The sequence below is a fragment of the Photobacterium sp. 270122K genome (assembly GCF_059941365.1).
The window spans coordinates 1-57,671 of record NZ_JBPOEN010000002.1 but is presented as its reverse complement, the minus strand read 5'-3'; the positions used below and the strand labels follow the sequence as shown (position 1 = coordinate 57,671).

48 protein-coding genes are annotated in these 57,671 nt (G+C 50.6%); 11 read left to right on the top strand and 37 right to left on the bottom strand.

Going from position 1 to position 57,671, the window contains the following annotated elements; genetic code table 11:
• The first annotated feature begins 15 nt into the window (after positions 1-15).
• From xseB to dxs, 3 genes are read left to right on the top strand one after another with little or no spacing between them, the layout of a single operon-like run.
• Entirely contained in the window at positions 16-258 is a 243-nt protein-coding gene (gene xseB / locus ACSF8W_RS03445) for an exodeoxyribonuclease VII small subunit (RefSeq protein ID WP_428476606.1), read from the top strand.
• Positions 251-1,153, top strand: a complete 903-nt coding sequence (gene ispA, locus ACSF8W_RS03440; RefSeq protein WP_500845087.1) for a (2E,6E)-farnesyl diphosphate synthase — start codon at positions 251-253, stop codon at positions 1,151-1,153. Before xseB ends, ispA begins: the two co-directional genes overlap by 8 nt.
• Positions 1,154-1,177: 24 nt before the next feature.
• A complete protein-coding gene (gene dxs, locus ACSF8W_RS03435; RefSeq protein ID WP_500845085.1) occupies positions 1,178-3,064 on the top strand; it encodes a 1-deoxy-D-xylulose-5-phosphate synthase in 1,887 nt (628 codons plus the stop codon).
• Positions 3,065-3,157: 93 nt separating this feature from the next.
• Here the strand turns inward: dxs and pgpA are convergent, their stop codons facing one another.
• The 9 genes from pgpA to glyA form a co-directional block, all read right to left on the bottom strand.
• On the bottom strand, positions 3,158-3,643 hold the full coding sequence (pgpA, locus tag ACSF8W_RS03430; RefSeq protein ID WP_428476603.1) for a phosphatidylglycerophosphatase A: 486 nt from the start codon (positions 3,641-3,643) through the stop codon (positions 3,158-3,160).
• A gap of 3 nt (positions 3,644-3,646) precedes the next feature.
• Positions 3,647-4,621 carry a thiamine-phosphate kinase gene (thiL, locus tag ACSF8W_RS03425; RefSeq protein WP_500845083.1) on the bottom strand — a complete coding sequence of 325 codons (975 nt, stop codon included), beginning with the start codon at positions 4,619-4,621 and terminating at the stop codon, positions 3,647-3,649.
• 74 nt (positions 4,622-4,695) lie between these two features.
• Positions 4,696-5,166 carry a transcription antitermination factor NusB gene (gene nusB, locus ACSF8W_RS03420; protein WP_500845081.1) on the bottom strand — a complete coding sequence of 157 codons (471 nt, stop codon included), beginning with the start codon at positions 5,164-5,166 and terminating at the stop codon, positions 4,696-4,698.
• The gene (gene ribH / locus ACSF8W_RS03415) at positions 5,166-5,636 is read right to left on the bottom strand and encodes a 6,7-dimethyl-8-ribityllumazine synthase (RefSeq protein ID WP_428476600.1); all 471 of its coding nucleotides are present in this window, start codon (positions 5,634-5,636) and stop codon (positions 5,166-5,168) included. Before ribH ends, nusB begins: the two co-directional genes overlap by 1 nt.
• A 167-nt stretch (positions 5,637-5,803) precedes the next feature.
• Positions 5,804-6,907, bottom strand: a complete 1,104-nt coding sequence (ribBA, locus tag ACSF8W_RS03410) for a bifunctional 3,4-dihydroxy-2-butanone-4-phosphate synthase/GTP cyclohydrolase II (protein ID WP_500845079.1) — start codon at positions 6,905-6,907, stop codon at positions 5,804-5,806.
• A gap of 36 nt (positions 6,908-6,943) precedes the next feature.
• Positions 6,944-7,600: a riboflavin synthase gene (locus ACSF8W_RS03405; protein ID WP_500845077.1), complete on the bottom strand. Its 657-nt coding sequence runs from the start codon at positions 7,598-7,600 to the stop codon at positions 6,944-6,946.
• An 8-nt stretch (positions 7,601-7,608) separates the two neighbouring features.
• Positions 7,609-8,754, bottom strand: coding sequence for a bifunctional diaminohydroxyphosphoribosylaminopyrimidine deaminase/5-amino-6-(5-phosphoribosylamino)uracil reductase RibD (gene ribD / locus ACSF8W_RS03400; RefSeq protein WP_500845075.1), 1,146 nt, complete (start codon positions 8,752-8,754; stop codon positions 7,609-7,611).
• Positions 8,755-8,805: 51 nt separating this feature from the next.
• Positions 8,806-9,255 carry a transcriptional regulator NrdR gene (gene nrdR, locus ACSF8W_RS03395; protein ID WP_428476596.1) on the bottom strand — a complete coding sequence of 150 codons (450 nt, stop codon included), beginning with the start codon at positions 9,253-9,255 and terminating at the stop codon, positions 8,806-8,808.
• Between the two features lie 204 nt (positions 9,256-9,459).
• Positions 9,460-10,710, bottom strand: coding sequence for a serine hydroxymethyltransferase (gene glyA / locus ACSF8W_RS03390; protein ID WP_500845072.1), 1,251 nt, complete (start codon positions 10,708-10,710; stop codon positions 9,460-9,462).
• Positions 10,711-11,164: 454 nt separating this feature from the next.
• On the opposite strand from glyA, the gene ACSF8W_RS03385 reads away from it, so the two are divergent.
• Positions 11,165-11,785 (top strand): YitT family protein, encoded by a 621-nt coding sequence (locus ACSF8W_RS03385; RefSeq protein WP_500845070.1) that lies wholly within the window; start codon positions 11,165-11,167, stop codon positions 11,783-11,785.
• Between the two features lie 85 nt (positions 11,786-11,870).
• Here the strand turns inward: ACSF8W_RS03385 and ACSF8W_RS03380 are convergent, their stop codons facing one another.
• The 5 genes from ACSF8W_RS03380 to purL form a co-directional block, all read right to left on the bottom strand.
• Positions 11,871-12,317, bottom strand: a complete 447-nt coding sequence (locus tag ACSF8W_RS03380; RefSeq protein WP_500845068.1) for a GNAT family N-acetyltransferase — start codon at positions 12,315-12,317, stop codon at positions 11,871-11,873.
• A gap of 369 nt (positions 12,318-12,686) precedes the next feature.
• Positions 12,687-13,025 carry a nitrogen regulatory protein P-II gene (glnB, locus tag ACSF8W_RS03375; RefSeq protein ID WP_428476593.1) on the bottom strand — a complete coding sequence of 113 codons (339 nt, stop codon included), beginning with the start codon at positions 13,023-13,025 and terminating at the stop codon, positions 12,687-12,689.
• A gap of 116 nt (positions 13,026-13,141) precedes the next feature.
• On the bottom strand, positions 13,142-13,546 hold the full coding sequence (locus ACSF8W_RS03370) for a hypothetical protein (protein WP_428476592.1): 405 nt from the start codon (positions 13,544-13,546) through the stop codon (positions 13,142-13,144).
• 142 nt (positions 13,547-13,688) lie between these two features.
• Complete coding sequence (locus tag ACSF8W_RS03365; protein WP_500845066.1) at positions 13,689-14,366, bottom strand: HAD family hydrolase; 678 nt, start codon at positions 14,364-14,366, stop codon at positions 13,689-13,691.
• 176 nt (positions 14,367-14,542) lie between these two features.
• Complete coding sequence (gene purL / locus ACSF8W_RS03360) at positions 14,543-18,448, bottom strand: phosphoribosylformylglycinamidine synthase (protein ID WP_500845064.1); 3,906 nt, start codon at positions 18,446-18,448, stop codon at positions 14,543-14,545.
• A 366-nt stretch (positions 18,449-18,814) separates the two neighbouring features.
• On the opposite strand from purL, the gene mltF reads away from it, so the two are divergent.
• Entirely contained in the window at positions 18,815-20,401 is a 1,587-nt protein-coding gene (gene mltF / locus ACSF8W_RS03355; protein WP_500845893.1) for a membrane-bound lytic murein transglycosylase MltF, read from the top strand.
• 493 nt (positions 20,402-20,894) lie between these two features.
• On the opposite strand, the gene tadA is transcribed toward mltF, so the two are convergent.
• Both tadA and ACSF8W_RS03345 read right to left on the bottom strand, forming a co-directional pair.
• Entirely contained in the window at positions 20,895-21,440 is a 546-nt protein-coding gene (tadA, locus tag ACSF8W_RS03350; RefSeq protein WP_500845062.1) for a tRNA adenosine(34) deaminase TadA, read from the bottom strand.
• Between the two features lie 95 nt (positions 21,441-21,535).
• Positions 21,536-22,429: a LysR family transcriptional regulator gene (locus ACSF8W_RS03345; RefSeq protein ID WP_500845060.1), complete on the bottom strand. Its 894-nt coding sequence runs from the start codon at positions 22,427-22,429 to the stop codon at positions 21,536-21,538.
• 219 nt (positions 22,430-22,648) lie between these two features.
• Here ACSF8W_RS03345 and ACSF8W_RS03340 point away from each other — a divergent pair, with 219 nt between their 5' ends.
• Complete coding sequence (locus ACSF8W_RS03340) at positions 22,649-23,779, top strand: S-(hydroxymethyl)glutathione dehydrogenase/class III alcohol dehydrogenase (protein WP_500845058.1); 1,131 nt, start codon at positions 22,649-22,651, stop codon at positions 23,777-23,779.
• A 53-nt stretch (positions 23,780-23,832) separates the two neighbouring features.
• Complete coding sequence (gene fghA / locus ACSF8W_RS03335; protein WP_500845056.1) at positions 23,833-24,675, top strand: S-formylglutathione hydrolase; 843 nt, start codon at positions 23,833-23,835, stop codon at positions 24,673-24,675.
• A 102-nt stretch (positions 24,676-24,777) separates the two neighbouring features.
• Here the strand turns inward: fghA and ACSF8W_RS03330 are convergent, their stop codons facing one another.
• Positions 24,778-26,337 carry an AbgT family transporter gene (locus ACSF8W_RS03330; protein WP_500845054.1) on the bottom strand — a complete coding sequence of 520 codons (1,560 nt, stop codon included), beginning with the start codon at positions 26,335-26,337 and terminating at the stop codon, positions 24,778-24,780.
• A gap of 625 nt (positions 26,338-26,962) precedes the next feature.
• Here ACSF8W_RS03330 and ACSF8W_RS03325 point away from each other — a divergent pair.
• On the top strand, positions 26,963-27,721 hold the full coding sequence (locus tag ACSF8W_RS03325) for a DUF1266 domain-containing protein (RefSeq protein ID WP_500845052.1): 759 nt from the start codon (positions 26,963-26,965) through the stop codon (positions 27,719-27,721).
• Positions 27,718-30,438 carry a J domain-containing protein gene (locus ACSF8W_RS03320; RefSeq protein WP_500845050.1) on the top strand — a complete coding sequence of 907 codons (2,721 nt, stop codon included), beginning with the start codon at positions 27,718-27,720 and terminating at the stop codon, positions 30,436-30,438. The genes ACSF8W_RS03325 and ACSF8W_RS03320 overlap by 4 nt, the downstream gene beginning before the upstream one ends.
• A 44-nt stretch (positions 30,439-30,482) precedes the next feature.
• On the opposite strand, the gene ltrA is transcribed toward ACSF8W_RS03320, so the two are convergent.
• From ltrA to ACSF8W_RS03300, 4 genes are all read right to left on the bottom strand, one after another.
• On the bottom strand, positions 30,483-31,775 hold the full coding sequence (gene ltrA / locus ACSF8W_RS03315; RefSeq protein ID WP_500845892.1) for a group II intron reverse transcriptase/maturase: 1,293 nt from the start codon (positions 31,773-31,775) through the stop codon (positions 30,483-30,485).
• A gap of 640 nt (positions 31,776-32,415) precedes the next feature.
• Complete coding sequence (locus ACSF8W_RS03310) at positions 32,416-34,095, bottom strand: Hsp70 family protein (protein ID WP_500845048.1); 1,680 nt, start codon at positions 34,093-34,095, stop codon at positions 32,416-32,418.
• A gap of 170 nt (positions 34,096-34,265) precedes the next feature.
• The gene (locus ACSF8W_RS03305; RefSeq protein WP_500845046.1) at positions 34,266-34,907 is read right to left on the bottom strand and encodes a TVP38/TMEM64 family protein; all 642 of its coding nucleotides are present in this window, start codon (positions 34,905-34,907) and stop codon (positions 34,266-34,268) included.
• A gap of 17 nt (positions 34,908-34,924) precedes the next feature.
• A complete protein-coding gene (locus ACSF8W_RS03300) occupies positions 34,925-35,656 on the bottom strand; it encodes an SDR family oxidoreductase (protein WP_500845044.1) in 732 nt (243 codons plus the stop codon).
• Between the two features lie 80 nt (positions 35,657-35,736).
• Here ACSF8W_RS03300 and ACSF8W_RS03295 point away from each other — a divergent pair, with 80 nt between their 5' ends.
• Complete coding sequence (locus tag ACSF8W_RS03295; RefSeq protein WP_500845042.1) at positions 35,737-36,297, top strand: Crp/Fnr family transcriptional regulator; 561 nt, start codon at positions 35,737-35,739, stop codon at positions 36,295-36,297.
• A 74-nt stretch (positions 36,298-36,371) separates the two neighbouring features.
• On the opposite strand, the gene guaA is transcribed toward ACSF8W_RS03295, so the two are convergent.
• Together guaA and guaB are read right to left on the bottom strand one after the other, a co-directional pair.
• A complete protein-coding gene (gene guaA / locus ACSF8W_RS03290) occupies positions 36,372-37,955 on the bottom strand; it encodes a glutamine-hydrolyzing GMP synthase (RefSeq protein WP_500845040.1) in 1,584 nt (527 codons plus the stop codon).
• Positions 37,956-38,073: 118 nt separating this feature from the next.
• Positions 38,074-39,537 (bottom strand): IMP dehydrogenase, encoded by a 1,464-nt coding sequence (gene guaB, locus ACSF8W_RS03285; protein ID WP_500845038.1) that lies wholly within the window; start codon positions 39,535-39,537, stop codon positions 38,074-38,076.
• Positions 39,538-39,807: 270 nt separating this feature from the next.
• Here guaB and xseA point away from each other — a divergent pair, with 270 nt between their 5' ends.
• Complete coding sequence (gene xseA / locus ACSF8W_RS03280; protein WP_500845036.1) at positions 39,808-41,157, top strand: exodeoxyribonuclease VII large subunit; 1,350 nt, start codon at positions 39,808-39,810, stop codon at positions 41,155-41,157.
• Positions 41,158-41,308: 151 nt separating this feature from the next.
• Here xseA and ACSF8W_RS03275 read toward each other — a convergent pair whose 3' ends face one another.
• The 14 genes from ACSF8W_RS03275 to pepB (ACSF8W_RS03210) all read right to left on the bottom strand — a co-directional run bounded on the left by ACSF8W_RS03275 (position 41,309) and on the right by pepB (ACSF8W_RS03210) (position 57,286).
• Entirely contained in the window at positions 41,309-41,536 is a 228-nt protein-coding gene (locus tag ACSF8W_RS03275) for a zinc ribbon domain-containing protein (protein WP_500845034.1), read from the bottom strand.
• 410 nt (positions 41,537-41,946) lie between these two features.
• On the bottom strand, positions 41,947-43,482 hold the full coding sequence (locus ACSF8W_RS03270) for a DHA2 family efflux MFS transporter permease subunit (RefSeq protein ID WP_500845032.1): 1,536 nt from the start codon (positions 43,480-43,482) through the stop codon (positions 41,947-41,949).
• Complete coding sequence (locus ACSF8W_RS03265) at positions 43,479-44,540, bottom strand: HlyD family secretion protein (protein WP_428476579.1); 1,062 nt, start codon at positions 44,538-44,540, stop codon at positions 43,479-43,481. The genes ACSF8W_RS03270 and ACSF8W_RS03265 overlap by 4 nt, the downstream gene beginning before the upstream one ends.
• 257 nt (positions 44,541-44,797) lie before the next feature.
• Positions 44,798-46,294, bottom strand: a complete 1,497-nt coding sequence (gene der, locus ACSF8W_RS03260) for a ribosome biogenesis GTPase Der (RefSeq protein WP_428476578.1) — start codon at positions 46,292-46,294, stop codon at positions 44,798-44,800.
• Between the two features lie 180 nt (positions 46,295-46,474).
• Positions 46,475-47,632, bottom strand: coding sequence for an outer membrane protein assembly factor BamB (gene bamB, locus ACSF8W_RS03255; RefSeq protein ID WP_500845029.1), 1,158 nt, complete (start codon positions 47,630-47,632; stop codon positions 46,475-46,477).
• Positions 47,633-47,648: 16 nt separating this feature from the next.
• Positions 47,649-48,260, bottom strand: coding sequence for a YfgM family protein (locus ACSF8W_RS03250; protein ID WP_500845027.1), 612 nt, complete (start codon positions 48,258-48,260; stop codon positions 47,649-47,651).
• Positions 48,261-48,273: 13 nt separating this feature from the next.
• Positions 48,274-49,542, bottom strand: coding sequence for a histidine--tRNA ligase (hisS, locus tag ACSF8W_RS03245; protein WP_428476575.1), 1,269 nt, complete (start codon positions 49,540-49,542; stop codon positions 48,274-48,276).
• A gap of 103 nt (positions 49,543-49,645) precedes the next feature.
• A complete protein-coding gene (ispG, locus tag ACSF8W_RS03240; protein ID WP_500845024.1) occupies positions 49,646-50,761 on the bottom strand; it encodes a flavodoxin-dependent (E)-4-hydroxy-3-methylbut-2-enyl-diphosphate synthase in 1,116 nt (371 codons plus the stop codon).
• Positions 50,762-50,775: 14 nt separating this feature from the next.
• On the bottom strand, positions 50,776-51,777 hold the full coding sequence (gene rodZ / locus ACSF8W_RS03235; protein WP_500845023.1) for a cytoskeleton protein RodZ: 1,002 nt from the start codon (positions 51,775-51,777) through the stop codon (positions 50,776-50,778).
• Entirely contained in the window at positions 51,767-52,525 is a 759-nt protein-coding gene (gene pilW, locus ACSF8W_RS03230; protein ID WP_500845021.1) for a type IV pilus biogenesis/stability protein PilW, read from the bottom strand. The genes rodZ and pilW overlap by 11 nt, the downstream gene beginning before the upstream one ends.
• 70 nt (positions 52,526-52,595) lie before the next feature.
• Positions 52,596-53,717, bottom strand: a complete 1,122-nt coding sequence (rlmN, locus tag ACSF8W_RS03225; protein WP_500845019.1) for a dual-specificity RNA methyltransferase RlmN — start codon at positions 53,715-53,717, stop codon at positions 52,596-52,598.
• Between the two features lie 339 nt (positions 53,718-54,056).
• A complete protein-coding gene (gene ndk, locus ACSF8W_RS03220) occupies positions 54,057-54,485 on the bottom strand; it encodes a nucleoside-diphosphate kinase (RefSeq protein WP_500845017.1) in 429 nt (142 codons plus the stop codon).
• Between the two features lie 174 nt (positions 54,486-54,659).
• Positions 54,660-55,937, bottom strand: a complete 1,278-nt coding sequence (pepB, locus tag ACSF8W_RS03215) for an aminopeptidase PepB (protein WP_500845016.1) — start codon at positions 55,935-55,937, stop codon at positions 54,660-54,662.
• Positions 55,938-55,993: 56 nt separating this feature from the next.
• A complete protein-coding gene (pepB, locus tag ACSF8W_RS03210; protein WP_500845014.1) occupies positions 55,994-57,286 on the bottom strand; it encodes an aminopeptidase PepB in 1,293 nt (430 codons plus the stop codon).
• Positions 57,287-57,671 lie beyond the last annotated feature (385 nt).

Here is a 57,671-nt window from a genome sequence, read left to right as displayed (position 1 = left end):
GAAGCGACCCCCATTATGGCAGCCAAAAAACCTGAAAATATGGCTTTTGAAGCCGCACTTGATGAACTTGACAGCATCGTGCATGAGCTTGAATCCGGTGACATTCCTCTGGAAGAGGCGCTGAAGAAATTTGAGCGCGGGATTGCATTAGCCCGAAATAGCCAACTTAAGCTGACCCAAGCCGAACAACGCGTTGAAATCTTGCTGCAGGCGGATGACCATGCGCCTTTAACAGAGTTTGATAGCAGTAATGAATAACATGCCTTCTCTGTCTCAGTCTCTGCTTGACTACCAATGCCGCAGTAACGACCAACTTGGCCAATGGATGGCTGCACAGCCATTCCCTGATCAGTCCCTGATCCACGCCATGAAACACGGTACCTTGCTCGGTGGCAAACGCGCCCGTCCTTTTTTGACCTATGTGACCGGTGAAATGCTCGGTGCTTCCCGTGAAGCACTTGATACTCCTGCTGCGGCAGTGGAATGTATCCATGCGTATTCACTGATCCATGACGATCTGCCCGCGATGGACGACGATAATTTACGTCGCGGTCAACCGACATGCCATATCGCTTTTGATGAAGCGACTGCTATCCTTGCTGGGGATGCCTTGCAAACACTGGCCTTTGAAATTTTGGCCAGCGGCCCCCTTAGCCAAGATGGGGAAAGCCAACGCATCGCCATGATCAAAGAATTGGCGGCAGCGTCAGGTGCCCGCGGCATGTGTATGGGACAAGCATTGGATCTGGACGCAGAAGGCAAACAGGTCGATCTCACACAATTAGAAACGATTCACCGACATAAAACCGGTGCCTTGATCCGCTGTGCGGTTCGTTTAGGGGCACTGGCCGCTGGCGAGAAAGGCGTGGCCGTGTTGCCACAGCTGGACGAGTACGCCGATGCGATGGGGTTGGCGTTTCAAGTCCAAGACGATATTCTTGACGTAATAAGTGATACGCAAACCCTTGGCAAACCACAGGGTTCGGATATCGAGCTGGAAAAAAGTACCTATCCTGCTCTTCTCGGGTTGGATGGCGCTCAGGCAAAAGCACAGCAACTGTATCAGCAAGCGCTGCGCGCACTCGAAGCGATACCGTACAATACCGAACAATTAGCAGTTTTTGCCCGATACGTCATCGAGCGCAATAACTAATAACAGTAAAGCGCCGTGAATGTTATGACATTGGATATATCTAAATACCCTCATCTGGCTCTGGCCAACACTCCAGATGAACTGCGTCTCCTGCCGGTAGATAGCCTGCCTGCAGTGTGCGAAGAATTACGCACGTACTTACTTAAGTCAGTCAGCCAGAGCAGCGGGCATTTTGCCTCCGGCCTCGGCGCAGTCGAACTGACGGTTGCCTTGCATTATGTGTACAACACCCCGTTTGATCATTTGATCTGGGATGTCGGCCATCAGGCCTACCCACATAAGATCTTAACGGGCCGTCGCGACAAAATGGGGACGATTCGCCAAAAAGGCGGCGTGCACCCGTTCCCGTGGCGTGAAGAAAGTGAATATGACGTGTTGTCTGTCGGTCACTCATCCACCTCTATCAGTGCAGGCCTCGGCATGGCGATCGCCGCCGATAAAGAAGGCCAAGGGCGCAAAGTGGTGAGCGTGATCGGTGATGGTGCGATCACTGCAGGCATGGCGTTTGAAGCCATGAACCATGCCGGTGATATTCACCCGGACATGTTAGTGATCCTGAACGACAACGAGATGTCGATCTCGGAAAACGTCGGGGCACTGAACAACCACTTAGCACGCCTGCTTTCTGGCAACCTGTATACCACTATCCGTGAAGGCGGCAAGAAAGTGCTGTCTGGCGCGCCACCGATCAAAGAATTGGTTAAGCGTGCGGAAGAACACCTGAAAGGCATGGTTGTCCCTGGCACCATGTTTGAAGAGCTAGGCTTTAATTACATCGGCCCAGTAGACGGTCACGACGTGGTCGAGTTGGTCAAAACCATCAAGAACATGCGTAACATGAAAGGCCCGCAATTCCTGCATATCATGACCAAAAAAGGCAAAGGGTATGCCCCTGCGGAAGCGGATCCGATCAACTACCATGCGGTACCGAAGTTCGATTTAACGCAGAACCCGATCCCGAAAGCCAAGAGTCAACCGACGTTCTCCAATGTGTTTGGCGACTGGTTGTGTGACATGGCCGAGCAAGACGATAAGCTGATGGCAATCACGCCCGCGATGCGTGAAGGTTCTGGCATGGTCGGCTTCTCGAAAGCGTATCCGGATCAGTACTTTGATGTGGCGATTGCAGAACAGCACGCGGTCACACTGGCAACCGGTATGGCGATTGGCGGTTATCACCCTGTGGTGGCGATTTACTCGACCTTCCTGCAGCGCGGTTACGATCAGTTGATCCACGATGTCGCGATCATGGATTTGCCGGTGATGTTTGCCATCGACCGTGGTGGTTTAGTCGGCGCTGACGGCCAGACCCACCAAGGGTCGTTTGATTTGAGCTTCATGCGCTGTATCCCGAACATGGTGATCATGACGCCGAGCGATGAAAATGAATGTCGCCAAATGCTGTACACGGGCCACCTACACCAAGGGCCAAGTGCCGTACGCTACCCACGCGGCAGTGGTACGGGTGTTACACCAACCACCGAGATGACAGCCCTGCCGATCGGTAAAGGGATCGTTCGCCGCGAAAGTCAGATCAACACAGACAGCGACACACCACGTGTGGCAATTCTTGGTTTTGGCACCCTGCTGAACTACGCGCTTGACGCCGCAGAGTCGCTGGATGCAACCGTGGCAGACATGCGTTTTGTGAAACCGCTGGATGAAGCCTTGATTCTAGAACTGGCTGCGACCCACGATGTGCTGGTTACTGTGGAAGAAAATGCCATTGCTGGCGGTGCCGGTAGCGGTGTGAATGAGTTCTTGATGAAGAAGAAAGTGCTCAAGCCGGTATTGAACCTTGGCTTGCCGGATCGCTTTGTCGAGCAAGGCACACAAGCCGAACTGCACGCGATGCTAGAGCTTGATGCGGCAGGTATTGAGAAGCAAATTCGTCAGTACCTGGCTGAATAAGCCGTTTTATCAGCCAATAAGCCCGTTTCTAAGCACAAAAAAACCGCGCACTGCGCGGTTTTTTATTATCGGTAATTTGCCGAGCGTTACCCGTTACCAGCCAAACCAGTAACCGACACCCCATAGCGCGATCATCGCCATCAGGCCAGCCAGAATATCGTCGACCATGATGCCAAAGCCACCGTGAACGTGTTTGTCCAACCAACTGATCGGCCAAGGTTTTACCATGTCAAAGAAGCGGAACAGCACGAAACCTGCCAGCACCCACTGCCAACTCACAACAGGGGCGATCGCCATGGTGATCCAAAAGCCGACAAACTCATCCCACACGATACTGCCGTGATCGTGCACGCCCATGTCGTCTGAGGTTTTCTGACAAATGCGAATACCGACAATGGCCGATACCACAATGATCAGCAGGTACAGCACAAACGGCAACTGCACAATCAGAAGGTAAAACGGGATCGAGGCCAAGGTACCCATGGTGCCCGGCACCACCGGTGACAGACCGCTACCAAATCCCGTCGCCAGCAGATGCCACGGGTTTTTCAGATTGATGTTTGCTTTTGGGTTATCCACAATTTACTCCGCAAAATGATCATAGCCCTGCAACTGCCAATCAACGGCGTTGCCGGCTTTCAATAACGTCACGCCCGCACCTGGACGCAATTGCCCCACACACGTCGCCTTCACGCCACAATGTGCTAATGCCGTTTCCAATGCCCCACGGTTCCCTTCCGGTACAGTGAAGCACAACTCATATTCTTCTCCGCTGGTCAGCGCCAACTGATACGCGGTATCCGCATCCGGGGCAAAGCGACGCAATTCATCCGACAGCGGCAGTGTCTCAACATTCAACACAGCTGCCACGCCAGAGCGTTTTAAAATATGCCCTAGATCAGACACTAAACCGTCAGAAATGTCGAGTGCGGCAGAGGCAATACCGCGCAATGCCTGTCCGGCAAGAATGCGGGGTTGGGCACAGTAATGGCGTTCCACCAGTACATCCGCCAATTGCGGATCGTCGACCGTGGTCTGACCCAGAATTAACGCCAATCCGGCAGCACTGTCACCCAAGGTACCCGTCACATAAATCCAATCACCAGACTGCGCACCACTGCGGGTTAACGCTTTCCCGTGCGGCACAAACCCGTGTACCGTCAGAGTCAGGCTTAACGGGCCTTTCGTCGTGTCACCGCCGATCAGCTGCACATTGTAGTATTCTGCCAAGGCGAAAAAGCCCTGACAGAAACCGGCCAGCCATGCTTCATCCGGCGCTGGCATTGTCAGGGCTAACGACACCCAAGCGGGCGTTGCGCCCATGGCCGCTAAGTCACTCAAGTTGGAGGCCAATGCCTTATGGGCGACCCGCACCGGATCCGCCTCCGCTAAGAAATGGGTCCCTGCGACTAACGAATCGGTACTCACCGCCAGCTGGCTGCCCACAGGCACGTCCAGCACGGCACAGTCATCACCGATCGCCAACGCCACATCCTTGCGGTTCACCGCTTGATGCGCAAAATAGCGCGCAATAAGATCAAATTCGTTGGTGGCCATATGCTTCTATTGTATGGAGAGAAAATGAAGACAGAAAAAAGGCCAGCAATGCTGGCCTTGAAAATATTTCGTGATTACTTCTTTTTACGAAGTGTTGGCGCTGCTTTGTCCAGCACACCATTAACAAACTTGTGGCTGTCTTCAGCACCGAACACTTTAGCCAGTTCGATAGCTTCGTTGATTACCACTTTGTAAGGTACGTCATCACGCTTTAGCATTTCGTACATCGCAAGGCGAAGTAGCGCAAGTTCCATCTGATCCAGATCTTGTAGTGGACGCGACAAGTATGGACGCATTTTGCTGTCCAGTTCCTGATGGTTCAGTACAACACCTGTTAGCAGGTCGCGGAAGTAGGCAACATCTGTATGCGGTGCGGCAAGCGCAGGCGCATCAGCCTTAAACTCTTCTTCTTCAAAGTTATCACCTGACAAGAAGTGCATCTCAATGTCTGCAACATTGTCTTTGGTGATTTGCCAAGAATAAATAGCTTGTACAGCAAACTGACGTGCATTACGACGTGCGGCTGGTTTCACAGTAACCCCCATTAGGATTCGATTTGGGACAGTACATTAACCATTTCAAGCGCGCTTAGTGCAGCCTCTGCCCCTTTATTACCAGCCTTGGTACCGGCGCGCTCAATGGCTTGTTCGATAGAATCTACAGTCAAAACGCCGAATGCTACTGGAGTGTTGTACTCAAGAGCAATTTGCGCCAGACCTTTGTTACACTCACCGGCAACATAATCAAAATGCGGTGTACCGCCACGGATCACAGAGCCAAGCGCAACGATAGCATCATAGCGATCGCTTTTAGCAACTTGCTGCGCAACAAGCGGAAGCTCGTAAGCACCAGGACAACGTACAACAGTGATGTTGTCATCACTCACTTGACCCTGGCGTTTCAGAGCATCTAGCGCGCCGGCTAGCAGACTTTCATTAATAAAGCTGTTAAAGCGTGCAATTACGATAGCAATTTTTGCGTTTGGTGCCGCGATGGCGCCTTCAATTACCTTCATGGGCCTTCCTGTGACTATGTCTTTTCCGGTATGAGAACCGCGGGAGTCTACCACAGTTTACGCATGATACCAACGCGCATCTTTGATGGCTTTTTCCCGGCTTTTTCTCATTCCGGCGATAAAATAATGGGGACGTTAAGCGCGTATTTCTACGCGCACTTTGTACCTTACTGACAAATGTATTCAACCACTTCCAAGCCAAAGCCTGACAGTGAGTGATAACGTTGATTGCTTGATGATAACAGGCGCATTTTAGACACACCTAAATCCGCCAAGATCTGCGAGCCCACACCGACTTGGCGGGACTGATCTTTCACGTTCACTTTCACCATTGGCTTACCGTCGGTTTTCGCCACCAACTGGCGCACTTTGGTCAGTACCGCGTCTTGGCTTTCCGCTTTACTCAACACCACCAGCACCCCACCTTCGCTGGCAATGCGTTGCATCGCCGCAGGCAGTGTCCACTGTGACGCACCAGAATGCAGGATGTCTTTGAACGTGTCTTGCAAGTGTACACGCACTAAGGTGCCTTCGCTGTCGGTGGTCGACTGCTTGCTTAATGCATAGTGAATTTGGTTATCGATGGTGTCACGGTACGTGATCATATCAAACTCACCAAACTCGGTCGGCAGCACGCACTGTGCCACACGTTCGATGGTGGTTTCATGGTTGTTACGGTACTCAATCAAGTCGGCAATGGTGCCTAACTTCAGACCGTGTTGCTCCGCGAACACTTCCAGATCCGGACGACGCGCCATGGTGCCGTCTTCATTTAAGATCTCAACAATCACACTTGATGGCTCAAGGCCAGCCAAGCGTGCGATGTCACAACCGGCTTCGGTATGACCCGCGCGGGTCAATACGCCGCCTTCTTGTGCCATCAACGGGAAGATGTGACCCGGCATCACGATATCTGCCGCTGTCGCATTGGCCGCCACTGCAGCTTGAACAGTCCGTGCGCGATCGCCTGCTGAAATGCCCGTGGTCACCCCTTCTGCCGCTTCAATCGACACGGTGAAGTTGGTGCTGAACTGCTCAGTGTTATCTTGCACCATCAGCGGCAAATTAAGCTGCTTACAGCGTGCCTGCGTCAAGGTAAGGCAGATTAAGCCACGGCCATGTTTGGCCATAAAGTTAATCGCTTCGGGTGTGATCTTATCGGCGGCAATGATCAGGTCACCTTCGTTTTCCCGATCTTCGTCATCCATCAAAATCACCATTTTACCTTGGCGAATGTCTTCAATGATGTCCTTTGCGCTGCTTAATGCCATAACACAACCTTCTCTATAACTGATTCTCTGAGTCCATTAACCTAGGAAGCCGCTTCGAGCCAGCATATCCATAGTCAGTTCTGATTTATTCTCGGCCGCCTTGTCACCTAACATCAAACGTTCAAGGTAACGGGCGATCACGTCCACTTCCAAATTCACCTTACGGCCTGGCGTGAACGACTCCATGGTCGTTTCCAGGGCGGTATGCGGAACGATGGTCAATTTGAACTCATCCCCCCGCAACGCATTCACAGTCAGACTGATCCCGTCAATCGACACCGAGCCTTTTTCGGAAATATAACGGGCAAGGTGCGCTGGCGCCTTCACCCAAAATTCAATAGCACGGCCAGTATGGGTACGATCGATAATTTCAGCCACGTCATCCACGTGACCTGACACCATGTGGCCGCCAAAACGGGTGGTCGGTAACATGGCTTTTTCTAAATTCGCTTTTTGGCCGGCTTTATAGCTCGCAAACGCGGTGCGATGTAAGGTTTCTAATGACAAGTCAGCCACATAGCCGCTACCCGTCAATGCCACCACCGTTAAACACACGCCGTTGGTCGCAATACTGTCACCCAATTTTACATCACTGAGATCCAATTTACCGGCATCCACAGTCACCGAAATGTCCTGCCCTTTCGGGGTCAATGCGGTGATGGTGCCGACAGCTTCAATAATGCCAGTAAACATGTTCTACCTTACTCTTGTTCGTTTGCTTTCATGATGGCTTTCACGCGGGCGGTGATACGAATATCCGGCCCCACCATACGTACATCTGTGATCGTCAGCTCAGGGACATCAGCCATGTCGGTCAATCCCGCCAGCGCAAGTAACCCTCGGCTGTCGCTGCCCATCAACTTCGGCGCTTGGTACAAAATCAGCTCATCCACCAACCCTGCCGCTAACAAGCCACCGGCTAATCCGGCACCCGCTTCCACCCACACGTGGTTAATCTCTTGGGCGGCCAAGGTGTCCATCAGTACGGCTAAATCCACCTGTTGTGTCACCGAGTCCAACGCCACCTCAATCTGCTCTACGCTATCAGGCCACGTTTGTGTATCGGCTTTCGCGCGAGCCAGCAGGGTATGCCCCGGCAAGCTGATCAAACGGTGTGCAGGGGTAACGCGGTTCTGGCTGTCAATGATCACCCGTACCGGTTGACGCAACTGGGCTACCGGATACTGTTGCTGCACCGTCTCGCCCAAGTCAGCCCAACGCACGTTCAAAGACGGATCATCCGCCAGTACCGTAGCACTGGTGGATAAAATCGCGCCCGCTTTAGCCCGATAACGCTGCACATCCGAACGGGCTGGCGCACTGGTGATCCACTGGCTTTTGCCATTGGCCAATGCAGTACGCCCGTCCAAACTGGCGGCCAATTTTAGCTGCACAAACGGACGCCCCGTTTTCATGCGGGTGATAAAACCGGGATTGAGCGCCATGGCATCGGCTTCCAGTAACCCCACTTGAACCTCAATACCGGCTTGCTGCAAGATGGCCACGCCACGTCCTGCCACTTTCGGATTGGGATCCACCATCGCACACACCACGCGCCCCACGCCGGCTTTCACCAAGGCTTCCGCACACGGCGGTGTACGGCCGTAATGGGAACAGGGTTCAAGGGTGACATAGGCCGTCGCACCGCGAGCACGCTCACCGGCAGCACGCAGCGCAAAGACTTCCGCGTGCGGTTGACCCGCTTGATAATGATAGCCTTCACCCACAATATGCTCACCGTGTGCAATGACACAGCCTACATTGGGGTTCGGCGCCGTGGTGAATTGACCGTTTTTTGCCAAGGTGATGGCGCGAAGCATCATGGCATGATCGTTGGATGAGAACATGTGACGTCGGTTTCTTTTATGGCACGCCCGGAGTCTGGCCCCGGACGGCAATTATTTTTCTAGCTTGGCGATTTCCTCACCAAACTCACGAATATCTTCAAAGCTGCGGTATACAGACGCGAAACGAATGTACGCGACTTTATCCAGCTCTTTTAAGGCTTCCATCACCAAGTTACCGATCATATCTGACGGCACTTCGCGCTCACCGGTTGCGCGCAAGCGTGACTTAATCGTGTTGATAGCACGTTCGATGTCATCAGTGCTCACCGGACGCTTTTCTAAAGCACGTTGAATGCCCCCACGCAACTTCTCTTCGTTGAATGGGTCACGGCTTCCGTTACTCTTGATCACACGAGGCATCACCAATTCTGCACTTTCAAAGGTGGTGTAGCGCTCATTGCATGCCAAACATTGACGGCGACGGCGCACTTGATGGCCATCCGCGACTAATCGGGAATCAATTACTTTGGTGTCGTTGGCACCACAAAAAGGACAATGCATCTTGCCTCCTAATTTACGTCGCCTCAGTGTAACCCATTTCATGGCGAGAGTACGCCTTTTCAGGCGATTTTTATGCCGTAAAACACCGGAAAAAGGCAGGAATAGTGGGGTGAAATGCCCCTAAATGCACACAGAGAGATAAAAAAAGGGCTTGCATAAAGCAAGCCCTAACAAAGGGGGAAATGTTTCTATTTATTCGTGTAATTACGCGTAAACCGGCAGGCGCTTACAAATTTCTAGCACCTTGGCTTTGGTCGCAGCAATCACTTCTGGGTTGTCGCTGTTATCCAGCACATCACACATCCAGCCTGCCAATTGCTTGGCATCGTCAGCGGTAAAACCACGACGCGTGATAGACGGCGTACCCACACGGATACCCGATGTGACAAACGGGCTACGCGGATCATTCGGCACACTATTCTTGTTCACGGTAATATTAGCGGCACCCAGTGCGGCATCCGCTTCTTTACCGGTGATGCCTTTGTCGATCAGATCAACCAAGAACAAATGGTTTTCGGTGCTGCCAGAGACGATCTTGTAACCGCGCTCAAGGAATTCACCCACCATCACTTTGGCGTTTTCAACGACACGTGCTTGGTATTCTGCGAACTCAGGCTCCATGGCTTCTTTAAACGCCACCGCTTTGGCTGCAATCACGTGCATCAACGGGCCACCCTGACCACCAGGGAAAACCGCAGAGTTCAGTTTCTTGTACAGCTCTTCACCTTCGTTAGACAGGATCAAACCACCACGTGGGCCTGCCAAGGTTTTGTGCGTTGTGGTTGTCACTACGTGTGCGTGTGGTACTGGCGTTGGGTAAACACCCGCCGCAATCAGACCGGCAACGTGCGCCATATCAACAAAGAAGTAAGCACCGACTTTGTCTGCGATTTCACGCATGCGCTTCCAATCAACGATTTGCGAGTACGCAGAGAAACCACCGATGATCATTTTTGGCTTGTGCTCAAGCGCCAGCGCTTCCACTTCTGCGTAGTCAATCTGACCGGCTTCATCGATACCGTAAGGAATGATGTTGTACAGTTTGCCTGAGAAGTTGACTGGCGAACCGTGCGTCAAGTGACCGCCGTGTGCCAGGCTCATGCCCAGTACCGTATCACCGGCATTCAACAAGGCCATGTAAACTGCGTTGTTCGCCTGAGAACCAGAGTGTGGCTGTACGTTTGCGTACTCAGCACCAAAAAGCTGGCAAGCACGATCAATCGCTAGCTGCTCGGCTTTATCAACGAACTCACAGCCGCCGTAATAACGCTTGCCCGGGTAACCTTCTGCGTACTTATTAGTTAGCTGAGAACCCTGCGCTTCCATGACACGTGGGCTGGTGTAGTTTTCAGAAGCAATCAACTCGATGTGTTCTTCCTGACGGGCCGTTTCTTCCTGGATAGCTGCAAACAGCTCAGCGTCATAATCGGCAATATTCATGTCGCGCTTTAGCATCTGTCTCTCCTGACTCAGATTGTTTTCAAACCTTGTGTCGCTGGGTCGTGATAAACACGTCATGCCGACAATCTAGGTGGTAAACACACTTTTTTGGCAAAAAACGAAAAACCGCCAAGCTAGGCGCCACGGAGACGCAAACGTTTTCGTCATATCTGTATATAACGCTGTATTTTACAGAAATTGATCTAAATCAGGTAGCCCTAATGTGACTTTTTATTGGCATTTATTTCAACTTGAGGATGAATTGTTTTCATCTTGTGCGTTTTTTCACTTCCGCGTTTACAGCTTTCACTACTTCTCCGTCGCTATTAACAAGATAAAGGCGTAAATTAATTTTTTACATCTGCGTAAACTTATCTAAACACCTGTGTGGGCAATGTTTTCCGTTTCCCTCTCATCTTTTTTTCAGTTGCGCATTATCATGGCGGGCTTAACAATAAGGAGTGTATTTTTGAGCGCGTATTCCCACTCAGCGAAAGAGAACATCATTGCCATTCTCACCGGCACCTTTGTGGTCGCCCAAGGGGTGTTCTTTTTACAGCAAGCCCACCTGCTCACCGGTGGGACAACCGGTTTAGCTTTGCTGGCCAGCCAATTTATCGACCTCTCTTTTGGCCAGCTCTACTTCATGATGAATATTCCGTTCTATTGCATGGCATGGTTTCGCATGGGGCGCCGTTTTGCCATTACCAGTATCCTTTCGGGAGGGCTAGTGTCGGTGATCACCGATAATCTGCACCATGTGCTGGAGATCAGCCGATTAGAACCGCTGTACTGCGCCATGATTGGCGGGGTATTGATGGGATTAGGCATGCTGATTTTGTTTCGCCACAAAACCAGTTTGGGTGGTTTCAATGTGCTGGTCTTGTTCTTACAAGAGAAGTTTGGCTGGTCAGCAGGTAAGCTACAGATGGGGATTGATATCACCATTTTGGTGGCGTCGTTCTTCTTGGTCACACCAATGACCCTGCTCTTCTCGGTGATCGGCGCCTTCTTGCTGAACTTGGTGTTGGCGATGAACCACAAGCCGGGACGCTATGCCGGTGGGGTGAAAGCCCAGCAGGCCTCTTAAACTTGCCTCACTGATCTCGCTTAACACACATAAAAAACGGAAGCCTTGGCTTCCGTTTTTCGTCTTGGCTTATCTCTCGCGCGACTTAGTCGAGATGCTTAAGGTAGGTATAAAAGTCGACATCTTTTTCATACCCATTTTTTTCATACAGCGCCTGTGCGCGATGGTTATCGACGGCCGTGCTCAGCATAATAAACGCGCTGTCGGTCTCTTTCGCCATCTGCTCCGCACGATCCATCAAGGCTTGCGCCACCCCACTCTGACGGGCTTCAGCGCTAACATACAGATCATACAATAGCCAGGTACGCTGCATCGCTAACGAACAAAACAGCGGATACAACTGCGTAAACCCAACCGGGTTACCCGCCTCATCCTCTGCCACAAAAATCACACTCTCCTGCTGATTTAAGCGTGCTTTTAAATACGCCGCCGGATCCTTTCGCGGTTGCTCAACCTGATAGAAGTCCAAATACGCTTCATAGAGAAAGCTGAACTGATCGACATCGTTGACTTGCGCTTGGTAAATTTTCATTATGTGCTCCTTAGCTGCCTATCAGCATAGGAGTCCACTTTCCGCTTGAACAGCCTTAAATTTACAATCTTACGTTGGCTATCTCACGATCGTCAGGCATAAAAAAAGCTCACCGTGATGGCAAGCTTTCCTGTCACTGCATACTCATGCGCCCCGCTTACATACCAATAGGGTATACAGAATTTATGCGCATAAATCAGCATGTCTGATAACGGCGTTGAACGAAATAACGACGCAAAACCACATCAATTAAACATCATTTTGGCTAAGCCGTTTCGTTCTCTGGCAAAGAGGAAGCACGGAGTTTATACGCATAAATGAGTACTTCCGATACAGACAGAGGATGAAACGGCAACGCCATAACGGATTTTAGATAGCGTCCTCGTCTTCCTCACCCGTCCTGATACGCACCACGCGCTCTACATCGAACATGAAGATCTTACCATCACCGATTTTACCGGTTTGCGCGGTTTCGACGATGGTGTCGACGCATTGATCAGCGACGTCATCGGTCACGACGATTTCTAGCTTCACTTTTGGCAGGAAGTCGACCATGTATTCTGCGCCACGGTAGAGTTCGGTGTGGCCTTTTTGGCGACCGAAACCTTTCACTTCTGAGACGGTCATGCCGGTGATACCGACATCGGCGAGGGCTTCGCGAACATCATCAAGCTTGAAGGGCTTAATAATGGCTTCAATTTTTTTCATTCTCATCATCCTTTGCTGAGCAGAGATGGGTTGAGACCTTGAGGGTGACGGTCGTCAACTGCCTGATTACTAATGCAGGCAGTATAACAAATGCGGAATGTTCTGTTGACCGTGGTTTAGTATTTTTCGGCGGGAAGGATCACATCGTTGTCCATCATCTTGAGCAGAAGGATAACGGCAAAGAGCATCACGGTGCTATTAAGTAAAATGATAACGATATGGCGGAATTCAGGTCGAAAAAGGTGCGGTAAATACGGGATCAGGCTGTAGCCAAAAAACAGGGTGATGGCGGGGATAAAAAAATACAGGGGAATGAAGCCCCAACGGTTCCCTTGGCCGAGACCGATGATGGCGCTGATACCGGATGCCAGTACTAAGACAGCAACGATGTTGGGGACGATCCCCACTTGCTGAAAACTAAATATGGTCGTGAATGTATCAATATAACGGATCAGGAATAGCACGACTAATGCCGCCAAGCCCTTGGCAGCCAGTGTCAATGCACTGCTGTTTGCATCCATGTTGGTCTCTCTTCCTTGAAAGCGGTTTGGATCTGATAAATCTCACAATAAGCCCTGCATTTTATGCGGCTAATGCAACCAGTACAACCGCTATTGAACATTGTTCCTAACGTTTTAGACCGTTTTTGGGACATTCGTTCCCTTAGTAATGCATTTTTATCAGGTCGGCAAAACCGGTTAAACGGCGTACCACACGGGTCGTAACCGCCCCTTCATGCCCATCACGATTAAGCCATACGGCTTTAAACCCCTGTTGGGCCGCGGCTTGCGCGTCGTTAATAGGGTGATTGCCGATATACCAGCATGATGCGGCATTTTTCTGCGAAAGGCGCAGCGCATGTTGAAAGATGGCGGGGGCGGGTTTGGCTACGCCCACCTGTTCTGACACCACGAGATGTGAAAAATAAGGGCGGATGCGTGTGGCGGTCAATTTGGCTTCCTGCTGAAAAGCAAAACCGTTGGTAATAATCGCCAATGGGGTGATATCGCGTAATGCATCTAAGGCGGGGATCACATCATCAAACAGTCGCCAGTGCTGCTGATAAATGCGGTAGTACTCGGTACTGAGCGCATCGGCTTGAGCGACGGTTAGCGGGTCTTTGAACAAGGCGCTGATCCGAGCACGCCGAAGCTGTTCAAAATTCAACGCACCCGCCCGCCAACGCGCACGTTGCTGATCGGTAATGTGCCGCCACGCCTGTCCGATGCCGTCCGGGCAATCAATGATCGCCTGATGGTACACACCCGCAAAGGCCGCGATCGCCTCCTGCTCTGCACCGTCATGATCGAGCAATGTATTATCTAAGTCGAAAAATATCATGGCATTCCCCTGTGTGAACCGTCTCCTTGTAGCTTAATCACAGACCTATCAGCATGACGAGTGTTTTTGATCGAAAATGGGTGATAAGACCGGCAATGTCACGGGCGATCAACGAAAAAAACCGCTCCGAAGAGCGGTTTCATTACCTCGCCAACCCGTCGTTACCGACGATTTATTTAGCCGATGTTAACGCGCGCGTTACGGAACATACGCATCCATGGGCTATCTTCTTTCCAGTCATCTGGGTGCCATGAGTTCGCCACCGTGCGGAATACACGCTCTGGGTGCGGCATCATGATGGTCACGCGACCATCTTGCGTTGTCAGACCGGTGATCCCGTTCGGGGAGCCGTTCGGGTTCGCTGGATAGTTCTGCGTAACATTGCCACGGTTGTCCAAGTAACGCAGCGCGACTGTGCCTGATTGCTCAATCGCAGCAAGGTGTTCGCCATTGCGCACTTCGACGCGACCTTCACCGTGAGACACCGCGATAGGCATACGTGAACCGGCCATGCCATTGAAGAACAAGGAATCACTCTGCTGGACTTCCACCAAGCTGAAGCGTGCTTCAAAACGCTCTGATTCATTGCGCACGAAACGTGGCCACAAATCCGCACCTGGGATCAAATCGCGCAGGTTCGACATCATCTGACAACCGTTACACACACCCAGTGCGAACGTGTCATTATTCTGGAAGAAGCGCGCAAACTGATCGCGGGCGATGTTGTTGAACAACACCGATTTCGCCCAGCCTTCACCGGCGCCCAATACGTCACCGTATGAGAAACCGCCACAGGCGACAAGGCCGTTGAAACCATCCAGCGATACACGACCAGACAGAATGTCGCTCATGTGCACGTCTTTCGCGTCAAAGCCTGCACGGTCAAATGCGGCCGCCATCTCAACGTGTGAGTTAACCCCTTGCTCACGCAAAATCGCCATTTGCGGTTTTGCGCCAAGGTTAATGAACGGTGCGGCAATGTCTTCGTTAATATCAAAGCTTAGCGCGGTGTTCAGACCCGGATCGTCGCTGTCTTTCTTCGCGTCAAACTCTTGCAACGCACCCGCTGGGTTATCACGCAACGCCTGCATCTGATACGTGGTTTCTGCCCAAATAGTACGTAGCTCGGTGCGGTTTTGTTCTAGCACCAAATCATTGCCGTTCCAGATACGTACCACGTCTTCATCAACCACAGTACCAATCACGTGGCTGTACGCGTCCAGACCGTTGACAGCCAATACAGACTGCACCGCATCCAAATCTTCGGTACGGACTTGGATCACTGCGCCCAACTCTTCATTGAACAGTGCTGCCAATACATCATCACACGCGTCGCCGTCCGTGGTATTCAAATCCACTTCCACCCCGGTGTGACCCGCAAAGGCCATTTCAGCCAATGTCACGTACAAACCACCGTCACCACGGTCGTGGTAAGCCAATAGTTTGTCATCACGCAACAGGGCTTGTACTGCATGGAAGAAGCCTTTCAGCAACTCAGGGCTGTCAACGTCCGCAGGCTTATCGCCCAACTGCTTGTACACTTGCGCCAGTGCGCTCGCGCCCAAGCGGTTTTTGCCACAACCCAAGTCCAACAACAGCAGGGTCGAATCGCCTTTATCGGTGCGTAGCTGTGGTGTGACGGTTTTACGCACGTCTTCCACACGACCAAACGCGGTGATCACCAAGGACAACGGTGACGTCACGGTTTTCTCTTCGCCGTTTTCTTCCCACTGGGTCTTCATCGACATGGAGTCTTTACCCACCGGAATGGTCAAGCCCAATGCAGGACACAGATCTTCACCCACGGCTTTCACCGCTTCGTACAAACCCGCATCTTCACCCGGGTGACCGGCTGGAGACATCCAGTTGGCTGACAACTTAATGCGTTTCAAATCGCCAATATCAGAACACGCAATGTTCGTGATGGCTTCACCGACCGCAAGACGTGCCGAGGCAGCAAAGTCCAGCAAGGCAACCGGCGTACGCTCACCCATCGACATAGATTCGCCGTGGTAGGTGTCGTAACTCGCCGCGGTCACTGCACAGTTGGCTACCGGCACCTGCCAAGGACCGACCATCTGATCGCGCGCCACTAAACCGGTAACTGTGCGGTCACCGATGGTGATCAAGAAGGTTTTCTCTGCTACTGCAGGTAAACGTAAGATACGGTGAGTGGCAGCTTCAATTTCAATGTTCGTACGATCAATCGCCTGTCCTTGCGCCACTTGCGTGGTCACATCGCGGTGCATCTTCGGTGCTTTACCCAGCAAGATGTCCATTGGCATGTCGATCGGGGTATTGTCGAAATGACTGTCTTCCAACGTCAAATGACGTTCTTCAGTCGCTTCACCCACTACGGCATACGGTGCGCGCTCGCGCTGACAGATCGCATCAAACACTTCCATGTTTTCTGCCGCTACGGCCATCACGTAACGCTCTTGTGATTCGTTACACCAAATCTCTAGCGGGCTCATGCCCGGCTCATCATTGGGTACATCACGCAGCTGGAATTTACCGCCACGCTCGCCGTCATCCACCAACTCTGGCAGGGCATTCGAGATACCGCCCGCGCCCACATCGTGGATAAAGGCAATCGGGTTGTCGTCACCCATCTGCCAGCAACGGTCGATCACTTCCTGACAGCGGCGTTCCATCTCTGGGTTTTCACGCTGTACAGAGGCAAAGTCCAAGTCTTCTGCTGACTGACCTGATGCCATTGATGATGCCGCACCGCCGCCAAGACCGATGTTCATGGCAGGACCGCCCAACACAATCAGCTTGGCGCCGACCGGGATCTCTTTCTTCTGCACGTGATCAGCACGGATGTTACCCAAGCCACCGGCAATCATGATCGGCTTGTGGTAACCACGGATCTCTTCGCCGTTGTGCGAGCTGACTTTTTCTTCGTAAGTACGGAAGTAACCCAATAGGTTAGGACGACCAAATTCGTTGTTAAACGCCGCGCCGCCTAGTGGGCCTTCCAGCATAATGTCGAGCGCATTCACGATGCGATCAGGCTTACCGAAATCGCTTTCCCATGGCTGTTCAAAACCCGGAACACGCAAGTTAGACACGCTAAAGCCGACCAAGCCTGCTTTTGGCTTGCCGCCAATACCGGTCGCGCCTTCATCACGGATTTCACCGCCCGAACCGGTCGATGCGCCTGGCCACGGCGAGATCGCCGTTGGGTGGTTGTGGGTTTCCACCTTCATCAGAATGTGGGTGTCTTCTTGGTGGTAAGTGTACTGACGTGAAGCCGGATCTGGGAAGAAGCGGCCAACGTGAGAGCCTTCCATCACAGCAGCGTTATCTTTGTAAGCAGAAAGGACGTATTCGCTGTTCTTTTCAAAGGTGTTTTTGATCATCTTGAACAGGGATTTTTCCTGCACCACGCCATCGATCGTCCAATCGGCATTGAAGATCTTGTGGCGGCAGTGCTCTGAGTTCGCCTGCGCAAACATCATCAGTTCGATATCATGCGGGTTACGGCCTAGCTTGGTGAAGCTTGCAACCAGATAATCAATTTCGTCATCGGCCAATGCCAAACCGAGGGTAACGTTTGCGTTTTCAAGCGCTTCACGGCCACCGGTAAGGATATCCACGCTCTGTACCGGAGCAGGCTCAGCTTTACGGAACAAGGCTTGGGCAGCATCCAATTCGGTATACACCACTTCCATCATGCGATCGTGCAACAAACCTTTTAAGGCATGCAGTTGGTCGTCAGACAGCGGAGAGGTCACGTCCATGTAGTACGCGGTACCGCGCTCAAGACGTTGGATGTGTGACAGGGCACAGTTGTGGGCAATATCGGTCGATTTAGAAGACCAAGGAGAGATCGTTCCCGGACGAGGGGTAACCAGTAGCAAGAGCCCTGATGGCTCATGCTCTGCAATCGTAGGGCCGTAAGTCAGCAGGCTAGCAAGCTTGCCCTGCTCTTCCGCGTCCAACGGCGCAGACAGATCAGCAAAGTGCATGAACTCTGCATAAATGCCTGACACAGGCAGTTCCAATTCGCGGCAGCGTGCTAGCAGCTTATTAATGCGAAACTCAGACAGTGCGGGTGAACCACGCAAAATTTCCATGTGCGTACGTCTCTCGATTAGCAGTTGAATGAAGGTGATATTGGCCTAATCTCCACGGACTTCGTCAGGATGATTACGTCAATGTCACCTCGTTTCCCAGAAGTTTCCGAGGCGAGGCGCTCTTGATGTGGCGTAGTATAAAGGAAATTTTTTTGTGACGTAACTCTTGACGCAACCGTTTGCGTGATTTTTTTCATTCCTGTCGATAAACCTAACAAAACACCCGCTCCCACTGCGGCTTTCAGCCCTCACCGTCCCTTTCTGATTCCATCACCGTGTACGAAGTCATTGCTGATAACTTTGCGTAAAGGCTCACGTTTGGTATAAAGAACCCCCTACTATAATCAAGAGCATACTTTGTTGAGCATAATTCGTCAGCATCACACTTTCCGGCATATCTTTGCGTTAGTGCTAAGCCTGTTCTTCCTGAACGGCTGTTGGCAGGAAGCGCCTCGCACTGATCTCGAGCGCATTCGAGAGGACGGCGTGCTCCGAGTCGGCACCCTGAATAATCAACTGTCCTATTATATTGGCAGCGAAGGCCCGACCGGATTGGACTATGAACTGGCCCTGCGATTCGCTGACAAGCTGGGGGTGAAACTGGAAATGAAAACCATGTTTACCCTCTCTGGCATGTTTCCCAGCCTGCAACGAAATGACGTCGATATTCTGGCCTCGGGCCTGACCATGACCGCTGATCGCCTCGCAGAATTCCGAGCTGCACCGGCGTATTACTACGCCAGCCAAAAGGTGGTCTACAAAAAAGGGCAATGGCGCCCACGCGATATTGATGATCTCGATGGCAGTAAAGGCACCCTTACCGTAGTGAAGGGATCCAGCCACGAGAAAACCTTGCTGGCATTAAAAGCGACACACCCGAATTTGGTCTGGACCACGGTAGAAGAAACTGACAGCGATGAGTTGCTGCGTCAGGTCGCAGACGGCGAGTTGGATTACACCATGGCGGATTCCGTGGAAATCGCCCTGAACCAACGTATTCATCCTGATATCACCACCGCGCTGGAGCTAACCGAAGACGAGCCGATTGCGTGGTTTGTGAACCAGAATAATGATGACAGCCTGTATGCGCTGATCATTGAATTTTTCGGTGAGATCCAACAAAGCGGTGAGTTAGCCAAACTGGAAGAGAAATACTTCGGCCATGTCGACAAGTTTGACTACGTGGACACCCGTGCGTTCTTGCGTGCCATTGAAGGCAAACTACCGAAATGGGAAACCCTGTTTAAGAAGTATGCCAATGAGTTCGACTGGCGCTTGATCGCGGCCCTGTCTTATCAGGAATCGCATTGGAATCCGAAAGCCGTTTCACCGACTGGCGTACGTGGCATGATGATGCTAACGCTGCCGACCGCAAAATCCGTCGGGGTGAAAAACCGCTTGGATCCGGAGCAGAGTATCCGTGGGGGATCGGAATACCTGCGTAAGATGATCAACCGTATTCCTGACAGTGTGGAAGAGCACGAGAAGGTCTGGTTCGCGTTAGCGTCTTACAACGTCGGCTTTGGTCATTTAATGGATGCCCGTCGTCTGACCAAGTCACAAGGCGGTAACCCGGATGCGTGGAGCGATGTGAAACAACGTCTGCCGCTACTGCGTCAGCGTAAGTATTACCAACACACCCGCTACGGCTATGCCCGTGGGGATGAAGCACTCAACTACGTTGAGAATATTCGTCGCTACTACCAAAGCATTATTGGTTACGAGCAAACGCACAGTCAGCAACCGCAACAAGACGATGTGGAATTGGTGGATGGCTTACACACCATTACCCCACCGCCTGCCGTGCTCTCAGCCGCGCAGCCGACACAAACGGCCGATGCCAACCGTCGCGCAACAGACGAAGGTGCCGAGAAAGCGAAAAACGAGGCACAAGACAACGCAAGCAGCACAACCCTGCCTGCGGCCTCTCCCGCCAAAACCGTCAGCAACTGATTGCTCGCTTTCCATCGAAACAAACAGCCAGCCTCTCGCTGGCTGTTTTCTTAGTATGTTACCTTTAGAGTAAAAACACTAAATTTCAGACACCTAGGAGCAATTAACCACCCAGTGAGTCATAATTCGTGATCGCTATCGCCGTCCCCTCTCGCAGAATAAGAGATACTGTACGCTATATTGCTGACGTCTCGTTCTCTACATTTCGTCAGCGTTCCTCAGTGCTCAGCGAAGAAAAATACCCGCCATGCGACGCTCGAAACTCAATACACACAAACGGATAACGACAACAACGGCCACGCGCCGTAAACGCCTTCATGCCAACATCCGTAAAAAAGTGCTTTGGCGCCAACGCAGCTATCTGGTGGCATGCAGCCACTCATCCTAAACAGAAAAACACAAAGGGCGCATAAGAATGCGCCCTTTGTGTTTGTATTGATCTTTGTGAATATCTTTGTTCGTTTCTTTATACGTGTATTTGCACGACGGGTGATTACTTACTGTGGCTGTCCGTAGGGTTACCATCCACAGCTTGCGCTTGTTGACGCGCTTTTTTCTCTGCCTTCTTTTCTGCTCGGCGGCGTTTAAAAAAAGCCTGCAACTGTGCACGGCATTCTTCCGCCAATACACCCGATGCCATCTGCACGTGGTGATTAACCTGCTCGTAGCTCAACAGGTTCATGATACTGCCCGCCGCACCAGTTTTCAGATCATGCGCGCCAAACACCACCTTGCCCACACGGCTGTGTACCATGGCACCGGCACACATCGGGCAGGGCTCTAGCGTGACATACAAGGTCGCGTCCAACAGGCGGTAGTTTTGCAACACCTGCCCGGCCTGACGCAATGCCATGATTTCCGCATGAGCCGTCGCATCATGCTGGGTAATAGAACGGTTCCAGCCTTCCCCTATCACACGGCCCTCATGCACGATCACGGCCCCCACCGGCACTTCCCCTTCGGCTTCAGCACGGGCGGCCAGCTCGATGGCGCGGCGCATGTAATCCTCATCGGTCAACGGTGGGGTTAAATCGGTCATGGGATCTCTTTTCTTATTCGGGATTAATTCGGGCGCTAATTATACCCAAGTCACAGCAAGTTGCTTGGGTATATTAGCTAACGTGATGGGCTTCCCTAGCGCGTAACGAGCGACGATTGGCTTGGCAGTTTTTCGGCCAAAAAATCCACCAGCAAGCGGACTTTCGGTGACAAATGGCGGTTATGCGGATACAGCGCCCATATCCCTTCTTCAGGCTCTTGCAGATGTTCAAGGATCGAGATCAATGCACCACTGGCGAGATCATCGACCACGTAATAATCCGGCAACTGTACCACCCCGATGCCTTTCAATGCCGCATCACGCAACGCGTAGCCACTGCTGCAGCGTAACGAACCCGAGACGCGTACACTGCGCTCACGGCCGGCCTCCAGAAAACGCCAGTGATCAAAGTTACCCACCAAGCAATTATGGTGGCGCAGCTCCGACAAGGAATGCGGCAACCCGTATTTTTCCAGATAACTCGGCGCCGCACATACGTACTGCACACGTGTCGTCAGCTTCTTCGCCATCATGGTCGAGTTGGTTAAACGCCCAAGACGGATCGCCAAATCGAAGCCGCCTTCCACCAAATCCACGGTCTGGTTATTCAATTCCATCACCACTTCCAGCTCGGGATACTGTAAAATGAAGTCATTGATCAATGGCATCACATATTGCTCACCGTACATCACGGGAGCCGTCAGCTTCAGGCTGCCCTGAGGTGTCCCTCGGCGATCACTGATCGCGCGCTCTGCTTCCGCTAACCCATCCAGCAACTGGCGGCAATGGCGGTAATAAATGCCGCCTTCTTCTGTGACCGCGACTTTTCGCGTGGTGCGATAGAACAACTTGGTATTGAGGCGATTTTCCAACGCACTGACCTGACGGCTAACCTGCGCCGTCGAGATCCCTAATTGCTTCGCCGCCGCGGTAAAACTTTCCGCTTCAGCCACGGCCACAAACTCACTGACCCCTTCCCACAAAAACATGACACACCATTATTACTATTTGGTAAAAGTTATTTGCATTCTAGGGGAATTATCATTTTTAGGGAAACAAATATACTACACCCATCAAAACGACATGGCGCCCTTCGAATTCTGGCTGCCAGCGTACGTATTCTCACCTACTGTTAAAGCGACAGTCGGCAACCATGCTGGGGGCTACCGTGCTAGGAGCAACCCCACACAATAGCAGAGATAACAATAATGTCTGATAAGTTCATCAAATCAAAAGCGGCGATTGCCTGGGGTCCAAACCAACCACTGTCTGTTGAAGAAGTGGATGTCATGCTGCCAAGAAAAGGCGAAGTGTTGGTCCGCATTGTGGCCACCGGTGTCTGCCATACTGATGCGTTTACCCTGTCGGGTGATGATCCAGAAGGGATCTTCCCGGCGATTCTGGGCCACGAAGGCGGCGGTATCGTTGAAATGATTGGTGAAGGCGTTACCAGTGTCGAAGTGGGCGATCACGTTATCCCACTTTACACCCCAGAATGTGGCGAGTGTAAATTCTGTAAGTCAGGCAAAACCAACCTGTGCCAGAAAATCCGCGAAACCCAAGGTAAAGGTTTAATGCCAGACGGCACCACCCGTTTCTACAAAGACGGTCAGCCAATTTACCACTACATGGGCTGCTCAACATTCTCTGAGTACACCGTACTGCCTGAAATTTCATTGGCAAAAGTGAACAAAGAGGCTCCACTGGAAGAAGTCTGCCTATTAGGCTGTGGCGTAACCACCGGTATGGGTGCGGTACTGAAAACCGCCAAAGTACAAAAAGGCGATACGGTTGCTATCTTTGGTCTGGGTGGCATTGGCCTGTCAGCCATCATTGGTGCCGCCATGTCTGGCGCAAGCCGCATCATTGGTGTCGATATCAATGAAAGCAAATTTGAATTGGCGAAAGAGTTGGGGGCGACTGACTGCATCAACCCAATGAAATTCGACAAGCCGATTCAGGATGTGATCGTAGAAATGACCGATGGCGGCGTGGATTTCTCGTTTGAATGTATCGGTAACGTCAACGTGATGCGTTCAGCGCTAGAGTGCTGCCACAAAGGTTGGGGCGAGTCAGTGATCATCGGTGTCGCCGGTGCTGGTCAAGAAATCTCGACGCGTCCATTCCAATTGGTAACCGGTCGTGTATGGCGTGGCTCTGCGTTCGGTGGCGTAAAAGGCCGCTCTGAACTGCCAGAAATCGTAGAACGCTACATGGCGGGCGAATTCAAACTGGATGACTTCATTACCCACACCATGGGTCTGGAAGGCATTAACGACGCGTTTGATCTGATGCACGAAGGCAAGAGCATTCGTACCGTGATCCACTACAACAAGTAATCTTTCCGCGCTGGGCATTGGTGTGCCCAGCCTCTTCGCTGACGAGAACCGACATGACGATTGATAACGTAAGCTGGAACAAAAGTTTTGGTGGCTGGCACAAACAATATACCCATCACTCTGCCACACTGGGTTGTGACATGCGCTTTGCGATCTACCTGCCACCGCAGATCGCGCAAGGTGAAAAAGTCCCTGTCCTTTACTGGTTATCGGGCCTGACATGCACCGATGAAAACTTCATGCAAAAAGCCGGTGCGCAGCGCATGGCCGCAGAGTTAGGCATTGCCATTGTTGCCCCTGACACCAGTCCGCGCGGTGAAGGCGTGGCCGATGATCCTGAAGGTGCGTACGATTTCGGTCTCGGGGCCGGTTTCTATGTTAATGCGACCCAAGCCCCTTGGAACCGCCATTACCGCATGTATGACTATGTAGTCAACGAGCTGCCTGCCTTGATTGAAGCGCACTTCCCAGTGAATGACAAACGCGCGATCAGCGGCCACTCGATGGGCGGCCACGGCGCGCTGATGATTGCGCTACGTAACCCTACGCGTTACAGCTCGGTGTCTGCGTTTAGCCCAATCACTAACCCAATCAACTGTCCATGGGGACAAAAAGCCTTTACCGGTTACTTAGGCAAAGACAAAACCACGTGGCAAGCTTATGACAGCAGCGAGTTGATGCGCACGAACCAACAACCAGTCCCGGCGTTGGTCGATCAAGGCGATCAAGATAACTTCTTGGTGGAGCAGCTCAAGCCAGACGCGTTGCAAGCGGCGGCGGAAGCGGTCGATTATCCGCTTGAGCTACGCATGCAAGAAGGCTTTGATCACAGCTACTACTTCATCGCGAGTTTCATTGAGGATCACCTGCGCTTCCATGCTCAGCATTTAGCATAAGTGCTATCTGAATACACTCAGTGTCTGGGTCAATAACAGGCGAAGAGACTGACATAAAAAAACCCGCCGAGATGGCGGGTTTTTTGTGTTCAGTGTACGTACTTACATGCTGTAAGTGTACGGTGCGCTAATACCTAGAGGAATACCGATCGTCCAGTAAATCAATAGGAATGCTGTCCAACAGATCAGCAGGGCAATCGAGTACGGCATCATCATCGATGCAAGGGTACCGATACCTGAATGCTTCACGTAACGCTGGGTGTAAACCACAACCAGTGGGAAGAACACCATCAGTGGCGATACGATGTTAGACACTGAGTCACCCACACGGTAAGCCGCCTGCGTTAGCTCAGGTGAGATACCCACCGCCATCAGCATTGGTACAAAGATAGGACCGATCAGTGCCCACTTCGCAGAAGAAGAACCAATCAATAGGTTAACCGTTGCCGTTAGCAAAATCATACCCACGATCGTGATCTGGCCAGGTAGGTTCATTGCTTTTAGCAAATCTGCACCCGACAGTGCCAACAGTGTACCCAAGTTAGATTGAGTAAAGGCTGCTAGGAACTGTGCACAGAAGAACGACATTACGATGTAGCCACCCATGGTGCCCATGGTCGCAGACATCGCTTTGATGATGTCAGAGCTTTGCTTGAACGTACCTGCTACGCGGCCGTAAATCACACCCGGAATAACGAACAGGATGAAGATCAACGGTACGATTGACTGCATCAGTGGTGCCGTAAACGCTGTTACCTGACCTTCAGGTGAACGCAGTGGTGACGTTTCTGGGTAAACCGCAGCAACCAATGCGAAGATACCCACAAGCATCGCGATACCTGCACGGTTGAATGCTTTTGATTCAATCGCAGTGAACGACGCAAGATCCGGAGCTTCTTCAGCATCGTCATCAATCGGCGTGTTCTTTAGGCGTGGTTCGATGATCTTTTCAGTCACGTACCAACCCACACAAATCACAAGCAGTGAAGAGAAACCGGTAAAGAACAGGTTAGACAGTGGGTTAACCACGTAGTCTTTATCTAGGATCTGCGCTGCAGACTCCGTAAAGCCCGCCAACAGAGGGTCAATACCTGAAGGGATAAAGTTTGCAGAGAAACCGCCTGATACACCGGCAAATGCCGCTGCAATACCCGCAAGAGGGTGACGACCCGCTGCGTGGAAGATGATACCACCCAGTGGAATAACCAGTACGTAACCCGCATCGGCTGCTGTGTGTGACACGATAGCCACCAAGATCAGCATCGGCGTCAGCAATTTAGCCGGTGTTACGTTCAGCATTTTTTTCAGGCCAGTGTTGATGAAGCCAGACGCTTCAGCCACACCCACACCTAGCATCGCAACCAATACGATACCCAGAGGTGCAAAACCGGTGAAGGTTTTTACCATACCCGCCAAGAATTCAGCCAAAGACTGACCTGTAAGCAGGTTTTTAATTTCGATTGCGGTGCCGGTAACAGGGTGGATCAGTTCAAATTGAAACTGAGAAAAAAGTGCCGACAAGCCCCAAACAATGATTAGACCCCAGAAAAACAGTAAAGCAGGATCGGGAATTTTGTTACCTGCACGTTCAATAACGTTCAGGAATTTATCCATAGCACTCGGCGGTGTGTCCGGCGCTTTATTTACAGCGTGATTACTCATGGGAACTCCATGGTGTGAGTGATGTTGTCAATTTGCGGCGTTATATTTTGCTTTTATCGCCCGTCAATCCGATTTTTCACAAATAGAAAAACTTACAAAGATTGTAATGAAAAGCACAACAAAAAACGCACGATCTTCTAACTAATAACAAAAAAGTATCACTAGATATTGTAAGTAAATATTAATACGAAACATCAAACCAACAAAAGACAAACCTTTTAGCTAACTAACAACAACAGCTATGAAATGTTAGTTATACGCACAAAAAGCAGCCAATATAAAGACAACAGAACCAATCATCAGACAATTATGCTAAAAAACGAACATCTACGCCTTCAAGGGTTACTTGAGTGTAGCCGAAAAAAAAGGCGCCCTACTGGGCGCCTTGTTCACTCTGTTAACAGAAGATTATGCTGTTGGGATTATTCTTACTTTTTTAGCATTAATGAGCGCTCTCAAACGTCTTCACAATAAATAGCATTGCATGACAACATCGCATCCTCACCACTTTGCGACTGGGTTTTCATTTATCAGATAAACTCGGCGCAACCTAATCCCCTCTCTTTATCCTTTTAGCAATTAAATGCACTCTATTGCGTATTAATTCTTAATAAATCATACAGACATGTCGGATTATACGATTGACCTTTCTCTCCCCCACTGTCGTTGGTGGTTAGCCCTCTCCGCCCCGTTTGTCGGCTGGCGTGACCGCTGTGATTGGCTATATATTCCCATCTATAAAGATCAATCCCCTGAGCAGACAAAGCAATTTCTCGATAATGATTGGGGGATCACTTCGCGAGCAAAGCTACTCTCGTCGATCCAACGTCTTGCTCATGGTGACATGCATGCACAAGGCGAAGGTAACTTGTTCGATCGCTTTGATTGCAGCGCCCCTGCTGAGTGGCAGGCCTTTCTTGATACAGCCCCAAATGAAGAGCAACGTAATCTACGAAAATTCCATGAAATGACAGCACGCCTCACCGGCCGCGCACGATTCTCTGCATTTGATTATGTACGGGCAACCACCTTGGCGCGATGGGGGCATTATGCAGGCTGGATAACCGATGAAGAGTTGGCATTTCTGCTCTCTTATGTCGCTCACATCGTGCAACGCAACTTTACTCACTGGGATCAATTTCTTCATAGCTACATTTTGGGGCGCAGCTGGTGGTTTTATAGAGGCCGACAATCAGAAACAGCAGCAAACCTGCTTAACGGCGGCAATGGCGATGGTGGCGTGAGTTACGAGCGCTACTTCACCTGTTTGAAGGCCGAAAAAATGCCCGATTACTCCCATCTACCTTTCTCAATGACATTGCCAGTGTTACCAGTTCCTGCATCGCTCCTCTCAGAAATGCATGAAGAGGAGATAGACGCATGAATATGTGGGAAGTGCTAGGCATCAGCCAAACCGATAACGAAGACGACATCAAACGTGCCTACCGGGCGCAACTCAAGCATCACCATCCGGAAACAGATCCAGAAGGTTTTAAACAGCTCAAACAGGCCTACGATCACGCCTTGGCACGTTTACGTCAACCGGTGGTCACGGCCCAGTTTGATGAACCAGCCCCTACCGTTGTCAGCTCACAGTTGGTAAACAGCTTTGATAGCCTTTTTACCGATCCGGCCCAGCGATGTGATAAATCGAGCTGGCAAGCATGGCAACAAACCTTCGCACAAGGCAGTTTAGTGGCACAGCGTGAAGTCTCCCATCATGCGCTGGATAGCTTGATGGCCAATCGATGGTTGCCCGGTGATATCGTTGCGTGGTGTTGGGACATTTTCCAATGGCAATCTCTGCTGCGAGGGCATCGTAGAGAACAAAGACTGGGCGAGTTTTTACAGAAATGGTCTGCACAGCGTTGTCCTATCCCGCCAGATTTATTGAATGGACTGTGCCACATAGAACAGCGCGCAGTACTTTCGCGCTTACTCCCGCTGGCTCAGGCGCGTCATGAGTACCGTTCCGATATGATAATCGACATATTACGCACGCCGGGGCCCGATCAGCATCTCCATCACCCTGCTTATTGGTTGGTGTTATTGCAGGCTTTCCGCGCCACACAGTACTGGCCAGAGCTCACCACGCTCCATGCGCTCGAACATCTGATCAGCTTACCTCACTGTGCATTAAGCACTGACGATTGGCGTTTGGTCGCGCAAGCCTGTGATGCCATGCATTTGCCCACACACACATTGCGCATCATTGAAAAAGCCATTGAAGGGCAACACTATGCATTCGCAGCCGAAAATCTCTATACATGGCTTTCAAGCAATAACGCGCATGCTGACGCGTCTATGACAGCGGCTTTCCTGTACCAACAGTGGGATCCGCAACCTGCAATGTGGTGGCGTTTTCAGACACACTGGCATCCAGAAACCACGCTTTCAAAACATCGCTTCGCATTTTACCAGCGAGCCATCAAAGGGGAACGCTACAATCTTTCCTTATCGCCGTTACAACACACTAAAATCACGAGTCTTGCTGATACCACTCATGCCGGTATTTGGGCTGGCTTGTTTGGCAATACTTTTGATATGGCACAATGGCAAACACAAGCCGCGAAACGGGAAGACGAAAACAAAACTGAAGCCTTACTGGTGCAACTTCTCGGTTGTTGGTTAGCACAACAACAAGCCACGCAACCCTATTCAGGTTCACTGGAAGATAAGCTGAATAAATACGGCGAGCCTGACTGGTTGGAGGTTGAATCACTGACAGAGAAGGAAATAGACAGTTTAACGCAAGCCCAATGGATCGCGATTTATCTTCGATTCCCTTTGTTTCCAAATTGTTGGTTTCACGCCCTATTAAAGAAAGGTATTTTTAGCTCAGAGCTATTTACGTCTCAACAATTACCCACTGGCTATCCCAAAACACTGGGATTTTGTCGGATACTCAACCCTACGTTTGATATTGCCTCACCACTGGATGGACAATATTTAGAGACCGGCTTAGCATGGTTGCCCGTGTACTACCATCAATTAGTAGTAAGGGTTGTCGACAATGATGATCCCATGCCTGCTCTGCTCCCTACGACGATCAAGGAATGTCCGCTGATCGCTGCACTCCCCTTTCTGCTGGAACCACAAAAGGTACATCTTAAGCACTACAAAAAACTATTGATGTACCCTGATCAATTCATCTTCCGTAATATTTTACATGATCAAGCGACCTATATTTATCAACGTTCAGATACCGACACACTGCTTGAACAAGCCTCACAGGATCCTCTCTATCTCGCTGCGTTAACTCTAAAAATGAATAACAACAATGAGATCGATTCTGCTGTTATTTGTTGGAACATCCTCGCCACCGATACGACCTTATCCCCCTTGTTTGACACAACGATCACCTGGCTTGGGGATAAAATCGTGGAAAAACGCAAAAATAACGGCATAAACTATGACAGTGTCGCCTACGGTTCGCGGGAGTACCTGCACCTAATGACCACCTATAATTTAGAGTGGTTACTAACGGGCAAACAATACCTCGATAAACCCGTTCCAACAGGATGCGAGGATTATTACTACCCAATGGGGTACCTGCTTTCTATGCTGCATCACATGCCCAATGAGTCAAGTTTTGAACCCAATATATTAAGGTCTCTGACGACTAAACAAAACCAACTCCCCGACAGTGACAAAGCGATCGTTCATCTCGCGCTTAACGCCTTCTACAATAAGCAACAACAAGCAGCAGAAAACGTTAAACATATTGCGAAACAAAAACACAAGGCACAAAGCGCTAAACCGTATTCACGCACCGCCCTACGAAGCGCATCACTCTTACTATTCATCATGCTATGGTTTGCACCGTATATTAAACCGCTCTCCGCAATCGATTTTCAATGGTGGTACGGCGCATTCTGCATTGGACAATGTGTACTCTTTTATCGCCTTTTTAGAGCAATACCATCAGGTAAGCGCTGGCTTTACCTGATCCCCATCGCGATTGATTTTGGTATAGGGTGGGACAAAGGATTATTTAGCGCGATATTTACTGGTTTAGCCAATATCGTTGCTGCGTTTCGTCTACCACCCACTAACACACCACTGGAAGAAAAGAACGACACAGACAAACCGCGAACATAATCCAGCCCAATCGAGTAGGAGGAGGCCTCACGGCCTCCGTCCTCTCACACCACCGTACAAGCGTGGGTCGCATACGGCGGTTCCGAATATACTTTCAGTGACTCGTACCCTTCTCGCAACGAGTACAGCCCCAACTCCTCGAACCATTTAACTGGCATGGCGTGATTCAACTGAGGCGTTAATGCTAAACGCCACCAACCTTTATCTGACATCGCTAGCTTCCACGCATTGCGCTCTGTTACACCTTGTTGCTGTAACCATGTCGCTATGCCGTGTCTGCGTTTGCGTTGCTTAAGTCGGTAGCATCTCAGTCGGCGCCGTATCCATTCGTCCAAGCGCTGCATGCTGCTTTTCCGTATGGTGAGTTTGAAGTAGTGTTGCCAACCTCTTAGGTATTGAGTTAACTCAGTTATTACAACCTTTAGTTCTCGACCTCGATTTCGCTTCGTTATCTGCCGCACTCGCTTCTTCATTTGAGTTTGCGCTGACTTCGATATATGGATTGCCCCATCTGTCCCGAAGCGATGGCTTAGGTATATCCGCTCTGTCACTCTTGTTGCTGCACTTTTCTTTCGGTTTACCGTAAGTTTCAGTTTCTGCTCCAAGAACTCCGTTATCGACTCTTTGACCCGATAAGCGGCTTCCTCACTGCTCACGTAGATTTGACAGTCGTCTGCATATCGACAAAACTTGTGCCCTCTACGCTCTAACTCTTTATCCAGCTCATCTAATACAATATTGGATAGTAACGGAGATAATGGTCCACCCTGTGGTGTGCCTCGTTGTCTCTGTTCAACTAACCCATTTCGCATTATGCCTGCCTGTAGATATGACCTAATGAGCTTCAACACGCGTTTATCAGCAATGTCCTGTGACAGTCTGTACATCAGTCTATCGTGATTCACGGTGTCGAAGTATTTTGCTAAATCGATATCGACTACATAACCTCGCCCTTCTCGGATATAGCAACTCGCTGCCGCGAGTGCATGATGAGCACTGCGATTGGGTCTAAATCCATAACTGCTATTGGAGAACTTAGGTTCATAGATATCTGACAGTACTGAGGTGATAGCCTGTTGGACTACTCTATCAAGGACTGTAGGGATACCTAGTTGCCTAACACCACCACTAGGTTTAGGGATTTCTACTCCCAGAACGGGTTGAGGTTGATAGCTTCCATCCAGAAGACTCTGGCGAAACACTTGCCCGTTTGAAGCTTGTCGAAGTGTAGAGATGGTCGCATCAATATCGAGTTTATCGACACCAGCACATCCTTTGTTCTTCTTCACTCTTCGCAGAGCATGGTTCAAGTTGGGTGAAGAGCAGATTTGCTCCATCAACTTAGTTGGGGTCACCAAGACTCGTCCTCCTGTCTACGCCGACCATGCTTGTCATTCTTCGTCACCACGAGCTTTACTGGCGGTATCGCCCATTGGGACGTAGAGATGAGTTTCATCTTGCTATGACTCCACATGATTGAGTGTTTAGTGACTGCTTCTTGATATATTCAGTTCAGGCCTTCCCTTAAGTTGTACTTCCTCAAGGTACTATGCCTTCTGCTGACTTCTTATTGTCCATCACACAGCATCGCTGCTGCATTAGTCTCTACCGAGACAAACAATAAGATCTCCCGAGGTAAGACGTTGCTCTTTCCCTTGGCCATGCCTGATTTATCACTACACACTTCCCGTCGAGGCATTGGGCTATTCTATCTGTTGTTAGGTTGCCCAAGTTGTAATGACCTACTATCAAGTTTCTGTTCGTCACAACCAAGTTTTGCCATTTGCTTCCTTCAGATTTCACCTCACGGTGAACACCCTTGCATAGGCTAACGGTTCTCGCTCGACTGAGCCCGTAGAGGACTTTCACCTCCTAGATCAACGCCATGCTCGGCGCACAACAAAAAAGGCCGACATTCCTGTCGGCCTTTCCTCTATCGCCTCATCGAACACACGCTAGTTTGAAACATCCAACCTTTTACGAAAAACCCAATTCCTTTAATTGCTTCTCAACAGCCGTGCGGGCATCACGAATAATGATGTCATCCTGTGAATCTAATGCTTCCGTAAAATAGAAAATACAACGTTCCACCAACTCACGCTCCCAAGATAATTTCTCCGCATACAACTGATGTAACTTTTCCATCACGGCAATATTAGGCAGCGTCTCTCGAGGATGAAACTTCAGTCTCGCTAAACGGGCACGAGATGCTTCGAGTGCTTCTGAACTCATCCCTGTCGGTGATTTATCTATCACTTTCTGCGTCACTTCGCCGGTGGAGACCACCGTCACGTCCACTTCAAGAAGCCCATTAATGTCATAGCTAAACCGCACATCAATCGATTCCTCTCCGGCTTTATTTTCTGGCACTGGCACACTGAATGTTTCAATGAAAATGTTCTCTTTGACCCAGAGACGCTCTCCCTGAAAAATCGAAATACGCACGCCTTTTTGATCATTCTCCGAGGTATAAAATCGCTCTTCACGCGACACGGGGATCACGGTATTGCGTTCAATAATGGGCGAAAATACGCCATATTGTCCCCCTTGCCTCGCTTCAATCCCCAATGTGTAAGGACACACATCCGTGAGGATCAGCTCTTCCACTGCTTCATCACGTAAGCGGCACGCCGCCTGTACAGCCGCTCCTCGAGCCACCACTAAATCCGGGGCTAACTCACTTTGACCAAACCGTCCGAGCAAGCGCGTAGCCACCTGCTGGACTTCACGCAACCGAGTTGCGCCTCCGACAAAAATCACGTCATCAATCTGATCGGGGGATAGACGGGCATCAGACAATGCTTGGCTCAACGGTTGCATGATTCGACTGAGCGTTTTTGCCCAAATAGCCTGTAATTGCTCAGAGGTAAAGATCAGAGTGACATCAAAAGGGGGTGGTAATACTAGGATAATGCTCTGCCCAACTCGTTCTAATTTAGCTTGCTCAACCACACTGCCAATCACCGCTAAATCATTAAGCGAAAGATCACTGGCTTCTTTTTGCAACTGTTCTAACACTGCCGCGATCAAATCATCAGAGAAGTCTTCACCGCCGAGATGGTTATCACCCGTCGATGCACGTACTTCAATAATACTGTCTTGATATTCGACAATAGTGACATCAAACGTCCCCCCGCCCAAATCAAACACTAAAAAGCGACGAGCTTGCCCATTATGTAGACTGTAAGCCAAACACGCCGCTGTGGGTTCATTGATCAGCCTCACTGCATTCAATCCAGCAATTTCAGCAGCGACACGCACTGCCTTGCGTTGTTGATCACTGAAGTAAGCCGGTACGGAAATCACCACATCCTTAACACACTGACCAAGATAGGCTTCCGCATCGGCTTTCAACGATTGCAAAACCAAAGCACATAACTCTGATGCGTTAAACGACTGGGAGCCCAACTTAAAGGTTTTATCCGTCCCCAGAAAACGCTTAAACGTGGCGGCACTCTCTGTCGGACGCGTCACCAAACGGGATTTTGCGGCTTTACCTACCAGAATCGAATTATGCTCATCAATACTGACGACAGAGGGGGTAAGTAACTCCCCTAAACTATTTGGGATTAGCTCAGCCTGGCCATCACGCCAAATGGCGATTGCGCTATTGGTGGTACCTAAATCGATCCCAATAGGGAGAGGGGTCTGTTTCATGCTCAAGCGCCTTTCTTGCTACCAATAAATCATGATTAACGGGCATCCCTACCCGCATACAGTGCGATGCACGCCAGTTATGCATAGCTCACGTACAAAGCACTATGGCGATGGTATGTTGCTGCGAGCAACATCGCAAAACATCCCCATCTAACGGCTTTTTTGACCCGCTATATTCTTTTTTGGAAAAAATACCACCCAAGCCAGAGACAAGCAGTAAGCAGCGCCGCCGTGATCAATGCAGGTTTAGGATTGTCTAACGTACTAATAGACCCTGAATACGTGGCAATCAGACAATATGGCAGCGTACTGATTGTCCAAGCGCTAATGAATTTGCTAAAGCGCATGTGTGTCGCTCCCGCCAAACAAGCGGTAACCTCGGGTAAAATCGGCACGGCGCGAGAAAGTAAAATCATTCCAACGCCATTGTGCTGAAAAGCAGCTGTCGCATCGGCGATTTTTTGTGGATCGTTAAGTAAAAAACGCAGCACCTTGTCGCCATAATATTTCCCTAACCCATATCCCATACAACCGGCGAGAAACATGCCTGTACTCGCCGCCAATGCACCATATCCATGACCAAGAAAATATCCGGATAAGATCGTGATGGTCAGTGTTGGCATGGCAATGGCGATATCAGCCAGTAACAATAGGATCGTCAATGCCGCCACATAGAGACGAGAGAGCTCTTGCGCAGCGATCAGCCACGCCTCAATCTGGTTAACACTCAATATCCCCAGAAATTTAAGAATGATAAACGTAGAGGCGAACAAGGCACCGACAACTAAGATGATTTTCATTAATGATTTCATGATGCTCCCTCTATGGTTTAGCTACGTTTTAGCAACCAATGCGCCAAACGTGGTGCCATTCTGAGTAACCAACGCAGCAGGGTAATCTTGCCGATATCGTGGTCATTTACTCCACGTTCAACACCCTGAATAAACTTGCTTGCTGCTTGTTCAGCGCTGAGCTTTGCCGTTCCTCGATCTTTCGTCATCGCCGTATCAACCAGCGGCATAAAAGCCTGCATGACTCGAATCCCACAAGGCTCAAGTTGATAACGCAGCGAGAGAGAGAAACTGTTCAAAGCACTTTTTGTTGCACAATAAATGGCTGAAGACGTTTTAGGCGCCAGTGCTAATCCTGAGTTGACGTTAACAATGGCTGCGGCATCACTGTTTTTTAACGCCGGTAAGAGTAAATAACAGAGGCTGCAGACGGCGGTGAAATTGGTGGTAATCTCAGTGTGAATCGTTTCATAATCAAATTGATCACTCACAAATGTGGCTGGGTGTTGGACGGCGGCGTTATTGATCAAAACATCAATCAATGGATGTGCTTCAAGCAATGACGAGGCCGCTCTCTCCAATGACGAGCGACAGGCAAGATCGCTTTGATACGTATCGGCAAGCGGATATTGATGAGAAAGGGCGTTGAGTTTTTCCTGACAACGCCCCATCACGATGACCTTGTTATGCTGACTAAGACGTTTCACGATCTCTAGGCCAATACCAGAAGTGCCACCTGTAATGACGATAATTTTATTGAATAGCTCCATATGCTCACTCGTAATGTGACGTAATAAGTCGCCACTCTATCGAGCCGAGATAGTTGGGGCGTTAACCCGGGTTAAAATGGATGGATTTTTTTACTTTTATTCAACGCGAAGGACAATCGGTAACCAAAGCTACGGGTGAACATATTTTCATGCAGGGTGACGAAGACAGCGCGCTCTACCTCATCCAGCAAGGCACATTGAAGGCGTATTACCTGACGGATGACGGACAGGAAAGAGTAAAGTCATTTTTGATCGCAAATGATGTGATAGGCAGCCTGTCTGCGGCATATCAAAAAGAACACTCCTCATTTGGTTTGGTGTGTTTATCGCCGACAAAACTGCTACGGGTTGATTTTGACAAACTCTACCAACAGAGTAAGCAAGATCATCAACTCGCGAGCCATATGGTGGATATACTGCTGACATTTGCGATGAAAAAAGAAAAACGTGAGCGAGAGTTCCTTTGTTTGAGTGCTGAACAGCGATACATCAGCTTAATTGAAAATAATCCCGTTCTGCTGCACCAAGTGACACAAAATGATATCGCCCGTTACCTGGGAGTAACGCCTGTGGGACTAAGCCGAATAAAACAGCGCGTACAGCGCGCTATTGACGGGAAAAAAGAGACAAAAAAGCCTTGATGGTCACCACAGCGTGGAACCGATCAAGGCTTTTTTTACATTACAATAAGTGAGATATAGGGGTTAGCCTACTCTTATTCCCACTCAATCGTTGCAGGCGGCTTACCTGACACGTCGTATACCACGCGTGAAATGCCGTCGACTTCGTTAATGATGCGGTTAGAAACCTTGCCCAAGAATTCGTAAGGCAGGTGTGCCCAATGCGCGGTCATGAAGTCAATGGTTTCTACCGCACGTAGCGATACAACCCAGTCGTACTTACGGCCATCGCCCATTACGCCCACTGAACGTACTGGCAGGAACACGGTAAAGGCTTGTGACACTTTGTTGTAAAGATCCGCTTTGTGCAGCTCTTCAATGAAGATAGCATCTGCACGACGTAGCAAATCACAGTATTCTTTCTTCACTTCACCCAGTACACGTACACCTAGGCCTGGACCTGGGAACGGGTGGCGGTAAAGCATGTTGTATGGCAAGCCAAGCTCTAGACCAATCTTACGCACTTCATCTTTGAAGAGTTCGCGTAGTGGCTCAACCAAGCCCATTTCCATATCATCTGGCAGGCCGCCAACGTTATGGTGAGATTTGATCACGTGCGCTTTGCCGGTTTTCGAAGCCGCTGATTCGATCACATCTGGGTAGATCGTACCTTGTGCCAACCATTTCGCGCTTGATAGTTTCTTCGATTCTTCATCAAAGATGTCAACGAATACGTGACCAATGATCTTACGCTTCGCTTCTGGCTCATCAACGCCAGCAAGTGCAGAAAGGAAACGATCTTCTGCTTTCACGTGAACGATGTTCAGACCGAAATGATCACCAAACATGTCCATAACCTGCTCGCCTTCATGCAGACGTAGCAGACCGTTATCCACGAATACACACGTTAGCTTGTCGCCAATCGCACGGTGAAGCAGCATTGCAACCACTGAAGAATCCACGCCGCCTGACAGGCCAAGGATCACTTCATCGTCACCCACTTGTTCTTTGATACGCGCAACAGCGTCTTCAATGATGTTGGCAGATGTCCATAGCTTTTCACAGCCACAGATGTTCAATACGAAGTTTTCAATAATACGCATACCTTGACGGGTATGGGTCACTTCTGGGTGGAACTGTACGCCGTAAAAGCGTTTTTCTTCATTCGCCATCGCCGCGTAAGGACAGGTTTCTGTCTCTGCAACTTTTACGAAGTCTGAAGGGATTTCAACCACTTTGTCACCGTGGCTCATCCATACATCCAACATCGCGATGCCGTCTTCGGTGATCGCATCTTCAATATTTTTAAAGAAAGACGTTGGCTCAACCACTTTCACTTGTGCGTAGCCAAACTCACGCTCAGTTGAACCGGCAACTTTACCGCCAAGTTGCTCTGCCATGGTCTGCATGCCGTAGCACACACCAAATACAGGGACACCGGCTTCAAAAACATACTGTGGTGCACGTGGTGAACCGGCTTCTGTCACACTTTCTGGACCACCTGAAAGGATAATACCGTTTGGATTGAAATCACGGATATCCGCTTCATCCACATCCCAGCTCCAAAGCTCACAGTAGACACCGATCTCACGAATACGACGCGCAATCAGCTGCGTGTACTGAGAACCAAAATCTAGGATAAGAATACGTTGTTCATGAATATTTGTGGTCGTGGTCATTATCGAACTTTCTCAAAAATCATTGAAATGAGGGGGGGCGACTAAAACGCCCCCGATCTTATACAAGTTTTCCACTTAGGCAAACGTTTTCGTCAGTCTCGTGAGTGACTGTCGAAAATTAACCCATACGGTAGTTAGGCGCTTCTTTTGTGATCGTCACATCGTGTACGTGTGACTCGCTCATGCCGGCACCTGTAATACGTACAAATTCAGCTTTGGTACGTAGATCTTCAATCGTTGCAGAACCCGTTAGGCCCATGCTTGAACGCAAGCCACCCATTTGCTGGTGCACGATTTCTTTCATCAGACCTTTATAAGCAACACGGCCTTCGATACCTTCTGGTACCAATTTATCTGCCGCATTATCCGTTTGGAAGTAACGGTCAGAAGAACCTTTAGACATCGCGCCCAATGAGCCCATACCACGGTAAGATTTGTACGCACGACCTTGGTACAGTTCAACTTCACCCGGTGCTTCTTCCGTACCAGCGAACATAGAACCGACCATCACACACGATGCACCAGCAGCAATGGCTTTACACATGTCGCCAGAGAAGCGGATACCGCCATCGGCAATCACAGGAATATCAAATTCGTTAGCAACCGCTGCCGCTTCTGCAATAGCCGTCACCTGAGGGACACCCACACCAGTAACAATACGTGTTGTACAGATAGAACCCGGGCCGATACCCACTTTCACCGTGCTCACGCCTGCTTCAATCAGGGCGCGTGCACCTTCAGCGGTTGCCACGTTCCCACCGACGATCGGTAGATCAGGGAAAGCCGCACGGGTTTCACGAATGCGTTGTAGCACACCTTCAGAGTGGCCATGAGAAGAGTCGATAAGCAGAACGTCAACACCCGCTTCAACCAGCGCCGCAACGCGCTCTTCGTTACCTGCGCCTGCACCTACCGCAGCGCCCACACGTAGACGACCACGGTCATCTTTACATGCGTTTGGTTTACGTTCTGCTTTTTGGAAGTCTTTTGCGGTGATCATGCCGCGAAGTTGGAAGTCGTCGTTTACCAACAGCACTTTTTCTACACGGTGCTCTTGCATGATTGCTTCCACTTCTTCACGTGATGCGCCTTCTTTGGCTGAGGCCAATTTATCTTTTGGCGTCATCACTTGTTCTACTTTCTGAGAAAGGTCAGTCACGAAGCGAACGTCACGGCCTGTGATAATACCCACAAGCTCGTTGTTGTCAGACACAACCGGGTAACCCGCAAAACCGTTTTCAAACGTTAGGCGTTTTACATCTTCAATTGTGTTGTAAGGCTTGACCGTTACAGGTTCAGATACCACGCCAGCTTCGAACTTTTTCACCATGCGCACTTCGTTCGCTTGCTGTTCGATAGACATGTTTTTGTGGATGAAGCCAATACCGCCTTCTTGTGCAAGGGCGATAGCAAGGCGACCTTCTGTCACGGTATCCATTGACGCTGACACCATTGGGATGTTTAGCGTAATGTCTTTCGTCAGACGGGTGCGCAGATCGGCAGTGTTAGGCAGTACAGTTGAGTGGGCTGGAACCAGTAGGACATCATCGAAAGTCAAAGCTTCTTGTTTGATTCGTAACATTGCAATATCTCACACCAAGTAGTGGTTTAAAGAAGGATAAAATATTGCGAAAGAATTATACGTAGGGAGCAATCGATTGGCTAGCATTTTTTTTATTTTTTTAATTGACAAATTTTGCTTGATGTGTAGTATATTTCGGTTAAGTTTCCGGTGCTGCGGTCAGCGCATTATGACCAAGATCTGTCCAAAAACTGCCTTGGTCTGGCGACATTCCTTCCCAACTGCTGCTAAATCGCACACCTCCGCCTTTCAAAACAGGTACCTAGTCTCGTGACGCTATTCGCTCAACAGACCCAATCTAACGATCGTATCTATACCGTTTCCAGCCTGAATGCTCAGGTACGGCTGATCCTCGAAAATGAAATGGGGGTCGTGTGGCTGATCGGTGAACTGTCTAACCTGTCGATACCGGTTTCCGGCCATTGGTACTTCACCCTGAAAGATTCACGGGCACAGGTAAAATGTGCCATGTTCAAGGGCAGTAACCGCAATGTGACCTTCCGACCGGCGAACGGCAATCAAGTACTGGTGAAAGCGCGTTTGTCACTGTACGAACCGCGCGGTGATTACCAACTGATTATCGAAAGCATGCAGCCCGAAGGCGATGGCCGTCTGCAGCAGCAATTTGAACAACTCAAAATGTCCATGGCCGCCGAAGGCTTGTTTGCCCAATCACTGAAGCAACCTTTGCCGGAACAGCCACAGCGCGTGGGCATTGTGACGTCAAAGACCGGCGCTGCGTTATTCGATATTTTGAACGTCCTGAAGCGCCGTGATCCAAGCCTACCCGTGGTGATCTACCCGACCATGGTACAAGGCGACGGGGCGGCGATTTCGATTGCACAAGCCATTGGTCGTGCCAACGCCCGTCAGGAATGTGACGTGCTGATTGTAGGCCGCGGCGGCGGCTCACTGGAAGATTTGTGGGCCTTTAACGAAGAGATTGTGGCACGCACGATTGCGGCCAGTCAGATCCCGATCGTCAGTGCTGTTGGCCATGAAGTCGATGTAACCATTGCTGATTTTGTCGCGGATGTCCGCGCTCCAACGCCCTCTGCAGCCGCGGAACTGATCAGTCGCGACATGACGCATCAAACCCAAGCAATCAACCAACGTAAACAACAACTTCGTCATGCGATGCGTCATTTTCTTTCGCAGCGTCATGCGACAACGGTACAGTTGCAGCATCGACTGGACAAGCAGCACCCACAAGTGCGCTTGAACCAGCAACAACAGCAGTTGGATGAATTGGATGCCCGTTTAATGCAAGCCATGCAACGTCGTTTGGCTCGCCACCAGCAACATCTGGAACGTCAGCGTTATAAACTGGCTTTGCACTCGCCAGCGAAGACGATTCAGACCCAGCAAAATCAACTGGCGCAGCGCAAACAGCAACTGTTAGATGCCATGGATCGTCATTTACTGCGTACGCAGCACAAATTGGCGATGGCAGCAGAAAAACTCGAAGCCGTGAGCCCATTGGCCACGCTGGGACGCGGTTACTCCATCACCCGCGATCAAAACGGCAAAGTGATCCGTCATCGGGATCAAGTCAAAGCGGGCGATACCATTCGCACTAGCTTGGCTGACGGTGACATTCAGTCCGTTGTCAGCGAATAACAATCAAACTAAACCGCGTACGTCCGCTCCTCTCTGGCGTGTTTTATCCGCCGCATTCATACAAAACGTCGCGCCGAATCGATGCTCATCGATACGGCGCGACGTTTTCATTTCATCTGATACGTCAATCACTGACTGTTCGCTATCGCGCTCAATCTATCGGTTCAAACTGAAACTGAATCCGGCTTTTTGATTTCAACTCATTACAGTGGTGACAGAAGTAACTGGCAGACCCACAGGCTTGCAGCTTTTCCATTCCCCCTTGGCAATCTGGGCATAACGCTTTTTTGTTCATTGCCTGCTGACAAAAATCACAGTAATACTGATCGTTTTTCCAACTCAGTTCACTACTGCAGTGCGGGCACACGTTCTGGTTCATGGCTTTTCCTTAATGTACTGGTCTTATTGACAATATCTTACTCGATACTGCTCATTGTCGCCTTTGATCCCGATTAAATCCTTAACAACTCACCCATGATTAAGCACGGTGTTGATCAACCTAGGATCCGTTGATCAACGTGAAAAGCCTATGTGATCAGCGATCCGCTATCAGAAGAACATTTATCAATACACTTCCCGAAAGCATAAGTTACATATTCTGTTTTTGGATTTTAAGCGATATTTAACTCCGTACGATTCCGAAATTAACGCAAAGATCCGATATTATATAAAATTGCATTTCAATCAAGGAGACACCGAAAAACACACCCGTTAAACGTGCCACCGCTTCGATGATGCCCGCATTTCACCGCGCCCACAGACAAAGAGGATCACGGTAAACAGGTACGATCAGGTGGATTTTTTCTTAAAAAAGAGCAGCAGAGGAATAAGGCAGAGGTAGGAAAACAACAAGAAGCCAAAGGTATAAACAAACGCCAGCAAGGTGGACTGCTGCAACAGTAACGCTTGAATTTGCGCAAGAAAAGACGGATCCGTCACGGCGACGCCTTGCGTTTGTGCCGCCTGTTGCAAGGCCGGATTCATCAACGAGAGATCCCCCCCCAATGCATGCCATTCTCGCTGCTCGACTCGGCTGAAATAGGTGTTCACAATGGAAATGCCAAAGGATCCCCCAATGGTGCGGCACAGGTTATACACCACCGCCCCGCCGACGGTGTATTCTTTCGGTAACGTGGCATAGGCTAACTGACTGAGTGGCGCAAACACCAACCCCATCCCCGCCCCTTGAATCATGCTCGGCACCAACACCCAGTACATATTGATCTCAGCCGAATACTGGGTCATGTAATACGTACCGAGTGCATTCAACAGCAGACCAATCGCGATCAACATTCTGGCATCAAGCCGGTCAATAAAGCGGGCAATCACCAACAAGACCACCGCCGAGGTTAATCCGCGCGGCGCCATGGCAAACCCCGTCGTTTCAACCGGATAATTGAGCAGTTTTTCCAGCATCATCGGCTGTAACTGGGTGATCCCAAACATGCCCATCGAAAAACCCGCCATCATCAAGCAAGACATGGCGAGATTACGATCTTTGAGTAACCACATCGGGGCGATATCGCCTTTGATCAGAAATGAGCGGGTAATAAAAATCACCAATGCAATCACGCTGATCACCGTGGCAAATAAAATCAGGTTAGAGGTAAACCACCCTTCTTCATTGCCGCGATCCAGCACCATTTGCAGTAGGCCAATCCCCAGCGCCATGGCACCGACAAGTAACCAATCCACCTTACTCTCTCCACGACCATCAATATGGACAAACAGGAACAGCAGCGTCAAACAGAACAAGCCGACGGGTAAATTGACATAGAAAATCCACCGCCAATCCATGTTTTCTGTGATGATCCCTCCCAGCGTTGGGCCCAGAATCGGGCCGAGTAAAATCCCGACACTGAACAGTGCCATGGCTTTACCGCGCTCTTCTGCCGGATAGATCTGCACCATGATGGACTGTGACAATGGGATCACTGCCGCCCCGAACGCCCCCTGTATAATCCGAAATGTCACCATCTCGGTCAGTGAATCCGCTTGGCCGCACAAGGCTGAGCTGAGAATAAACCCCGACACGGAGATCAGCAGCAACTTGCGGATCCCCACTTTAAGTGAGAGATAGCTCGCCAACGGAATAAAAATAGCCTCGGCCATGGAATAGGACGTCAGCACCCAGGTGACTTGCTCAGACGTGACCCCCAACGCACCCATCATGTGTGGCAAAGCCACATTGGCGATGGTCATGTCTAGCAGCACCATGATGGCAGACAGCATCACGGCGAAGGTGATCAAGGTACGGTTTCCCGCACTGACGGGGGCTTGTTGAGGTGCGGGGGGATCCGTTACCGTCGGCGTAGCCTCACTCATGGGGTGCCCTGTTCCAACGGCGCCACTCTGGCAGGCGTGACCGACTGCAGCGGTTTACGGGTATCAATGGTGACCGTACTGCTGGCACCGACCCGCAAGGGATGTTCAGCTTGTTGGCCGGGGTTGTCTAAGCGGATCAATACCGGAAAACGTTGGGGGACTTTCACCCAGTTACCGGTCGCATTCTCTGGCGGTAACAACGAAAACGACGAACCGCTGGCCGGTGATATCGATTCAATCACCCCAGAAAATTCAACATCCGGGTATAAATCAAGCGCTATCGTGGCTGCCATTCCCACTTTCAACCGGCCGGTTTCAGCTTCTTTGAAATTGGCCTGCACCCAATAACTGTTGGATTCCACCAATGGGACAAGCGCTTGTCCCGGCGAGACCACGCTGCCTGGGTGCACACGAAGTTGCCCCAGCATGCCGTCGTGCGAGGCAAAAATATTCGTGTAAGACAGGGATAAACTGGCGCTACTGAGCGCGGCAGCGGCCTTTTTCACTTCCGGTGCCGCCGTCCCTTTCGCCCCTTGCGCGGTGATCAGCTGCGACATATTGGCGCGCGCCGCTTCCACAGCATTTTCTGCACTGGACAAGTTGGCTTTGGCATCATCCAGTTGCTGTTGTGGCAGCAGCTTTTTCGTGACCAGTTGCTGCACACGCCGGTAAGTACTTTGCGCATCGGCCAGTTTCGCCATGGCACTGCGCACATTGGCACTGGCTGCCAAAATCGCATCATCGGTCGCCGCATTATTTTGGGTGGCCAATTCATAAGCCGCTTTGGCTTCGTCTAGTTTGGCCTGATAAGGTGCCGGATCCAACTGTACCAGCACATCCCCTTTGCTCACGGGTTGAAAATCCACGGCATTGGTGGCGATCACTTTGCCCGATACTTGTGGGGCAACATAAATGATATTGGCATGCACATACGCATCTTCCGTACTGGGGTAGCGTTTTTGATGCTGGATATACAAGTAACCCGCCACGGCCAAACAAAGGCCGATAACCGTTAATATGACAACATTGCGTAGCGTATGGGATGGGGTCTCATTCATTATGATGGCCTATTTAGCGAGCTCGCCAGCAGGTGGCATACAACAGAAAATAGTACGATAACGGAGTACGTAAAGAACTCGATCAAGCATAGCAGCTTGTTGATCGAGGCGATCCTCACTTTAAAGAAGACGTGCGTGAAATCCGTCGGGAGGGGGGAATTGGGCGTCGTGAATAAACAAGGTGACAAAAAATAAGCAAAAAAAAACGGCGCCCCTAAGGACACCGTCTCATTCAGTCTTTCAATACCGCAACAGGCTTATTTACCGCGGTTTTTCAGTGCAGACGTCAAGCGCTTACGCTGACGCGATTGAGAAAGACTCAATTTCTCTTTCTTCGCTTCAAACGGGTTTTCGCTGTTCTGGAACTGAATACGGATTGGTGTACCCATCATTTCCAGAGACTTACGGTAGTAGTTCATCAGGTAACGCTTGTATGAACCCGGAAGCTCATTCACCTGGTTACCGTGTACCACGATGATCGGTGGGTTATAACCACCGGCGTGCGCATATTTCAGTTTCACACGGCGACCATGGATCATTGGTGGCTGGTGATCGTCTTGCGCCATCTGCATGATACGCGTTAGCAACGAGGTGCTGATACGCTTAGTCGCAGACTGGTACGCTTCTTTCACTGATTCGTACAAGTGACCGACACCCGTACCGTGCAACGCAGAGATGAAGTGGATACGTGCAAAGTCGACGAAACCTAGACGACGATCCAGTTCAGATTTCACACGCTCTTTCACGTCGTTATCCAAACCATCCCACTTGTTCACGGCAATCACCAATGAACGGCCAGAGTTCAACGCAAAGCCCAATAGGCTAAGGTCTTGATCCGAAATGTTTTCGCGTGCATCAATGATCAGCAGTACCACGTTCGCATCTTCAACCGCTTTTAGCGTTTGAATCACAGAGAACTTCTCAACCGCTTGGTGCATGTTCTTACGACGACGGATACCCGCGGTATCGATCAACACGTACTCTTGACCATCACGTTCCATTGGAATGTAGATAGAGTCACGCGTGGTGCCCGGCATATCGTAAACCACCACACGCTCTTCACCGAGGATACGGTTAGTTAGCGTTGATTTACCCACGTTCGGACGACCGATAATCGCCAGTTTAATTGGCTGCTCTTGCAGACGTTTGTACGCCGCTTCTGCATCCGCTTCTGACAGGTTCGCTTTTTCGATGTCTTCAACAGACGTCAGATCTTCGATCTGCATCTCGCCGTCTTCACCTTCAACCGCTTTGTTCAGTGCATCAGAGAACGGTGCAAGTGCACGTTCCATCAATGCCGTCACACCACGGTTCTGTGAGGCTGCGATTTGGTACATCGCATCCACACCCAGGCTCCAGAACTCGGCACACGCACTGTCTGCATCGATACCGTCGATTTTGTTAACCACCAAGAAGGTTGGCTTTTCACGGCTGCGCAGGTGTTCAGCAATCGCAACATCCGATGATGTTAGACCGGCACGGCCATCCACCAAAAACAGTACAACGTCAGCTTCTTCGATCGCGGCCAGTGACTGCTCAGCCATCTTTGTTTCCACGCCTTCTTCGCTACCGTCGATACCGCCGGTATCGATCACGATGAATTCGTGCTCTTCTAGCTCAGCCTTACCGTATTTACGATCCCTTGTTAGGCCAGGAAAATCAGCTACCAGCGCATCCCTTGTACGGGTAAGACGGTTGAATAACGTCGATTTACCCACATTTGGGCGCCCAACTAGGGCAACAACAGGAATCATAAGTACCTCATACTTTTCATAGTCTTACTGACATATTTTCTATTCATTCTTGCCTCCAGCCATAGAATATTCTGGCCTTCACCCGACAATAATATTGCGAATAGATATAACAATAACGGCTCCTGACTGTATTTACAGCAGGAGCCGACAAATTAGAACGGTGCGTATTATACCGACAAATTACGGCATTTGCATTTTGTTAATCGAGCCATCACGCGTGATCACGACATAGCCATCGCCAACCACCAACGGAGGGACCGCAATGCCGCCCCCACCGATATCTTGCTGCGCGACAAAGTCACCGCTATACGGGTCAAGCCAATGCAGATAACCTTCATCATCCCCAACAACCACATAGCCATTGATGATAGACGGCGCACTCAGACGACGGTATTCCAACAATTTGTTGGCCCACAGCTCTGTCCCACTGCGCATATCCACAGCCACCACATGATCCTGATCGGTGATCAAGAACAGTTGGTTACCTTCAATGGCAAAGTCTGTCGCCGACGAGTAGCTGCGTTTCCATGCGGCTTGGCCTGTACGCAAATCGATGGAAACCAAGTTCCCATTATAGCCAATCGCATACAAACGCTCGCCATCAATCACTGGCGTTGCATCCACATCCACCAAACGATCAATCTCAGTCGCACCTTTCGGTGAACCAATCGGCTGCTGCCACAACATCTGACCGGAATTCATGAGTGCGCCAGCCAAACGGCCGTTCGCTTGTCCCCAGAATACCCCGCCAGAAATCGCAACAGGTGAGCTGTCACCACGTAGCGTCAGGGTCGGCACTTCACTGCCTAGCTGCCAACGGCTTTCACCGCTATCGGCATCCAGCGCTTGTAGCACACCACGACTGGTATTGACGACCACGAGGCCCTCATCCACCAGCGGACGTGACAGCACTTCCCCTTCCACTGCACTACGCCATACCGGCTCACCGGTTTCCGCATCCAGCGCAATCACTTCTGCATTTTCAGAGCCAATATACACTTTGCCGTAAGACAGCGTGATCCCACCTGACAAACGCGCAGGTATATCAGCATCTAAATCGCGCTCCCAAAGCAGTGCACCCGTCTCCGGATCCAACGCCTTAACGAGACCGTCACGATCCGCCACATACAGCTTGCCGTAGCCTAGAGCCGGACGCAGTTGCGAGAAGTACTGGCCAATGCCATCCCCCACACTGCTGCTCCAACTCTTAGCCGGGGCGAAAGTACTTTCAATCATCGGCACTGGGGCCATCTGATTGGTCTCTTCATCCCCTGCACAGCCCGCTAGCATGCCGGCGGCCAGCGCCAGCGCAATAGCTTGTTTTAACACCTTCTGCATACGCTTACGCCCTACCTTACTGTGCCAAGTCGTCTAGCTTCACTTGCAATGCAGGTGAGCCACCCAACTGCTGTGCGCTCACGTAGGCTTCACGTGCTGCAATCTTATCGCCTTTGTGCAACAAAATATCACCACGTAACTCGTCTACTTTCGCTTGCCAGCTTTCTGAGCCAACTTGATCCAGTTCAGCAAGGGCTTTATCGAAGTCTTGTTGCTGGGCATAAATACGCGCCAAGCGAGTTTTAGCAACAGGAAGAATCGCTGCGTCATCGGTATGGCTGATCGCCCAGCGCAATTGCTCTGCGGCCGCATCAAGATCGCCGTTTTGCACCTGTACTTTCGCCAACTGCAGTGACGCCAATACCGAATACTGGCTGCTTTCATGCGCCGCAATAAATGCCTGAACATCAGCAACACCTTTCGCATTGCCGCTTTCCAATACCGTGATCACTTGCGTGTACGCATTGGATGCCTGTTCCTTGGCTGACTGCACTTCAGACTGATAATAACGCCAGCCAGTCAGGCCACCCAGACCAATCACAGCACCGAGAACAACGGCTTTACCGTTTTCTTTCCACCAAGCTTTAATCTGTTCAACTTGCTGTTCTTCTGTGATATTGCCGTCCACTTCCTGTCCTCTCTTAAATCAATTCGGCCAGCTTTGCTGCCACTTCGTCTTGCGCCATGGTGATTTGCTCACCGCCGCGAAGATCTTTAACTACTACGGTTTGCTCAGCAATTTCATTTTCGCCAAGTACCAATGCCACTACCGCGCCGACATTGTCTGCACGTTTAAATTGTTTCTTGAAGTTACCGCCACCGAAGTGGTTCATCACACGTAGGCCCGGGGCGTCTTCACGTAGCTTCTCAGCCAGTTTCATGCCAGCCATCATGGTGCCTTCACCGGCAGTGACAATGTACACATCCACCGCACGACGTACGTCGGTCAGTTCCAGTGTTTCCATCATCAGTACCAAACGCTCTAGGCCCATCGCGAAACCAACCGCAGGGGTTGCTTTACCGCCAAGTTGTTCCACCAAGCCATCATAACGGCCACCGCCACAAACGGTACCTTGTGAACCCAAACTTTCGGTGATCCACTCAAAAACCGTGCGGTTATAATAATCTAAACCACGAACAAGGCGTTCATTTACTTGATATTCGATGCCAGCAGCGTCTAATAGTTCACACAAACCCGCAAAATGCGCCGTCGATTCTTCATCTAAGTACTCAGACAATTTCGGTGCATCGACCAAAATTTCCTGAACCGCTGCATTTTTGGTATCCAATACACGCAGTGGGTTGGTGTGCATACGACGTTTGCAGTCTTCATCAAGGATCTCGATGTGCTGCTCAAGGAACGCAACCAAGGCTTCACGGTATGTGGCACGCGCTTCCAGTGAACCGATAGAGTTCAGCTCAAGACGTACATGCTTATCAATACCCAATGTACGCCACATACGTGCCGTCATCATGATCAATTCTGCATCAACGTCAGGACCGTTCAGGCCAAATACTTCCACACCAAACTGGTGGAACTGACGGTAACGGCCTTTTTGTGGACGCTCATGACGGAACATTGGGCCGGTGTACCACAGGCGTTGTTCTTGATTGTACAGTAGACCGTTCTGGATACCGTTACGTACACAGCCCGCTGTGCCTTCAGGGCGCAGGGTTAGGCTGTCGCCGTTACGGTCTTCAAAGGTGTACATTTCCTTTTCAACTACATCCGTAACTTCACCGATTGCCCGACTAAACAAATGCGTTGATTCAACGATAGGCATACGTACTTCACTGTAACCGTATGCGCTGACTACTTGTTTAATGGTACCTTCCACTTTTTGCCATAGTGGAGATTGGGTTGGAAGGCAGTCGTTCATGCCTCGAATTGCTTGAATTTGTTTCGCCACGTTTATTCTCGTTAACCGATGGGGAATGGAGTTGAATATATAGGTTATAACGGCAATAGTGAACCACACCTATACATTACAGGTGTGATTCCCCACTATTTCGTTATTTTTCTGTCACATTGATGCGGTTGTTGACATCAAGGATAGAGGCTTTAGCGCGGATCTTCGCTTCGAGCTGATCAATCACGTTATCGTTATCAAAACGCTCTTTCTGACGAATGCCATCTTCATAGAAGGCACTTTTGCGGTTACCACCGGCAATGCCCAAATGGGACACTTCCGCTTCACCCGGACCGTTCACCACACAACCAATCACGGACACGTCCATTGGCAGGGTGATGTCTTCCAGACGTTGTTCCAGTTCATTCACCGTGCTAATCACATCGAACTCCTGACGGGAGCACGTTGGGCACGCAATGAAGTTGATACCACGAGAGCGAATACGCAGGGATTTCAGAATATCAAAACCGACTTTGATCTCTTCAACCGGATCCGCCGCTAATGATACACGCAGCGTGTCACCGATCCCCTCAGCCAATAGCATGCCAAGGCCGACGGCGGATTTCACCGCACCCGCACGAGCACCACCGGCTTCGGTGATCCCGAGGTGAAGCGGTTGCGCGATTTGACGTGCTAACTGACGGTAAGATTCCACCGCCAAGAACACATCAGACGCTTTCACACTGACTTTGAACTGATCGAAGTTCAAACGATCCAGAATATCAACATGGCGCATTGCCGATTCAACCAACGCCGCAGGCGTCGGTTCGCCGTATTTCTGCTGAATGTCTTTTTCTAGTGATCCGCCATTCACCCCGATACGGATCGGGATGTTTTTATCGCGGGCACAATCCACCACGGAGCGGATACGATCTTCACGACCAATATTGCCCGGGTTAATACGCAAACAGTCTACCCCGTATTCCGCCACTTGCAGCGCGATACGGTAATCAAAGTGGATATCGGCCACGAGCGGCACATTGACCTGCTGCTTGATCAGCTTGAAGGCTTCCGCCGCTTCCATCGTAGGGACAGATACACGCACAATATCCGCACCGACTTTTTCCAGTGCGTTGATCTGCGCGACCGTCGCCGCGACATCGGTCGTGCGGGTGTTGGTCATTGATTGCACAGCAATCGGCGCACCATCACCAATCGGCACATTCCCGACATAAATACGGGTCGATTGGCGACGTATAATTGGAGACTCGTTATGCATTACATTTACTCTGTTTACTGCGGCAGTTTCAATCGTGCCACTTTCCCAGCCGGATATCGGCTCAGATCAACGGGCTCGCCTTGATAACGCATTGTAACCACGCTAGGCGCACCCAGCACTACCTTGAATGGAGCATCGCCATCCAGTTTCAAAACATCACCGGCTTTTTTCACGCCGGTATCAAGGCGCTTACCTTTGGCGTCACGAATGTCAATCCAGCAGTCGCCGGTAAAGCTCATCTCTAAATCCGATGCGACAACCACAGGCTCCGCCGGTACCGGTGTTTCAGCCGTGCTCTCAGCGTCTGTCGCGTTCGCGTCAGGCGTGATCGCATCGTTGGTGGCATCGTCTTGTGCTACCTCGGTGAAACTGTCAACAAAGTCGGCTTTCGGAGCGTCATCTGCGCTCAGCGTCGGTGTCTCTGTTGCCACGTCTGTCGCAGGCGTGCTGATCACGGTCAGTTGCGCTTCCTGGGCCGGATTCAACGCCGTTAGCGTGGTTTCTGCCGTAACAGTTGGCGTTTGACCACCCGTGGCCAGAGATTCATCCAACGGCGGGTTTTGCGCAGTGACAGCAGCCGGGAGATCAGCGTCTGGTGTCATTTGCAGACTTTGCCACCACCACACACCGGTTAACCCAATAAACAGCACCGCTAACGCCCACGTCAGGCGCATAATGCGGCTATCGTGCGCTTCTCGTTTCGTTCGACGCGAGAAACTTTGCATTTCTTGTTCTTGCGGCTGAGCATGACCGTGTTGGTCAAGCTTGGCCAAAATAGTATTTTCGTCAAGACCGACAAATTTTGCATAGGAACGCACATAACCACGCGTAAACGTGGCCAGTTGCGCTTCTTCAAAATGGTTGTTTTCGATGTCATTGACAACCGACTGACGAAGTCTCAGGCGGCTAGCAACATCTTTCTGGGAATAGCCTAGCTTCTCACGAGCCTGACGCAGCATATCCCCGGGAAGATGACTATCTTCTGTTGATTTATCTTCGTTCTGTTCAGTATTCATTGGCTAGATAGTTTTGATATTGCTTAGAGTTCGGATACTGCTCTTGCAAAATGCCAGCATATTTATCAACCAAACTTTGACGGCCTGCTTGATGTTCCAGCTGGATTAACAGCCAAAGGCTGTCAGCCTTGTACCCAAATCTCTTGTTAAATTTAAACAGCCGTACGCGCGCATCTTTCAGGTTGTCTTCCTTGATGTCCAACTGCGACAACTGCAACATTGACATAGGTCGGTAAGGGTCGTAAGCCAGGGCTTTATCGAAGAACTCACGTGCTTTAGGTTCGCTGCCTTTCTTCAAACTACACAACGCCGCATTTTCATAACTGGCGGAGGTTAGATAGTAGTAAGGTTGGGCAATGGCCTTCTCAAACGCAGCAATGGCTTCATCATAACGTGCTTGGGCACATAAAAAGGTGCCGTAGTTATTTTGCACATCGCCGTTTTTCGGTGAGTCACGCAAGGCTTGCTTGTAGATCGCTTCTGCCTGTTCAGGCTCATCAACCTGTTGATAATAGTAGGCCATTGCGTTTTGTGCGCGATAATATTTTGGGGCGTACGTTAACGCGATCTCTAAATTATCCCGCGCGCGCTGCCACTGACCATTTTCAAGATAAGTCAACCCGAGTGAAATACGTGCTTCCGCCGCTTCGACTTTATCTACTTCTTCTTTCTTATTGCCAGCATGATCAACCGTTACACAGCCAATCATTAAACTACACAATAACGGGTACATCGTCCACCGTACCATTACAACCCCACACTGATATCCATATATATACCCAGTCCAACTCGGTTAAGTTGGACTGGGTGCGTCTGTATTAGACTGATTTTACCGGGATTTGTTCACCGTTTTGAAGCTTAGCTTGTGTTCGTTTCGTGCGGTCAATCACATCACCAACCAATTGTCCGCAAGCCGCATCGATATCATCACCGCGGGTCTTACGGATCGTGACCGTGTAATCATATTCCATCAAGGTTTTCATGAAACGGTCAATACGTGAGTTACTTGGCTTTTTGTATGGCGAGCCAGGGTATGGATTGAACGGGATCAAGTTGATCTTCGCTGGCGTATCTTTCAGCAGGACACCCAACTGACGCGCGTGTTCCATATCATCATTCACATGATCCAACAGCACGTATTCCACGGTCACACGGCCACGGTTTGCGTTAGATGAATCAATGTAGCGACGCACAGAAGACAAGAAGTCTTCAATGTTCCAACGGTTATTGATAGGCATGATTTGCGAACGCAATTCATCGGTCGGTGCGTGTAGCGAGATCGCCAATGCGACATCGATGTTGCCCGTCATCTGCTCCAAGCCTGATACCACACCCGATGTCGACACCGTCACACGGCGCTTCGATAGGCCAAAGCCCAAGTCATCCAGCATGATCTCCAGTGCTGGGATCAAGTTTTTCATGTTCAGCAACGGTTCACCCATGCCCATCATCACCACGTTGGTGATCGGACGGCGACCGGTTTCTTTTTCGATACCGATCTCTTTCGCTGCACGCCATACCTGACCGATAATTTCAGACACGCGCAGGTTTCGGTTGAAACCTTGCTGTGCGGTTGAACAGAACTTACATTCCAATGCACAACCTACCTGCGATGAGACACACAAAGTCGCACGGTCTTCATCAGGAATGTACACGGTTTCCACATCCTGATCGCCCACACGCATAGCCCATTTGATGGTGCCATCCGATGAGTGTTGCGCTTCAGAGACGTACGGTGCACGAATTTCCGCCACCGCTTTTAGCTTTTCACGTAATTTCTTGTTGATGTTCGTCATTTGATCGAAATCATCACAACCGAAATGGTAAATCCACTTCATTACCTGATCCGCACGGAACGCTTTTTCACCCAGTTCATCGGCAAAATACTGACGCAGCCCCTTGCGATCAAAATCCAGCAGATTCGTTTTAACAGTTGTCATCGGTTGTTGCCTCTATGTATTACGTGACGTGATCTGTGCCTTAGGTACACAGCCCATTTGGCTGCCTACGACAGGACCTTAAGCAATGAATACCACGCCACACCCGTGTGTGCTATTCAGTTTGGTTTTAAGGCGCGAAATTGTACAGGCTTTAGCTATCAGTTTCCACCTGTTCCCCGTCCCGTCCCCGCAACCACCTCGTGGGGAAAGCCAAACATGCCGAGCCGCGGGGACCAAGCATCACGTGAACTCCCACCCGATACAAACAAAAACGGGAAGCCAGCGCTTCCCGTTTTTTGATTCATTATGTTCAGCGTGCCCAATAAGGGGCATACCGATTTAGTCGCGAGGACAAATCTCGTCATCGGCAAAAAAGTAGGCGATTTCTCGCGCCGCCGATTCAGGGCTGTCTGCACCATGCACAGAGTTATGGCGCAAGCTCAACGCGAAATCAGCACGTAATGTGCCACAAGCCGCGTCTTCAGGATTCGTTTTTCCCATCAACTCACGGTAACGCACAACGGCATTGTCCCCTTCCAGGACCTGCACCATCACCGGGCCTGACGTCATGAACGCCACGAGGTCGTCATAGAAAGGTTTGCCTTCATGCTCGGCATAAAACCCCATGGCTTTATCCGCATCAAGATGGACCATTTTTGCGGCGATCACTTTTAAACCCGCGCTTTCAATACGCTGGTAGATAGCACCAATTAAATTACGCTTTACCGCATCCGGCTTCACAATTGAGAATGTCTTTTCGATCGTCATTATTATAGTTTCCTTTTGAATCTGGGAGTGATAACACCATGGCGAATTCCATTTGCGCACCGCTCCACCTAAACAAAATACAGTATCCTCTACTGACGTTCTTCCTTGTTCCAACTCCTTTTGACTTAACCGGTACCGCGCAGTATCACTGCGCGGTACCTTGAACGTACGTGATTAACCTAACAGCATTGCGGCAATGTGCGCAACGCCCAATCCTGTCGCACCGGCCGCCCAGCGACTGTCAGGACTTTCGCGGAAACAAGCCGCTAAATCGACGTGTAACCACTGGCTTTGCTGCGTATCGACAAACCGAGACAAGAACGCGGCGGCCGTCGAGGCGCCGGCACCCGCACCTTTCTGGCTACGGCTGTTCGCCGTATCGGCATAATGTGATGGCAGTTGCGACTGATGCCACGTTTCCAACGGCAAAGGCCAAGCGGGCTCATTGACCAAATCAGACAATGTTTGCGCCTTGAGTAGCATATTTTTATCCAAGCCGAACAAGGCGTTGTAATCTGTTCCTACCGCCATCATAGCAGCCCCTGTCAAGGTTGCCGCATCAATGATCACTGGCGCTTTCGTTTCCGTTGCCGCGATCAAACCATCCGCTAAAACTAAGCGCCCTTCTGCATCGGTATTGAGAATTTCGACCGTCTGGCCATTCTTATAGGTCAGGATATCACCGAGCTTGTAGGCATTCCCTGCAATCAGGTTTTCGGCACAACACAGGAACAATTTCACCCGTTGATCCAGCCCTTGTGCAATGGCATACCCCAAGGCGGCGGTCACGGTGGCCGCGCCACCCATGTCGCATTTCATGGCGGCCATGCCGGCACTTGGCTTAATGCTGTAACCGCCAGAATCAAAGGTGATCCCTTTGCCCACCAAACACGCGGCCACTGGCGCATCCGCTTGACCGGTCGGATTATAATCCAACACCAACATAACCGGTGGACGGCTGCTGCCGCGCCCCACGGTGTGCGTGCCGATCCAACCGTGTTCCAGCAGGGCATCACCCACGATGCATTCATGCGTGATCGTCTCGCCAGCAATCTCACTTAAAAACGCAATGGCTTCTTCTGCCAAACGTTCCGGATACATGTCTTCCGGTGTCGCATTGATGACCTTACGTACCCATTCGGCACTACGGTGACGGGCATTGAGTAACTCTAATTCGTCTTCATCAATCGACGCCCAGCGCAGGTTCACTGCCCCTTTCGGCGTCGCCAAACCACAATAGAACGCCCACTGACGCTCATAGCTCCAGCCTTCACCTTCCAGGCTGACATCACTTAACCCTTGTGCTTGCAGTTGTCTGCCCGCCTGTTGAATACGGCGTAATGGGTAGTCGCCGTGGTAATGAATCACCACGCCCTCTGCATCGTAAGCCAACAATGCATTCGGTCCCCAGATCCCTGTATGGGCCTCAGCCGATAATGTAATCCTTAACATCATTCTTCCTTTATAGGTAGCCCGTCACGCGGGCTACAGTCAATCATTCAAGAGGATCACTCTTCGTGATCACATAAAATATTGGCCAGCGTACGGACACCCATGCCCGTCGCCCCTGCCGACCATTTGTCGGTCGGGCCTTTGCGGTACGTACCGCTGGCGTCAATGTGCATCCAACCGGTCTGGTAATCATCCACAAAGTACGACAGGAAGGCGGCGGCGGTGCTGGCACCCGGCATAAACTCACCCTGCGAAATATTCGACAGATCAGCAAAATGCGATGGCATCATGCCACGGTGCTCTTCATCAAGAGGCAGTGGCCACAGGCCTTCGTTTTCTTCCTTCGCCGCTAACAAGGCTTTTTGTGCCAACGCCTGATCAAACGTAAACAGCGCGTGGTAATCGTTCCCCAACGCATTTTTTGCCGAGCCCGTCAGGGTGGCACAGTCGATGATCAATTCTGGCTGCTGGGCGCTGGCGTAAATCAAACCATCGGCCAATACCAAACGTCCTTCGGCATCGGTATTCAGCACTTCCACGGTTTTGCCGTTTTTGTACGTAATGATATCGCCCAGTTTCACCGCACGGCCTGACACCATGTTTTCAGCACAACATAGGATCAGCTTGATACGCTTGTTGGTGCCACGGGCAATGGCCAGCGCCAAGGCACCGGCAGCCAATGCCGCGCCACCCATGTCGGCTTTCATGGCAATCATGCCCGCAGAAGGCTTAATGCTGTAACCGCCCGAGTCAAAGGTGATCCCTTTGCCGACCAAACATGTGTGTACAGGCGCGTCCGGATTACCCGTAGGGTTGTAGTCCAAACGCAGCATCGCCGGTGAGCGCTCAGAGCCACGACCGACGGTATGAATGCCGTTCCAGCCTTCATCCAGAAGATCATTGCCTTTAACGATTTTGTACGTCACTTGTTCCGGCGCAAGGGCTTTGATCCACTCACCCGCGCGTGCGGCCAGTTGTGACGGACGCACAACGTCTGCTGACTGGTTGATCACTTCACGCACCCAGTTCGTCGCCATGATGCGCGCTTGCAGCTCGGCTTCGTCGAGATCGGACAACGCTGGCCACTCAACGGTATTGCCAGGTTTGCTATTGCGGTGTCCTTGAATGAAGGCCCAAATCACCTCAATCGTCCACCCTTCACCGCACAGGGCAACCTGCTTGATGCCTTGGCTGTCCAACTTGCGACCCGCACGCTGCACAGCAACCAGTGCATTATCGCCCGTCACGTGGATCACGGCGCCTTCTGGCTGGAAAGTGACGAGGGCATTGGCGCCCCACTGCGGGGCCGCCGCGTCGTGAGATAAAAGAACGTTCATTTTGATAGACATGCATTACTCCTTGAAAATCTATCCTTCAACCGTATCACGAAGAACAGAATACAACCCTCGCCTTGTGAGGCTGGGCGTTCGCATTAGGTAAGCCGTAACAACTCAATAGCATCATCGTTACGCCTGCTCCTCTTTGCTATGGGGGCAGAATCTCCTATTACAAGGCATGCACCGGCTCACAGGGTGATTTTCAGGGCGTTAAACCCATTTATCCCCCATTGGCACGGCGGGATGTTTCACTTTCGTCTAAAATATCAGCATTTTCTTTACTCTGCCTATGTCGATAAAAATACACAAGTTATTTACAATCAGAGTAAGAGCGAGATCAGATCGCAGTAAGACGATTGGTGATAATGAGACGGGGTAAGCGGGTAAGCGGGTAAGC

What these genes read in the sequence shown, in the direction of transcription:
- xseB (WP_428476606.1), top strand. Translation starts at nt 16, where the DNA reads ATGGCAGCCAAAAAACCTGAAAATATGGCTTTTGAAGCCGCACTTGAT.
- ispA (WP_500845087.1), top strand. Translation starts at nt 251, where the DNA reads ATGAATAACATGCCTTCTCTGTCTCAGTCTCTGCTTGACTACCAATGC.
- dxs (WP_500845085.1), top strand. Translation starts at nt 1,178, where the DNA reads ATGACATTGGATATATCTAAATACCCTCATCTGGCTCTGGCCAACACT.
- thiL (WP_500845083.1), bottom strand. Translation starts at nt 4,621, where the DNA reads ATGGCCACCAACGAATTTGATCTTATTGCGCGCTATTTTGCGCATCAA.
- nusB (WP_500845081.1), bottom strand. Translation starts at nt 5,166, where the DNA reads ATGGGGGTTACTGTGAAACCAGCCGCACGTCGTAATGCACGTCAGTTT.
- ribH (WP_428476600.1), bottom strand. Translation starts at nt 5,636, where the DNA reads ATGAAGGTAATTGAAGGCGCCATCGCGGCACCAAACGCAAAAATTGCT.
- ribBA (WP_500845079.1), bottom strand. Translation starts at nt 6,907, where the DNA reads ATGGCATTAAGCAGCGCAAAGGACATCATTGAAGACATTCGCCAAGGT.
- ACSF8W_RS03405 (WP_500845077.1), bottom strand. Translation starts at nt 7,600, where the DNA reads ATGTTTACTGGCATTATTGAAGCTGTCGGCACCATCACCGCATTGACC.
- ribD (WP_500845075.1), bottom strand. Translation starts at nt 8,754, where the DNA reads ATGTTCTCATCCAACGATCATGCCATGATGCTTCGCGCCATCACCTTG.
- nrdR (WP_428476596.1), bottom strand. Translation starts at nt 9,255, where the DNA reads ATGCATTGTCCTTTTTGTGGTGCCAACGACACCAAAGTAATTGATTCC.
- glyA (WP_500845072.1), bottom strand. Translation starts at nt 10,710, where the DNA reads ATGCTAAAGCGCGACATGAATATTGCCGATTATGACGCTGAGCTGTTT.
- ACSF8W_RS03380 (WP_500845068.1), bottom strand. Translation starts at nt 12,317, where the DNA reads ATGAAAATTTACCAAGCGCAAGTCAACGATGTCGATCAGTTCAGCTTT.
- glnB (WP_428476593.1), bottom strand. Translation starts at nt 13,025, where the DNA reads ATGAAAAAAATTGAAGCCATTATTAAGCCCTTCAAGCTTGATGATGTT.
- ACSF8W_RS03370 (WP_428476592.1), bottom strand. Translation starts at nt 13,546, where the DNA reads ATGGATGCAAACAGCAGTGCATTGACACTGGCTGCCAAGGGCTTGGCG.
- ACSF8W_RS03365 (WP_500845066.1), bottom strand. Translation starts at nt 14,366, where the DNA reads ATGATATTTTTCGACTTAGATAATACATTGCTCGATCATGACGGTGCA.
- purL (WP_500845064.1), bottom strand. Translation starts at nt 18,448, where the DNA reads ATGGAAATTTTGCGTGGTTCACCCGCACTGTCTGAGTTTCGCATTAAT.
- tadA (WP_500845062.1), bottom strand. Translation starts at nt 21,440, where the DNA reads ATGACCGATTTAACCCCACCGTTGACCGATGAGGATTACATGCGCCGC.
- ACSF8W_RS03345 (WP_500845060.1), bottom strand. Translation starts at nt 22,429, where the DNA reads ATGTTTTTGTGGGAAGGGGTCAGTGAGTTTGTGGCCGTGGCTGAAGCG.
- ACSF8W_RS03340 (WP_500845058.1), top strand. Translation starts at nt 22,649, where the DNA reads ATGTCTGATAAGTTCATCAAATCAAAAGCGGCGATTGCCTGGGGTCCA.
- fghA (WP_500845056.1), top strand. Translation starts at nt 23,833, where the DNA reads ATGACGATTGATAACGTAAGCTGGAACAAAAGTTTTGGTGGCTGGCAC.
- ACSF8W_RS03330 (WP_500845054.1), bottom strand. Translation starts at nt 26,337, where the DNA reads ATGAGTAATCACGCTGTAAATAAAGCGCCGGACACACCGCCGAGTGCT.
- ACSF8W_RS03325 (WP_500845052.1), top strand. Translation starts at nt 26,963, where the DNA reads ATGTCGGATTATACGATTGACCTTTCTCTCCCCCACTGTCGTTGGTGG.
- ACSF8W_RS03320 (WP_500845050.1), top strand. Translation starts at nt 27,718, where the DNA reads ATGAATATGTGGGAAGTGCTAGGCATCAGCCAAACCGATAACGAAGAC.
- ltrA (WP_500845892.1), bottom strand. Translation starts at nt 31,775, where the DNA reads ATGGAGCAAATCTGCTCTTCACCCAACTTGAACCATGCTCTGCGAAGA.
- ACSF8W_RS03310 (WP_500845048.1), bottom strand. Translation starts at nt 34,095, where the DNA reads ATGAAACAGACCCCTCTCCCTATTGGGATCGATTTAGGTACCACCAAT.
- ACSF8W_RS03305 (WP_500845046.1), bottom strand. Translation starts at nt 34,907, where the DNA reads ATGAAATCATTAATGAAAATCATCTTAGTTGTCGGTGCCTTGTTCGCC.
- ACSF8W_RS03300 (WP_500845044.1), bottom strand. Translation starts at nt 35,656, where the DNA reads ATGGAGCTATTCAATAAAATTATCGTCATTACAGGTGGCACTTCTGGT.
- ACSF8W_RS03295 (WP_500845042.1), top strand. Translation starts at nt 35,737, where the DNA reads ATGGATTTTTTTACTTTTATTCAACGCGAAGGACAATCGGTAACCAAA.
- guaA (WP_500845040.1), bottom strand. Translation starts at nt 37,955, where the DNA reads ATGACCACGACCACAAATATTCATGAACAACGTATTCTTATCCTAGAT.
- guaB (WP_500845038.1), bottom strand. Translation starts at nt 39,537, where the DNA reads ATGTTACGAATCAAACAAGAAGCTTTGACTTTCGATGATGTCCTACTG.
- ACSF8W_RS03275 (WP_500845034.1), bottom strand. Translation starts at nt 41,536, where the DNA reads ATGAACCAGAACGTGTGCCCGCACTGCAGTAGTGAACTGAGTTGGAAA.
- ACSF8W_RS03270 (WP_500845032.1), bottom strand. Translation starts at nt 43,482, where the DNA reads ATGAGTGAGGCTACGCCGACGGTAACGGATCCCCCCGCACCTCAACAA.
- ACSF8W_RS03265 (WP_428476579.1), bottom strand. Translation starts at nt 44,540, where the DNA reads ATGAATGAGACCCCATCCCATACGCTACGCAATGTTGTCATATTAACG.
- der (WP_428476578.1), bottom strand. Translation starts at nt 46,294, where the DNA reads ATGATTCCTGTTGTTGCCCTAGTTGGGCGCCCAAATGTGGGTAAATCG.
- bamB (WP_500845029.1), bottom strand. Translation starts at nt 47,632, where the DNA reads ATGCAGAAGGTGTTAAAACAAGCTATTGCGCTGGCGCTGGCCGCCGGC.
- ispG (WP_500845024.1), bottom strand. Translation starts at nt 50,761, where the DNA reads ATGCATAACGAGTCTCCAATTATACGTCGCCAATCGACCCGTATTTAT.
- rodZ (WP_500845023.1), bottom strand. Translation starts at nt 51,777, where the DNA reads ATGAATACTGAACAGAACGAAGATAAATCAACAGAAGATAGTCATCTT.
- pilW (WP_500845021.1), bottom strand. Translation starts at nt 52,525, where the DNA reads ATGGTACGGTGGACGATGTACCCGTTATTGTGTAGTTTAATGATTGGC.
- rlmN (WP_500845019.1), bottom strand. Translation starts at nt 53,717, where the DNA reads ATGACAACTGTTAAAACGAATCTGCTGGATTTTGATCGCAAGGGGCTG.
- ndk (WP_500845017.1), bottom strand. Translation starts at nt 54,485, where the DNA reads ATGACGATCGAAAAGACATTCTCAATTGTGAAGCCGGATGCGGTAAAG.
- pepB (WP_500845016.1), bottom strand. Translation starts at nt 55,937, where the DNA reads ATGTTAAGGATTACATTATCGGCTGAGGCCCATACAGGGATCTGGGGA.
- pepB (WP_500845014.1), bottom strand. Translation starts at nt 57,286, where the DNA reads ATGTCTATCAAAATGAACGTTCTTTTATCTCACGACGCGGCGGCCCCG.